The following is a 57671-nucleotide window of genomic DNA, read 5'->3' on the forward strand; positions in this document are numbered from 1 at the left end:
CTCATGGTATGCCATTTCCGCAGAATGCCCAGACAGCGATTGAAGTAGAAGAAACTATTCGTAAACACGGTGCGGTTCCTGCGACCATTGCCATTATTGGCGGAATAATGAAAGTTGGTTTAAGCAAAGATGAAATTGAGCTGCTTGGGCGAGAAGGTCATAGCGTTACGAAAGTAAGTCGTCGTGATTTGCCGTTTGTGGTCGCGGCAGGAAAAAATGGTGCAACGACGGTTGCCTCAACCATGATTATTGCCGCCCTGGCGGGAATTAAAGTATTTGCGACAGGGGGAATAGGTGGAGTTCATCGTGGTGCTGAACATACCTTTGATATTTCCGCGGATCTGCAAGAACTGGCGCATACCAATGTCACGGTAATTTGTGCCGGGGCGAAATCTATTCTTGATCTCGGCTTAACTACTGAATATTTAGAAACCTTTGGTGTGCCGTTAATTGGTTATCAAACCAACGCGTTGCCAGCATTTTTCTGCCGTACCAGTCCGTTTGAGGTCAGCATCCGTCTGGACAGTGCGAAAGAGATTGCCCGAGCCATGGCGGTGAAATGGCAAACGGGTCTCGACGGCGGTCTGGTTGTTGCGAACCCCATCCCAGAGCAGTTTGCGATGGCTGAAGAGAAAATTAATGCGGCAATCGATCGGGCGGTAAAAGAAGCGGAAGATCAGGGCGTTGTGGGCAAAGAGAGTACGCCGTTCCTGTTAGCGCGGGTTGCAGAGCTGACCGGTGGTGACAGCCTGAAATCAAATATTCAGCTGGTGTTCAACAATGCGGTACTGGCCTGTGAAATTGCGAAGGAGTATCAGCGCCTCGTCTGACAGAGTTTCCCGGGCAGAATGCGGTCGCCCGCGAATATCAAACCTACCAAAACCTGGCGATAACGCCGGGTTTCCTGGCATGAAGGGAATTTCATTATGGATATAATGAGAAGTGTTGTGGGTATGGTGGTATTACTGGCCATCGCGTTTCTGCTGTCAGTAAATAAAAAACGTATAAGTCTGCGCACGGTCGGGGCTGCACTGGTACTGCAAATCGCAATCGGCGGCATTATGCTGTACTTCCCGCCGGGAAAATGGCTGGTTGAACAGGCTGCGCTCGGTGTCCACAAGGTGATGTCATACAGTGACGCGGGAAGCGCATTTATCTTTGGCTCCCTGGTTGGGCCAAAAATGGATGTGCTGTTTGACGGAGCCGGGTTTATCTTCGCTTTTCGGGTGCTTCCGGCCATCATTTTTGTGACCGCACTGATCAGTCTTCTCTACTACATTGGCGTGATGGGGCTGTTGATCCGCATCCTCGGCGGTATTTTCCAGAAAGCGCTGAACATCAGTAAGATCGAGTCATTTGTCGCCGTAACGACGATTTTCCTCGGGCAAAACGAGATCCCGGCGATCGTGAAGCCGTTTATTGACCGCCTGAATCGCAATGAGCTGTTTACCGCTATTTGTAGTGGGATGGCCTCGATTGCTGGCTCAATGATGATTGGTTACGCCGGAATGGGCGTTCCGATTGACTATTTGCTGGCGGCATCGTTGATGGCAATTCCTGGCGGTATTTTGTTCGCGCGTATGCTGAGTCCGGCAACTGAAGAATCTCGCGTCACCTTTGAGAACCTGTCATTTACTGAAACGCCACCGAAAAGCATCATCGAAGCAGCGGCGAGCGGAGCGATGACCGGGCTGAAAATTGCTGCTGGCGTGGCGACGGTCGTAATGGCATTTGTCGCCATTATCGCGCTGATTAACGGCATTATTGGCGGAATTGGTGGGTGGTTTGGCTTTGGTCACGCCACTCTGGAAGGGATCTTTGGCTATGCGCTAGCCCCGCTGGCGTGGATTATGGGTGTGGACTGGAGCGATGCGACGCTGGCAGGCAGCTTGATCGGACAGAAGCTGGCGATTAATGAGTTTGTCGCTTATCTCAACTTCTCGCCGTATCTGCAAACGGGTGGAACGCTGGATGTGAAGACCATTGCGATTATCTCGTTTGCGCTGTGCGGTTTCGCTAACTTTGGTTCGATTGGCGTTGTCGTCGGGGCATTTTCGGCGATAGCGCCACAGCGTGCCCCGGAAATCGCGCAGCTTGGCATGCGCGCGCTGGCAGCAGCAACGCTGTCAAACCTGATGAGCGCCACTATAGCCGGTTTCTTTATTGGGCTGGCATAGCGAAAATAATGCCGGATACGCGTAGCGCCATCCGGCATTACATTTAAGCAGTTTGCAGCAAATACAAGGCGTTATCTGCTGAGAGGGTTGGGTTGTTGATGCTGACGCTGGCTCGCGATAATGCCGCGCAGGCCATGGCAAAGTGAGCGCTTTCACGAAATTCACTACCTTCCAGAAAGCTGTACAGCAATCCCGCCATAAAAGCATCGTCGGCGCCAAAACTGTCTACAACCGTATGCTCAGGAGGCGTCAGTAAAAACTGTTCTCCGTCCTTTTCGCTGCAAAAAACGGATTCATCTTCCAGGCAAACAAAGATTCGTTTTACCCCTTGCTGATGGAGACTATTAACGGCCAGTACGCGATCGGCATCTGAATGAATAGGTTGACCCCACAAAATCGCCAGCTCTTTCTGCGTTGGTTTTAGCGTATGAATACGCGTAAACCAGGTCTTCATTTTTGCCGCTTTGAACTCTGAAACGGTGTCAATGAATACCGGAATATCATCAGCAATAGTAAAGACCCACTCAATGGCTTCGGCAGTCAGATTGCAATCTGCCAGTACGACACCGGAATGGCGGATCAAATCTCGCGAACTGTTCAGTAACTGCGGCGTCAATTGTTGCAGGATATGGGTATCGTTAATTGCCAGTACGGTCTCTTCCTGCTGATTAGCGATCGACAGGTAAGTTGAGGTGTTATGTCCATGCAGGCGTATGCAACTGGAAACGTTAACACCGGCCTGACGCGTTTGTTCCAGCAATGTTTCGCCATAGAAATCACTGCCAACAGCGGAAATTAAGTGGACGTCACGGCCCAGCAGCGCCAGGTTGTGGGCGATGTTACGTCCCACGCCGCCTGCCGAGCAGTGAATGCTACCAGGGTTAGAGGCAGCCTGAGGATAGTGGATGTCAGCAACACCACGAATATCCATATTGATCGCCCCGACAACCACGCAATAATCCTGTTCGGTAAGGATATAACCTTTACCTTTGATCATGCCTTTACGCATCAAATCCATAATATGCGCAGCGACGCGTGAACGGCTGATCTGCAAAATATCGGCGATTTCATTCTGCTGAATCAACGGATTGCGACGCAGGATCTTAAGGATCTGCTTTTCCCTGTCGTTCATGCTTATGCCACCGCTTTTTCTGTTTGCTGGGCTTTCAGCCAGGCAATCTCTTCTGCCCAGATATCCGGATTAATCGTTTCCAGCACCAGCGGAATGCCGTCAAAACGATTGTCCTGCATGATCCAACGGAAGGCATCGTGGCCAATATTGCCTTCACCTAAGCTGTGGTGACGGTCAACTCGACTGCCAAATGCGCTCTTGGCGTCGTTCAGGTGCATACCGCGTAGGTACCTGAAGCCGACAATACGTTCAAATTCCGCAAACGTCTTTTCGCATTCCTCGACGGAGCGCAAATCGTAACCGGCCGCGAAGGCATGGCAGGTATCAATACAGACGCCGACGCGGGACTTATCTTCGACGCCGTCGATAATGGCGGCAAGGTGCTCAAACTTAAATCCAAGGTTGCTGCCTTGTCCGGCGGTATTTTCGATAACTGCCGTAACGCCCTGGGTCTGAGCAAGGGCGATGTTGATGGATTCGGCAATGCGCGCCAGACACTCATCTTCCGGGATCTGCATCAAATGGCTGCCCGGGTGAAAGTTCAGCAAGGATAAGCCCAGCAGTTCACAGCGCTGCATTTCATCTATAAACGCATCACGTGATTTTTCCAGCGCATCGCTAACCGGATGACCGAGGTTAATCAGGTAACTGTCGTGAGGCAGGATCTGGGCGGCAGTATAATGATACTTCTCGCAGGCAGATTTAAAATCATCAATGATTTCGGTGGTCAGCGGCGCGGCACGCCACTGGCGCTGATTTTTGGTGAACAGGGCGAATGCGGTCGCTTCGATTTCTGCGGCTCGAATAGCGGCGTTAGCCAGACCGCCAGCGGCGCTTACGTGCGCTCCGATATATTTCATAAATTTAACCCGCCATACTCAAATACAAAAAGGGAGAGTATAGCGGGTTAATAGAGGTGAGTCGTGATCGTTTATGCCATCAGCGCGTGGATAGCGACGTTAATCGCACCGCCACCCACAATCAGCCAGACAAACAGCAGCAGGGCCATCAGTAACGGTTTGGCACCGGCTTTTTTCAGCGCGCTAACGTGCGTGGTCAGCCCCAGGGCAGCCATCGCCATTGCCAGCAAAATGGTGTCCAGCGTTACCAGCATGTTCACTACTGACTGTGGCAGCAGGTGGAACGAGTTAAAAATTGCGACCACAATGAACAGGATGGCAAACCATGGAATGGTTATTTTGCTCTTCTCACCGCCCGTGGCCGGAGACAGTTGTTTAACGCGTGCGGCCAGGAGGATAAGGAACGGTGCCAGCATCATGACGCGCAGCATTTTGGCAATAACCGCGGCGTTTTCCGCATCCGGGCTAATGGCGTGCCCGGCAGCCACAACCTGTGCAACTTCATGCATGGTGGAGCCAATGTAAATGCCGTAGGTTTCTGGGCTAAACCAGTGTGAAAGCAACGGATACATCGCCGGATACAGGAAGATAGCGATAGTACCGAAGATAACCACGGTGGCGACAGCGACGGTCACTTTACTGGCTTCTGCTTTCACCACTGGTTCGGTTGCCAGCACGGCGGCGGCACCACAAATGCTGCTACCCGCGCCAATCAGCCAGCTGGTGTGACGGTCCAGACCAAATACTTTCTGCCCCAGGAAACAGGCAATCATAAAGGTACTGCTTAGCGTTAACACATCAATCACGATACCGCTGACGCCGACGTCAGCAATTTGCGCGAAGGTGAGGCGGAAACCGTAGAGGATAATCCCCAGACGTAATAAATGTTGTTTCGCGAACAGCACGCCGCCGTCACAGCTTTTCCAGATGTGCGGATAGACGGTGTTGCCGAGAATCATCCCCAATAAGATGGCTAAGGTGAGGGCGCTGAACCCGGCACCTGCGACGGCGGGAATGGATCCTCCCCATAAGGCGACCCCAGTGATAACTGCACTCAGGGCAAGCCCCGGAATAAAATGCCACGCTGTACGACGATGAGTCTGTAAGGTGAGTTCTGTCATATCCTTCTCCTTTATCTGGGTAAAAGAGTAAGGCGAAGTGGTTTAAAAATAAAATTGATTATATATTTATAATTAATCTATATAAGTGGTATATCCGTGATACTTCAAGTTGCATGTGCGTTGGCTGCGCTCGTTCACCCCAGTCACGTACTTAAGTACGCTCCGGGGGATGCTCTCTCTTGCCGCCTTCCTGCAACTCGAATTATTTAGGGTATAAGTAACGGCTATCCGGTGGAAAACGACTATGCATATCACCCTGCGACAACTTGAAGTGTTTGCTGAGGTACTAAAAAGCGGCTCAACGACCCAGGCATCTGTCATGCTGGCATTGTCGCAGTCGGCGGTGAGTGCGGCGCTTACCGATCTGGAAGGGCAACTTGGCGTGCAACTATTTGACCGTGTCGGCAAACGGCTAGTGGTTAACGAACACGGACGCTTGCTTTATCCGCGCGCACTGGCGTTACTTGAGCAAACGACCGAAATCGAACAGCTTTTTCGCAAAGATAATGGCGCCATTCGGGTCTATGCCAGTAGCACCATCGGTAATTATATTCTGCCCGCCATGATCGCTCGTTATCGCCAGGACTTCCCCGATTTGCCGCTGGAGCTTAGCGTGGGCAACAGCCAGGACGTGATCAATGCGGTGCTGGATTTTCGGGTAGACATCGGGCTGATTGAAGGGCCGTGTCACAGTACGGAAATCATCTCTGAACCGTGGCTGGAGGACGAACTGGTGGTGTTTGCCGCACCGTCGTCACCGCTCACAAAGGGGCCCGTTACGCTGGAACAGCTGGCTGCTTCGCCGTGGATCTTGCGTGAGCGAGGATCGGGTACGCGTGAACTGGTGGATTACCTGCTGTTGTCTCATCTGCCAAGATTTCAGATGGCGATGGAGTTGGGGAACTCCGAGGCCATTAAGCATGCGGTGCGCCATGGTCTCGGGATCAGCTGTTTGTCGCGTCGGGTCATTGCGGAGCAGTTACAGGCAGGGACGCTGAGCGAAGTTACCGTGCCACTGCCGCGTTTAGTGCGCACTCTCTGGCGCGTTCATCACCGGCAAAAACATATCTCCAATGCCATTACGCGTTTTTTATATTACAGCGACCAGGTTGAGTAGGGCGAATAGCGCGCTAACTCTCGTCAGGCCACCCTATCCATAATGGCTGTTACGTCTTAACCGCCTTGTGCCGCCCGTTTTCTGCTTTACTTATAATCCGCGGCCAGTCATGAAGGTCTCTTATAACAGCGCATTTGTGCCGGAAGAATGCCATTTCGTCTGCTACAATCGCGCCTCATTTTTTGGATGGATAGCATTTTCACATGGTTTCCGAAACTAAAACCACAGAAGCGCCCACGCTACGTCGTGAACTGAAGGCGCGTCACCTGACGATGATTGCCATTGGAGGCTCCATCGGTACAGGTCTTTTCGTTGCATCTGGTGCAACTATTTCTGCGGCGGGTCCTGGCGGCGCGTTGTTCTCTTATATCCTGATCGGTCTGATGGTGTACTTCCTGATGACCAGCCTCGGTGAGCTGGCTGCCTATATGCCGGTTTCCGGCTCGTTCTCCACTTACGGTCAAAACTACGTAGAAGAAGGCTTTGGTTTCGCGCTGGGCTGGAACTACTGGTACAACTGGGCGGTAACGATTGCCGTTGACCTGGTGGCCGCACAACTGGTGATGAGCTGGTGGTTCCCGGACACGCCGGGCTGGATCTGGAGCGCACTGTTCCTCGGCGTTATCTTCCTGCTGAACTACATTTCCGTTCGCGGATTTGGTGAAGCGGAATACTGGTTCTCGCTGATCAAAGTTACCACTGTAATTATCTTCATCGTGGTTGGCGTGATGATGATTTTCGGTATCTTCAAAGGCACTCAGCCAGTGGGCTGGAGCAACTGGACGACCGGTGATGCACCGTTTGCCGGGGGTTTTGCCGCTATGATTGGCGTGGCGATGATCGTCGGCTTCTCCTTCCAGGGAACTGAGCTGATCGGTATCGCGGCAGGCGAATCTGAAGATCCTGAAAAGAACATTCCACGTGCGGTGCGTCAGGTGTTTTGGCGAATCCTGCTGTTCTATGTGTTCGCGATTTTGATTATCAGCCTGATTATCCCGTACACCGATCCGAGCCTGCTGCGCAACGATGTGAAAGACATCAGCGTTAGCCCGTTCACGTTGGTATTCCAGCATGCGGGTCTGCTGTCAGCCGCAGCAGTAATGAACGCGGTTATCCTGACGGCGGTACTGTCAGCGGGTAACTCCGGGATGTATGCCTCCACGCGTATGCTTTACACCCTGGCATGCGACGGTAAAGCGCCGCGTATTTTCGGCAAACTGTCTCGTGGCGGCGTACCGCGTAACGCGCTGTATGCGACGACTGTGGTGGCGGGGCTGTGTTTCCTGACCTCGATGTTTGGTAACCAGACCGTGTACCTCTGGCTGCTGAACACCTCCGGGATGACGGGCTTTATCGCCTGGCTGGGGATCGCTATTAGCCACTATCGTTTCCGTCGCGGTTATGTGCTGCAGGGGCGCGATGTGAAGGATCTGCCGTACCGTTCTGGCTTCTTCCCACTGGGTCCGATCTTCGCCTTTGTGCTGTGCCTGATTATCACTCTGGGCCAGAACTACGAAGCGTTCCTGAAAGATAGCATTGACTGGGGCGGCGTGATGGCAACCTATATCGGTATCCCGCTGTTCCTGATTATCTGGTTTGGCTATAAGCTGGCGAAAGGAACTCATTTTGTTCGTTACAGCGAAATGAAATTCCCGGATCGCGTGAAGAAATAACAGTATAAAAAGCATAACAAAAACCCCGGCATGATGAGTGCCGGGGTTTTTTTATTGCGCCAGACTTAGAAGCTGTAAGTCAGGCCAACCGTGTAACGACGACCATCGAGAACAGTGTCGTAGGTATCGTAATCGATTTGCTTATCCAGCACGTTATACACGCCAGCGGTCATCAGCAGATCTTTGTTTGCATAATAGCGCAAACCAACATCGACCTGAGTATAGGATGGGGTGCCCTGCGCCATGGAGGTACGGCTCAGGTATTCAGACGTTTTCCCGCGCAGATTCAGACGGCTCCAGAAACCGAGATCCTGCGTGGCCTGCCAGTCCAGCGTGGTGTTGAACATATGCTTTGGCATTTTGTTCAATGGCTGACCGGAGAACTGACCGCTTTTCTGTTCAGATTCCGTGTAAGTGTAATTCGCCGTCCAGTTGATGTCGGAAGTCATCTTCCAGCCGAAAGTGGATTCTACGCCGCGCATATTGGCTTTATCGACGTTAACGCGATCGCTGACGAAGTCATAGTGGGTATTGCCGATGGTACAGGCCGGATCGGAGCTGCTGTTACAGCGGCGCACTTCGGTGATTTTGTCTTTGAAGTCAGTATTGAACAGCGTGACGCCCGCGTTGAGATCGTTGCCGTTATCCCACAGTAAACCGATCTCTTCGCTGAGGCTTTTCTCCGGCTTCAGGTCCGGGTTGCCGACAATGATTCCGTTCAGTCTACCGCCGCCGGTGACCTGTCCCCAACTGGCAGACGACTGGCGCAGATCCGGTGCGCGATAGCCCGCTGAAACGCCGCCTTTTAAGGTCCATTGATCGCTCAGATGCCATACGCCATAACCGCGCGGCGTCCAGTTGTCGCCGTAGTTTTCATCTTTATCCATACGCAGACCGCCAGTCAGCGTGAAGGTATCGGTAACGGCCCACTCATCTTCAGCAAACAGCGCCCAGCTCCAGCGGGTCAGTTTGTTCAGTCCATCAGCAGCTTGCAGCTGGTTGCCGTTATCACTCAGTTTTTCATAACGGTATTGCCCGCCCAACGTCAGGGTGTGCGCCCCAAGGAAGACCTGGTTCTGGTTATTGAAAATCGTGTTGTAGGACTTCATCTGGCGACCTGGGTTTTCGGTCTCTTCCTGCTGGACATAGCTGGTGGAGTTGAAGTCGTCGTAATAACCGCTGTGGGTTAGTGAATACGTTGTGTGCACATACTTGTTTTCGCTTTTACTGTTGGGCTTGCAGCTTCCGTTGCGGCAGCTTTCCTCGGCCATGGATTTGCCTGGCGTACTGTCGCGATCCTGCAGTTCACGTGCGTAATCGAAGTCGATGTCATTTTTATCATCTGGCGTAAAGTTCAGGGTTAAGCCCCCGTTACGCATACGCTGTTCATTGTAGCCATTGAGGATTTTGTCCTCTGCCCGATGAGAGAATAATCCGGTCACTTTTGCGCCGAGTAATCCGTCAATCAGTGGCCCAGACGCATAGGCGTTGGTCTGATAAATATCGCCGGAGTCTCTGTCTTCCTGGAAAGTGGCATCGCCGTGCAGAGAGCCGGTCCAGGCTTTGGTATTCGACACTTTCTTGGTGATGACGTTAATGACGCCGCCCATCGCATCGGAGCCGTACAGAGATGACATTGGGCCACGGATTACCTCGATACGCTCGATGGATTCCAGCGGCGGCAGCCAACCTTGCTCAATACCTGAGTTGTCGCTGTTAGGACGTGTGCCGCGTGTGCTGATGCGTTTACCGTTGACCAGGAAGAGCGTGTATTGCGAAGCCATACCACGAATACTGATATCGCTGCTGCTACCCCCGCCGGTGACGACGACGCCAGGGACATCTTTTAGCGCATCGGTAACATCGCGATAGGCTTTGTCCTCAATCTGCTGCTTGGTAATAACAGATATCGAAGCGGGAGCGTCCTGAATTTTCTGTTCGAAGCCGGTGGCGGTAACCACCACGGTGTCTTGTTCAGCGGCATGCCCGAGTGATGGGAGACTGGCGACGCATACTGCGGCAGCTACAGCCTTAACGTGAGGTATAGTCATTTGTATCATTCCATTTAAATGAATTTACCCGGCATACTTCAAGTTGCAGATGCGTGGCTACGCGCGTTCATACAACTCGAATTATTTAGGGTAACGATCAGCGCGTCATGTGAAAGGCCATGACAATTGTATGTATTTGTCTTTTAAGGACTCTTGTCTGTAAAGAAGCGAATGGATTGTACAAAAGTATGAATGTTTGTAAACACAAATGATAATCGAAATCATTTGTGTTTGATCTTGTTTTGAGGGTAATGCTTTTTAAATCAATAGGATAGTGGGGAAAGAAAAAAGGAGAAAAAGTGAAGGAATGATGGAGAAATGAAGAGGGCTGGCGCCCTCACTCAGGCGTTACTTCAACAAATACTGGGCATGGAAGCGCAGGTGATCCTCAATAAACGACGCAATAAAGTAATAGCTATGGTCGTAACCTGGCTGGATGCGTAGCGTCATTGGCCATGCGGTTTGACGGGCCGTTTCGGCTAGTACCGCGGGTTGCAGCTGATCGGCGAGAAACTGATCGCTGTCTCCCTGATCAATAAGCGTCGGAATCGCGTCTGCGGGCTTGCTGGCCAACATTAACTCGCAGCTGTCCCACGCGGCCCAATGTGATTTATCTTCACCCAGATACGCGCTAAAAGCCTTCTCCCCCCACGGAACGCGGCAAGGATTTACGATCGGCGCAAAGGCGGAAATGCTGGTGTATTTCCCGGGATTTTTCAGCGCCATAATCAATGCGCCGTGACCGCCCATGGAGTGTCCACTGATGGCGCAGCGATCGCTGACGTTAAACTGCGATTGAATCAGTGCCGGCAGCTCATCACGCAGATAGTCATACATGCGAAAATGCGTTGCCCATGGCTGTTGGGTGGCATTGAGGTAAAATCCCGCCCCCTGGCCTAAATCGTAGCCATCATCATTGGCAACCTGTTCGCCGCGCGGACTGGTGTCCGGCATCACCAGTACAATGCCCAGCTCAGCCGCGATGCGTTGTGCGCCGGCTTTAGTCGTGAAGTTTTCATCATTGCATGTCAGACCCGACAGCCAGTACAGCACCGGAGGCGGAGTGTTATCGCGCGGGGGAGGAAGAAAAATACTGAAGGTCATGGTGCAATTTAACGTGGCGGAGTCGTGACGCCAGCGTTGCTGCCAGCCTTCAAAACAGCGGTGCTCTTCAAGCATTTCCATGCGGGGCTCCTTGTTGTGTTGAACCTGAATATGTTTGCGAACTCACCATAATACAGATTATTCATGGCACTGTGAGCAACTTTCACTTCCGCATTGAGCAAACATACTTCATCATCTATATAACTTTACATTAACACTCGACGTCACCGGGTAGAACGACAAGTGAAATCGCTACGCTGAAAGGCTGTGCCAATTTCAATAATTATCGCGGTGAATACTGGATTATGTGCGCCGCCTCACGCACAATGTTCTGGCTGTGATACAGCCTAAAAACTTTGCCCCATGCAGGGCAGAGGCGCCCCACCTGCAGGAGAAGAAGAAATGTCATCACTCAGTAAAGAAGCGGCCCTGGTTCATGAAGCGCTGGTCGCGCGTGGTCTTGAAACGCCACTACGCCCGCCCGTGCAAGAGATGGATAACGAAACGCGCAAACGTCTTATCTCGGGCCATATGACCGAGATTATGCAGTTGCTCAATCTCGATTTGAGCGATGACAGTTTGATGGAAACTCCGCATCGCATTGCGAAAATGTATGTCGATGAGATTTTCTCCGGCCTCGACTACGCCAACTTCCCGAAAATTACCGTCATTGAAAACAAAATGAAGGTGGACGAGATGGTCACGGTCCGCGATATCACGCTGACCAGCACCTGCGAACACCACTTTGTTACTATCGATGGCAAAGCGACGGTGGCGTATATCCCGAAAGATTCGGTTATTGGTCTGTCGAAGATTAACCGCATTGTGCAGTTTTTCGCACAGCGTCCGCAGGTACAGGAACGTCTCACCCAGCAAATTCTCACCGCGCTGCAAACGCTGCTCGGGACGAATAATGTGGCGGTGTCGATTGATGCGGTACATTACTGTGTGAAAGCGCGCGGCATTCGCGATGCGACCAGTGCGACCACGACCACTTCTCTTGGCGGATTGTTTAAGTCCAGCCAGAACACGCGTCAGGAATTCCTGCGCGCAGTACGTCATCACAACTGATTAGGGCAGGGACCATGGAGCGTAATGTCACGCTGGATTTTATTCGTGGCGTCGCCATTCTTGGTATCCTGCTTCTCAATATTAGCGCCTTTGGCTTGCCAAAGGCGGCATACCTCAATCCCGCGTGGTATGGCAACATCACCTTATCCGACGCCTGGACCTGGGCGCTGCTCGATCTCTTTGCGCAGGTAAAATTCCTCACGTTGTTTGCGCTGCTGTTCGGTGCCGGTCTGCAAATGCTGCTCCCGCGCGGTAAACGCTGGATCCAGTCGCGGCTTACGCTGCTGGTTCTATTGGGTTTTATTCACGGTTTACTCTTCTGGGATGGCGATATCCTGCTGGCATATGGCTTAATCGGCCTGATTTGTTGGCGGTTGATCCGTGATGCGCCGTCGGTAAAAAGCTTATTTAACACCGGCGTACTGCTTTATCTGGTGGGCGTTGGCGTATTGCTGCTGCTGGGGGTAATCTCCGGGAGTGAAACCAGTCGTGCCTGGACGCCGGATGCCTCAGCGTTGCTGTATGAAAAATACTGGAAAATAAACGGTGGAATGGAAGCCGTCAGCAATCGCGTGGATATGATGTCCAATAGCTTGCTAGCGCTGGGCGCACAGTACGGCTGGCAACTGGCGGGGATGATGCTGCTCGGCGCGGCATTGATGCGCAGCGGTTGGTTAAAAGGGCAGTACAGCTTACAGCATTACCGACGCACCGGTGTACTGCTGGTCATTCTCGGGATGGCGATTAACCTGCCTGCTATCGTCGCTCAGTGGCATCTGGGCTGGGCATATCGCTGGTGTGCCTTCTTGCTACAAGCCCCGCGAGAGCTGGGCGCGCCGTTGCAAACCATCGGTTACGCCGCGCTGATGTTCGGCTTCTGGCCGCAGCTTAGCCGCTTAAAATGGGTCATTGCCATCGCCTGTGTGGGGCGCATGGCATTAACTAACTATCTGTTACAAACCTTAATCTGCACCACGCTGTTTTACCAGGTCGGCTTATTTATGAAATTTGACCGGCTGGAGCTGCTGTATTTCGTCATTCCTGTTTGGGCCGTTAACCTACTTTTCTCCGTCATATGGCTACGTTTTTACCGGCAGGGCCCGGTGGAATGGCTGTGGCGTCAATTAACCCTGCGTGCTGCGGGGACATCATTGCCGCGTACATCCAGATAACGATCTGGATCACATTCATTAACAAAACGGATGTAAGCGCTTTCATTCCTGTGACATCTCTCACGCAGTGCGTTTCATTGTGCTGACAAAATACCCAGTCTGGGGTGTCTGCGGGCAACCGCAATCTAAAACAGGGCAGTGAATATGATCACCATACGTGATGTGGCACGACAGTCTGGCGTTTCTGTAGCGACCGTTTCCCGCGTACTGAATAACAGTGCGCTGGTGAGTCCCGATACGCGTGAAGCGGTAATGAAGGCAGTTACTCTGCTGGGCTATCGACCTAATGCCAACGCGCAAGCGCTGGCGACGCAGGTGAGCGACACGATTGGTGTTGTGGTCATGGATGTATCAGACGCCTTTTTTGGCGCGCTGGTAAAAGCCGTGGATATGGTTGCCCAGCAGCATCAGAAGTATGTCCTGATTGGCAACAGCTACCATGAGGCTGAAAAAGAACGTCATGCCATTGAGGTGTTGATTCGTCAGCGCTGTAACGCACTGATTGTACACTCTAAAGCACTGAGCGATCGGGAACTCGCCGAGTTTATGGATCAGATCCCCGGCATGGTGCTGATAAATCGTCTGGTGCCGGGTTACGCCCACCGCTGCGTCTGCCTGGATAACATCAGCGGTGCCAAAATGGCGACCCGAATGCTGCTGAATAATGGTCATCAACGCATCGGTTATCTGGCGTCAAGCCATCGCATTGAAGATGATACCATGCGCAAAGAAGGGTGGTTAACAGCCCTGAAAGAGCAGGGGATTGTTGCGGCAGAAAGTTGGGTCGGCACCGGTTCGCCCGATATGCAGGGCGGAGAGTCTGCGATGGTAGAACTGCTGGGACGTAACTTACAACTGACGGCGGTTTTCGCCTATAACGACAATATGGCTGCCGGCGCGCTGACCGCGCTAAAAGACAACGGCATCGCTATTCCATTACACCTTTCTATCATTGGCTTTGATGATATTCCTATCGCGCGTTACACCGATCCGCAACTGACCACCGTACGCTATCCCATTGCCTCCATGGCAAAAATGGCGACGGAGCTTGCGCTACAGGGGGCTGCAGGCACGTTAGACCCGGAGGCGACGCATTGCTTTATGCCGACGCTGGTGCGTCGTCATTCAGTGGCGCTTCGGCAGAATGCGGCACCGATCACTAACTCATAACGTTGCGCGATGTAACCGCTTTCAATATGTGAGTAAATTCACAGTATATTAACAATGCGATAGCTATGATGACACTGTTTGTTGCGCTGTAACTACTATGTAACGGTGAATAATCACTTTCACCGAGGTATAGGTGCCTTAAACAAAAATTAAAGCCTGTTTTTGGAGCGTTGCCAGACACGGAAGAAATATTTTTTAAAAGTGAGCTTCGGCGTTCAGTAACACTTCAGTAACGTTCTGCCTGCCGAGCATTTATCTCAAGTACTACCCTGCATAATAAAACCGGAGATACCATGAATAAGAAGGTGTTGACCCTGTCTGCTGTAATGGCAAGCATGTTATTCGGCGCGGCTGCGCACGCTGCTGATACCCGCATTGGTGTGACTATCTATAAGTATGACGATAACTTTATGTCTGTAGTACGTAAGGCTATTGAAAAAGATGCCAAAGCGGCGCCAGATGTACAGCTGCTGATGAATGACTCGCAGAACGACCAGTCCAAACAAAACGACCAGATCGACGTGCTGCTGGCAAAAGGCGTTAAGGCACTGGCGATTAACCTGGTTGACCCGGCAGCGGCAGGCACGGTCATTGAAAAAGCACGCGGGCAGAACGTACCGATCGTGTTCTTTAACAAAGAACCTTCTCGTAAGGCGCTGGACAGCTATGACAAAGCGTTTTACGTCGGTACCGACTCTAAAGAGTCCGGTATTATTCAGGGGGATTTGATCGCCAAACACTGGGCAGCGAACCCGAACTGGGACCTGAACAAAGACGGCAAAATTCAGTTTGTTCTGCTGAAAGGCGAACCGGGACACCCGGACGCTGAAGCACGTACCACTTACGTGATTAAAGAGCTGAACGATAAAGGCATTAAAACTGAGCAACTGCAGTTAGATACTGCAATGTGGGATACCGCTCAGGCAAAAGATAAAATGGATGCGTGGATGTCCGGTCCGAATGCCAACAAAATCGAAGTGGTTATCGCAAACAACGATGCGATGGCAATGGGCGCAGTTGAAGCACTGAAAGCGCACAACAAAACCAGCGTACCGGTATTTGGTGTGGATGCGCTGCCTGAAGCGCTGGCTCTGGTGAAATCTGGCGCAATGGCTGGTACCGTGCTGAACGACGCCAACAACCAGGCGAAAGCCACCTTCGATCTGGCGAAAAACCTGGCTGACGGTAAAGGTGCGGCAGATGGCACTAACTGGAAAATTGAGAACAAAATTGTTCGCGTTCCGTATGTAGGTGTCGATAAAGATAATCTGGCAGAGTTTACCAATAAGTAAATACTCCGTCTTTGGGCGCAATGTCATTGCGCCCTTAATAACGCACTCTGCAAGGCCAACAAGGTATAATTATGGTCAGCACACATACTCAGTCGTCAGGCGAATACTTGTTGGAAATGACCGGCATCAACAAGTCCTTCCCCGGCGTTAAGGCTCTTGATAATGTCAATTTAAAAGTCCGCCCACATTCCATTCATGCCTTAATGGGGGAGAATGGCGCGGGGAAATCAACATTATTGAAATGTCTTTTCGGTATCTATCAAAAAGATTCCGGTAGTATTTTATTTCAGGGTAAAGAAATCGATTTTCATTCTGCTAAAGAAGCGCTTGAGAATGGTATTTCGATGGTACACCAGGAATTAAACCTGGTATTACAACGTTCTGTGATGGATAACATGTGGCTGGGACGCTATCCCACCAAAGGCATGTTTGTCGATCAGGATAAAATGTACCGCGATACCAAAGCGATATTTGATGAGCTGGATATTGATATCGATCCGCGTGCGCGTGTTGGTACATTATCCGTTTCTCAAATGCAGATGATTGAAATTGCGAAAGCGTTCTCCTATGACGCAAAAATCGTCATCATGGATGAGCCAACGTCATCGTTAACCGAGAAAGAAGTTAATCATCTGTTTACCATTATCCGTAAGCTGAAAGAGCGTGGATGCGGTATTGTTTATATTTCTCACAAGATGGAAGAAATCTTCCAGCTATGCGATGAAATTACCGTGCTGCGCGATGGTCAGTGGATTGCGACCCAGCCGCTGGAAGGGCTGGATATGGATAAGATCATCTCCATGATGGTCGGCCGTTCACTGAACCAACGTTTTCCGGATAAAGAAAACAAACCCGGTGAAGTCATTCTGCAAGTGCGTAACCTGACCTCGCTGCGTCAGCCGTCGATTCGTGATATCTCGTTTGATTTGCACAAAGGGGAAATTCTCGGGATTGCCGGGCTGGTCGGCGCAAAACGTACCGATATCGTTGAAACGCTTTTTGGTATTCGAGAGAAATCATCGGGTACGATTACGCTACACGGCAAAAAGATTAATAACCACAGCGCAAATGAGGCCATTAATCATGGTTTTGCGCTGGTCACGGAAGAGCGCCGCTCAACCGGTATTTACGCGTATCTGGATATTGGTTTTAACTCGTTAATCTCCAATATCCAAAACTATAAAAATAAAGTTGGTCTGCTGGATAATTCCCGCATGAAGAGTGATACCCAGTGGGTAATTGACTCAATGAGGGTGAAAACGCCGGGCCATCGTACACAAATCGGTTCACTGTCCGGTGGTAATCAGCAAAAGGTGGTTATTGGTCGCTGGTTATTAACGCAGCCAGAAATCCTGATGTTAGATGAACCCACGCGTGGTATCGATGTTGGCGCGAAATTTGAAATTTATCAGCTGATTGCCGAACTCGCGAAAAAGGATAAGGGGATTATTATTATTTCCTCTGAAATGCCGGAGCTGCTAGGTATTACCGATCGTATTCTGGTGATGAGCAATGGTCTCGTTGCCGGAATTGTTGACACTAAAACAACAACGCAAAACGAAATCCTCCGTCTTGCGTCTTTGCACCTTTAAGATTAGGGGCTCCTCATGAGTGCGTTAAATAAGAAAAGTTTTCTTACTTATCTGAAAGAAGGCGGAATTTACGTTGTTCTTTTGGTTTTGCTGGCGATTATTATTTTCCAGGATCCCACTTTCTTAAGCTTACTGAACCTGAGTAATATTCTGACGCAATCCTCGGTGCGTATTATTATCGCATTGGGTGTGGCCGGGCTGATTGTTACCCAAGGGACAGACCTGTCGGCGGGACGTCAGGTTGGCCTGGCGGCAGTCGTGGCGGCAACCTTGCTACAGTCGATGGAGAACGCCAACAAGGTGTTCCCGGAAATGGCTACAATGCCAATCATCGTGGTGGTGCTGATTGTTTGCGTGATTGGCGCCATTATCGGTCTGGTGAACGGTATTATCATTGCTTATCTGAATGTGACGCCGTTTATTACCACCCTGGGTACGATGATCATCGTTTACGGGATCAACTCCCTGTACTACGACTTTGTCGGCGCATCGCCAATTTCTGGCTTTGACAGCGGATTCTCCACCTTCGCGCAGGGCTTTATTGCGCTGGGTAGTTTCCGCCTCTCCTACATCACCTTCTATGCGCTGATTGCGGTGGCGTTTGTCTGGGTGCTGTGGAACAAGACCCGCTTCGGTAAAAACATTTTCGCCATCGGCGGAAACCCTGAAGCCGCGAAAGTGTCTGGGGTCAACGTTGCGCTGAACCTGCTGATTATCTATGCGTTGTCTGGCGTGTTTTATGCCTTCGGTGGTTTGCTCGAAGCCGGGCGTATCGGCTCGGCGACTAACAACCTCGGCTTTATGTATGAGCTGGATGCGATTGCGGCGTGCGTGGTTGGCGGCGTGTCGTTCAGCGGCGGGGTAGGGACCGTGTTTGGCGTGGTGACCGGTGTGATTATCTTCACCGTCATCAACTACGGTCTGACCTACATTGGCGTGAACCCTTACTGGCAGTACATTATCAAGGGCGGCATTATCATCTTCGCGGTCGCGCTGGACTCACTGAAGTACGCGCGTAAGAAGTAATCGTATACCGCAAAAAGCCCGGTGCAGCGTAATCTGTACCGGGCTTTTTTGTCAGCGTTACAACGTTAACGCATGCTCTTTCTCACCGGATTTAAATTTCACCTCACCCAGCTCAATACAGGCTACCGGGCAAACGTGCCCACACAACAGGCATCCCACACATTTTTCTGTGTTGCAATGCGGTGTGCGGGTTTCCTCATTCCATTCCATCGCCTGATGTCCGCCGTCATAACAGGAGATGTAGCAGCGGCCACAGCCAACGCATTTATCAAGATGGATGTTCGGGTAGACGATGTAGCTACGGTCAAGATCCTCCGCGGGGATGATATTGGCATTGGCAAGACCAACCATCTCCTCCAGTGAATCAAACCCTTGATCGGCGAGGTAATGTGACAGCCCGCTGGTCATGTCCTCCACAATCCGGTAGCCATACTGCATGATCCCGGTGGTCACCTGCAGCGTGGCCGCGCCTAACAGTAAAAACTCGGCGGCATCTTCCCAGGTCTCAATTCCCCCGATGCCGCTAATCGGGAAATCGCGCAGTTCAGGGTGCATGCGCAGTTGTTGGATAAATCGCAAAGCAATAGGTTTAACGGCCTTGCCGGAGTAGCCGGAAATACTGGATTTACCGTTGACGATCGGCATCCCGATTTTTCGGTTCAGGTCGATATTCGTGATGGATTTAACCGTATTGATGGTCGCGATACCGTCGGCACCTCCGTGTTTTGCTGCCAGAGCCACCTCACACATATCACCAATGTTCGGTGTCATTTTCGCCAGCATCGGCAGGGACGAGCCGCGTTTAACGGCCCGACAATACTTTTCAACCAGCTCAGGGCTTTGCCCGACATCGCTACCCATGGCATGTGAGGTCATTTGCGGGCACGAGAAGTTACACTCGATCATGTCGGCACCCGCGTCTTCAACCAGGCGGGCCAGTTCCTGCCATTGCTGCTCATTTTCCCCCATAATCGACGCAATCAGGACTTTGTCCGGGTAGTCCTGTTTCAGCCGACGAATTGCGGCCAGATTCTCCTCCAGCGGATGCTCGGCAATTTGTTCCATGTTTTTGAAGCCAATAAAGCCGGTATCTTCTTTGGTGAGATGGTCAAAGCGTGGGGAGACTTCATTAGCAATAAAGAACCCGATCGTTTTAAAAACAATGCCACCCCAGCCGCTATCATAGGCTTTGGCGCACATTTCATAGCAGTTGCCCACCGGAGAGGAAGAGAGGCAGAACGGGTTGGGGAATTTGACGCCGCAAAAAGTAATAGAAAGATCTTTCGTTAACATGAGCAAGCTCCCTCTAAATAGTGATGAATGGCCTGAGCGGCTTCTTTTCCCGTTTTCACGGCGTAAACAACGGTTTTATCGCCTTTAACAATATCGCCCGCAGCAAACAGAGCCGGATCGGCGGTTTGATAATTGTGCGTATCGATAAGATTGCGCTGTGGCTTTAACATGGCGAAATTATCAAGCTGAGCATGTTGGCCGACGGCGAGAATAATCTGTTCGGCTTCAAGCGTGAGTTCTCCAGGCTGACGTACGTGCTTAAAGGTGACTCGATTTCCGCTAACCGCCACGGGCGTGAAGCCGTCAATTATCGACACCCCTAAAGCCTGTGTGCTGCTGAATTCTTTGTCGCTGGCCGGGAAGTCGGCGAGTTCTTCACGCGCGACACAGGTGACTGACGGGCAGCCCAGCAGCTTCAACGTACTGGCGACATCCATCGCCACGTCGCCACCTCCGATGATTAATGCACTTTGTGCGACGGTAATATCGCCGTTGGATTGCCGGGCTCGTTGCAGAAAATCGACGGCGATTTCTACGTGATTCGCCCTCTCAAACAGAGGCAACGTTGAACCGTAAGACATCCCAACGGTAACCAGTACGGCGCGGTATTCTGCTTTGAGTTGCTCAACGGAAAGGGCATTGCCGACTTCACAATTGCACTTGATGGTCACGCCCATTTCAACGATACGGGCAATTTCAAGATCCAAAACTGCTTGCGGCAGACGAAACTCAGGAATGCCATAACGCAACCAGCCACCTGGCTGGGCCTGTTTTTCGAAGATTGTGACATCATAACCAAGATTACTTAGCGTTACGCTGGCCTGTAACCCTGCCGGACCCGCCCCGATGATAGCTACCTTGCCGAGCGTTTTTGTTGCCGGCTGATAGATTTTCATTGCGGTCTGCTGTTCAAAATCGGTAATAAAGCGTTGCAGACGTGCAATATCGATAGGTTTATCAATTCCTGAGCGCGTACATCCGCGCTGGCATAATTTTTCGGTTGGGCAAACCCGGGCGCACACCGCACCGAGCGCATTATTTTCGCGGATAGTTTCGGCAGCGCCTTTAAAATTACGAAAATAAATAGAGCGAATAAATTTCCCTGGGTCTGTTTGCGCTGGGCAATCATGACTACAGGGGGCGTCGTGACATAATAAACAGCGGGAAGCCTCTTTTATTGCTAATAATGGGGTAAAAGCAGGCGTGAGCTCATCCAGATAATTTTGTTGTGGCATATTTTCTTCCTTAATGCTTGAGTAAATTAAGGCAAACCGTTAATAACAAAATATAAAAAGTGAAGGCTATTCTTAAGGCTAAGCACTGCAGGAAGAGTATTCTGTGAAAGGATTCACAAATAGAAGATAGTCTGAGGGAAATGCTGGCGGGCAGCATTAATCCCTTACATTGAAATGGTAACTATTATCAAAATATTAGCTATTCTCAAATGCTAATATAAAGGAAAATTCTTTAGCGATAAAAGACTAAGTAAATAACCATCCCGAAGGATAAACATCCGCACCCGGCATAAACCAGCACATAAGACCAAAATTGCAGGGGCTCTTGATTGCGATAAGCGTAAACCGGTTCGCGCGCATTCTTTTTAATTTTATCTACTGCCCCAGAGCGCCAGCCTTTCCATGCTTCGCGAAAACAAAATACGGGAATGAGCAGAAAGGCCAACACGACGAAAAGGGTTTGTACATCCATGCTTATTTTCCTTGTTTCTTTTGTAATTCGAGTAGTTGTTCAGGCGTGACCGCCGGATATCCCTGTGCATCGTCCGGTACCTGATGCATGGTAGGGATGGGCACCAGCGGACCTAAAAAGCGGGGTTCACGTTTGAAAATATAGAGATCGGCCAGTGCGCCAAAGCGGGCGCCAAATTCACGTACCCGCACGGTGAGCATATCTTTTGGTGAGGGCACCGCATAGCACTGGGCCTGGATGCCCATATGCAGCGCAATAAACAAGGCGCGCTCACAGTGGAATCGCTGAGTAATAATGATGAAATCGTTGGTATCGAACACCTTGCGGGTTCGTACAATTGAATCGAGCGTCCGGAACCCGGCGTAATCAAGCACGATGTCAGCGGGATCGACACCTGCGGCAATCAGATCTTTACGCATCGTCATGGGTTCGTTGTAGCTTTGCTGTGCGTTGTCGCCGCTCAGCAGCAGATAGTTTACCTTTCCACTGTTATAGGCGTTCAATGCGCCCTGAATGCGGTAGCGGTAATACTGGTTGATGACGCCGGTGCGATAGTATTTCGCCGTGCCAAGGACCACACCGACCTGGCGGTAGGGTAAATCCTGCAATTCGTCGTAGATGTAAGGAGCGGTCTTCCAGCTCATCCACCTGTCGAGCCCAAGCACAGTCAAAAGCAGCAAGCCTACCAGGACTAACAGGCTGTAAAACACGCGCTTTAACATGCAGAAAACTCGTTATTTGGATGGAATTTCAATCAGGCTACTGTACCGGAAGACGTAGCGCAAGAAACAGCAATCTGATTGAGGGGATTTTCAGCAAAACGGCCCTGTTGGATGGTAGCAACAGCAAATCTGGCCGACAACCTGGAGCGATTGCAGGCCAGATAAGCGTAGCGCCAGGCAATTAACCGAGCAGCACGCGCTCAATATTATTGCAGCCCAGCGCTTTCAGGGTAGCGGAGGTCGCATCCCACTGAATCAACGGCGCATCGGCTTTTTCAGCCAGCACAGCACGCTGGATATCCGGGTAGTCATAACCATTAAGGTTCAACAGGTTTAACGCGCCTTGCAGCGGCGGCAGGGTCGGGTTGAAGGCGGCATTTTCCGCATAGCTACCGCTAAAAATTCGACCATCTTTACATTCCAGCGCCACGCCGCTTGGGGAGTTGCTGTACGGCATATGACATCTGTTGGCGGCTGTGATAGCCGCTTGGGTCAACGCATCGCCCTGCAGCGCGAAGCCGTGATCCTGATCGTCCATCAGCAGCGTTTTAATCTCCAGATCTTTCGGTCCGAAGGCATCTGGCAGGTAATCGCGCAGCACGTGTGGCGCACGTCCCGGCAGATGAATACGTAAATCCAGTCCGCTGTTCAGTTCGTTCATAAACTGGCGACAGTGGCCGCACGGCGTGTAGTTGACGGTGATGGCGGCGAGCCCTTTTTCACCGCGCAGCCAGGCATGGCTAATGGCGCTTTGCTCGGCATGAACGGTTTGCTGCATGGTCGCCCCCAGGAACTCCATGTTCCCACCGAAGTACCAGGTGCCGCTGATGCCGCGAGAAATTGCCCCAACGTTGAAGTTGGACAGCGGAGTACGCGCGCAGGCCGCAGCCAGCGGCAGTAGAGCGAATGCCAGCGCGTCTTCGTCCAGTCCCGATTCGCGTTTCAGCAAAGAGACCTGCTCAGCAGTCAGCATGGCGGGGAAATGCGCATCCGCCAGAACAGGCGCCAGGGCTGATTGCAAGTTATCCGCGAGTTGGGCAAAAGCAGTTTGAAAACGTGGATGCATGGCGATGCCTCATAACAATGTAATGGAATCGTAGTTTACGGGCCTGTTACGGCTTTATATGTGATCCAAATCTCATTGTGTATGCAACTTATGAAACTTAAATTAAAAATGTGCAACGCATCGCAAATAATTAGCCAAAAATTGAAGGTTAACCGACCAGGGCCAGAATAATCGGGAACAGGAATGGGGCGACCAACGAGGTGATAATGCCGCAAATAACCAGCGCCAGAGAGCTAAACGCGCCTTCCTGATAGTCCAGCTCTGCACAGCGTGCGGTACCCAGGGCGTGCGACGCGGTACCCATAGCCAGTCCACGTGCGGCTTTGGTGCGAATACGCATCGCATTGAGCAAAGTATGACCAAACACAGCCCCGAGGATACCAACAAAAATGACGCACACGGCGCTGATGGCCGGAATACCACCAATACTGCCTCCCACTGCCATAGCGATAGGCGTGGTTACCGATTTCGGCATGATTGACGCAGCAATTTGCGGCGATGCGCCCATCAACAAGGCGATTGTTGTACCTGTGACCATCGCCACAAGGCTCCCCGCAAAGCAGATGGCAATAATTGATTTCCAGCGAGCGCGAATCTGGTGCAGCTGTTCGTATAACGGATAGGCCAGCGCGACCACGGCAGGTTGCAGTAAATCGTTCAGCACCTCACTGCCTTTGAAATAGTGATCGTAGGGAATTCCGGTCAGCATCAGAATGGGAATGATCACCACCATGGCGACCAGTAGCGGGTTCAATAGCGGCATTTTAAATCGTGCAGCCAGCTTACGTGCGCCAAAAAATACCGCCAGCGTAAGGGGTAACGACCACCAGATATACGACATCATTCTTTAGACCCTTTTTGCCCAACGATTTTGCGCTCACCGTGCACAATGTGAGAACTCCAGCTCACCACCAGGAAAACGACCAGCGTACTGATGGTACAGGACACCACCACCGGACCAAATTGCGCACGGAGCAGATCAAAGTACTGCATGATCCCCACGCCAATCGGGACAAACAGCAGGGCCATATAGCGAATCAGCACATAGCAGCCGGGGTTAACCCATTTTGCCGGTAGCACCTGCAAAGCCAGTAAGACAAACAGAATCAGCATGCCGATAATGCTGCCCGGAATGGTGATGGGGAGTAGCGATGCAAGAAAAATACCTGCATAGAGGCAGGCATAAATCAGGACGAATGCGCGCAAATATTGCCAGATAATGTTCAGTGCTTTGCTCATAGTTGAAACCCTTGACGAGACTGATTCATCATACAATTAAACTTCAAAACGTGCTACCGATCACATCATGAATTCTAAGCATAGAAGAAATAGATATCTGGAACATCGGGCGATGGCCCTAACTGTTCACGTTAAACCTGTGCCAGGTAATACAGAAAACGATTCAGGGCGGTCGTGGGCGTTTCATTGTTGCGCCAGAACACGCCTACGCTGCCTTTTTGTTCAATCTTCGGCAGATTCAGGATAGCCAGCTGTCCCTGGGCGGCATAACGCTGCGCCAGGCGTAGAGAAAGAATAGAGATCATGTCGCTACTTTGCAGCAGGTTGGTGCTGACGTTTATCGACGCCGACTCAATGATGTTTTCCGGTAGCATGACGCCGTTATCTACCAGCGCGTTGTCAATGCTTATCCGGATGGGCGTTCCCGTCGGCCAGACAATCCAGCGCCAGTTAGCCAGATCATGCCAGGTGAGCAGGGGATATTTTGCCAGTGGATGGTCGGGGCGCGCGACGAAACAGACCGGCTCGGTATACAGCACCTGGTAATTGAGCGGCAACTGAAGCGCCCGGCCACCGACGCGTCCGACCACCACATCCACCGAACCCGCGAGCAGATCGTGCAACAGCGGGGTCATCACCTTCTCTTCAATATTAAGATGCAAGGTCGGCAGCTCTGTGAGCAAACCCAGTATCGCCTGTGAAACGCAGTCCGTCGCCACCGGCGAGCAGCCAATCTTCAGACTCCCTACCAGGCCTCCCTGCTTAAAACGGGCGATTTCATACTGTGAACGTTCCATATCATTGATCAGGCGTTGGGCATGCTGCAGTAGCAGCTTGCCGCCTTCTGAAGGGCGTAAGCCTTTGCTATGACGTTCAAAGAGTGTGATACCCATCTCATCTTCGAGCTGTGATAACCATTTTGACAACGCTGGCTGGGTGATATTCATCATTCGGGCGACGTGAGTCAAATTCCCCTGTTCGCCCAGCGCAATAAGCGTTTGCAGGTGGTGTAACTTAAGTTTCTGCGCCCAGTTAGCCATTTGCTATAACCTCCAGGTTATGCCTCTGCATGAAAAGCCATTGTACATTTCATCTCCAAACATACAAAGTCGCAACATACCTAAAACAAAACAGACATCTACTCTACCTGCACTGAGGCATTCACTATGACTCAACAACGTGATCTACAAGCACTGATCGATTCCGCCCCCGTCGGTAAGACCCAGTGGCGCGTTATCATTTGCTGTTTTTTGGTCGTCATGCTCGACGGTTTTGATACCGCAGCTATTGGTTTTATCGCGCCTGATATTCGCACCCACTGGCAACTGACGGCCGGAGATCTGGCGCCGTTGTTTGGCGCAGGCCTGCTGGGTCTGACCGCTGGCGCACTGCTCTGCGGTCCGCTATCGGATCGTTTTGGCCGCAAACGGGTGATTGAACTCTGCGTGGCGCTGTTCGGCGCACTGAGCCTGATCTCGGCTTTTTCCCCCGATCTGCAAACGCTGGTTTTTTTGCGCTTCCTTACCGGGTTAGGCCTGGGCGGCGCGATGCCAAATACTATCACTATGACCTCAGAATACCTGCCAGCGCGTCGGCGTGGTGCACTGGTCACAATGATGTTCTGCGGTTTTACCCTGGGCTCGGCGATGGGCGGGATTGTCAGCGCACAGCTGGTGCCGGTTATTGGCTGGCACGGCATCCTGGTGCTGGGAGGCGTGCTACCGCTGATGCTGTTTGTGGCTCTGCTTTTTGCGCTGCCGGAATCCCCGCGCTGGCAGGTTCGTCGTCAGTTGCCGCAAAACGTGATTGCCAGAACCGTCAGCGCCATCACCCGGGAACGTTATGACAATACCCAATTTTATCTCAACGAAGGCGCCGCGATTGCCAAAGGCAGCATTCGCCAGCTGTTCGTCGGGCAACAGTTGCCCATTACCCTGATGTTATGGGTGGTGTTCTTTATGAGCCTGCTGATTATTTATCTGCTCTCCAGCTGGATGCCAACGCTGCTTAACCATCGTGGAATTGACCTGCAGCATGCCTCATGGGTGACCGCTGCCTTTCAGATTGGCGGTACGCTCGGTGCGCTGGTGCTGGGAGTGCTGATGGATAAATACAACCCTTTCCGCGTGCTGGCAGTGAGCTATGCGTTGGGTGCGGTGTGTATTGTCATGATTGGCCTGAGCGAGAACGGTCTGTGGCTGATGGCGCTGGCCATTTTTGGCACCGGCATCGGCATCAGCGGTTCGCAGGTGGGCCTGAATGCCTTAACCGCCACGCTTTATCCGACGCAGAGCCGGGCCACGGGCGTCAGCTGGTCTAATGCGATTGGCCGCTGCGGCGCGATTGTCGGCTCGCTCTCCGGCGGCGTGATGATGGCGATGAATTTCTCATTCGATAACCTGTTTTTCATTATTGCCGTTCCGGCGGCCATCAGCGCGGTGATGCTTATGCTGCTGACGGTTGTTATCCGCCAGTCGACCTCTGTCCCTGACGCGTTGTCACGCGTAGGCATCGTGAACAAATAAGGAGAATCTCTATGTCAGAACTTAATCAGGATGTTAAGAACAGCCGTCAGCAGTTTTACCAGCATATTTCCGGGCAGAATCTGACCCCGCTGTGGGAGTCGCTGCACCGCCTGGTACCGCCAACGCCGAACGCACATTGTGCTCCTGCGTACTGGAACTACCAGGAGATCCGCCCGCTGCTGCTGGAAAGCGGCGATCTGATTGGCGCGAAAGAGGCAATTCGTCGCGTACTGGTGCTGGAAAACCCCATGCTGCGCGGACAGTCTTCAATCACCCCAACGCTGTACGCCGGATTGCAGTTAATCATGCCGGGCGAGGTTGCCCCGAGTCACCGGCATAATCAGTCTGCGCTGCGCTTTATTGTCGAAGGGAAAGGGGCATTTACTGCGGTGGATGGCGAGCGCACCCAAATGCATGAAGGCGATTTTATTCTGACGCCACAGTGGCGCTGGCACGACCACGGCAACCCAGGCAGTGAACCGGTGGTGTGGCTGGACGGTCTGGATCTGCCACTGGTGAATCTGCTGGGTTGCGGCTTTGCGGAAGATTACCCGGAGGATCAGCAACCAGTCACGCGTAAGGAAGGGGATTACTTACCACGCTACACGGCCAATATGCTGCCGCTGCGTCATCAGAAGGGTAACTCATCGCCAATTTTCAACTATCGCTACGATCGCAGCCGTGAAGCGCTGCATGACCTGACCCGCATGGGCGACGCCGATGAGTGGGACGGTTACAAGATGCGTTACGTCAACCCGGTAACCGGTGGTTATCCCATGCCTTCAATGGGGACCTTTTTACAACTGTTGCCGAAGGGCTTTTCCTCGCGGATGGCGCGTACCACCGACAGCACTATCTATCACGTGGTGGAAGGAAGCGGGCAGGTCACCATCGGCACCGAGATCTTCAATTTTTCGCCAAAAGATATCTTCGTGGTGCCAACCTGGCACGGCGTGTCGTTCCAGGCCCACGAAGATGCCGTCTTATTTAGTTTTTCGGACAGACCGGTTCAGGAAGCGCTGGGGTTGTTCCGTGAAGCACGTTATTAATTTTGGAGAGAGAAAATGACGCAATACGTATTCGAACCACAAGCGCCTGTTACCGTTCCGGTAGTTGGCAGTAATGAACAGTTTCCCGTGCGTCGCGTTTACTGCGTGGGCCGCAACTATGCCGCTCATGCGCGTGAAATGGGTTTTGATCCGGATCGCGAACCGCCGTTCTTCTTCTGTAAACCTGCCGATGCGGTGGTTCCGGTGGCGGCCGGTCAAACCCTCGAGCTGCCATACCCGTCGCAGACCGATAACTATCACTATGAGATAGAGCTGGTGGTGGCGATCGGTAAAAAGGGCAGCGATATACCGCTGGAAAAAGCGCACGAATATATCTGGGGCTATGCCACTGGTCTGGATATGACCCGCCGCGACAGGCAGATGGAGATGCGCCAGATGGGGCGTCCGTGGGAAATCGGCAAAGCATTTGATCTCTCAGCCCCCATCGCGCCGCTGCATAAAGCCAGCGAAAGTGCGGATGTTAACAACGCGCCTATCTGGTTGCAGGTCAACGGCGACGATCATCAGCGTAGCGATATTCGCCACCTCATCTGGTCGGTTAATGAAACGATTAGCTATCTGTCCGGCTTTTTCGAACTACAGCCGGGTGATTTAATCTACACAGGCACGCCAGAGGGCGTGGGCGCAGTGGTGAAAGGAGATGTGATCACCGGCAATGTAGACGGTTTAACCCCCATCGCTGTGAAGATTGTCTGAGGTGGATGATGAAGCTGTACAGTTTCTTTAACAGCTCCGCGTCATATCGCGTACGTATTGCGCTGGCGCTGAAGGGGCTTGATTACCAGACGGTGGGTGTCAACATTCGCATCGGTCAGCAGAACGAGCTGGCCTACCGGCGGATGAACCCGGTAGGGCTTGTACCGACGCTGGTCACTGATGAGGGAGAATCACTCGGGCAGTCGCTGGCGATAACCGACTGGCTGGATGGTCACTTTCCGCAGTCGCCGCTGCTGCCAGCCGACTTCCCGACGCGCAGCCGGGTGCTGGAAATTGTTTATGCCATCGCTTGTGATATCCATCCCGTGAATAACATGCGGGTACTGCGCTACCTGAGCGAAGAGCTAAAGGTCAGTGAAGAGGATAAAAAACGCTGGTATGCGCACTGGATCCAGCAAGGGTTAAGCGCGGTTGAACAGATGCTGCGCCAGAGTCACTCGGGGACGTTCTGCGTGGGGGATGCGCCGACGCTGGCGGATTGCTGTCTGATCCCGCAGTGGGCGAACGCGTTACGTATGGGCTGTGATCTGAGCGGGTATCCGCGCTGTAAGGCGGTATACGATGCCTGTACCCAGCTTCCGGCGTTTATCGCCGCCGCGCCCGAGAATCAACAAGACAAAATTCCAGCCTGATAAGGAGAACGACAATGGCTAAAGTGACACGCGCAATTATCGTGGGTGGCGGGATTGGCGGCGCGGCGACCGCGCTATCGCTGGCCCGTCAAGGCATTAAAGTGATGTTGCTGGAGAAAGCGCACGAGATTGGTGAGATTGGTGCGGGTATTCAGCTCGGGCCGAACGCGTTTTCTGCTCTGGACAGCCTTGGCGTGGGTGACGTCGCCCGCAAGCGCGCCGTTTTTACCGATCACATCACCATGATGGATGCGGTAAACGCGAAAGAGGTTGTACGCATTGAAACCGGGCAGGCGTTCCGCGATCACTTTGGCGGTCCTTATGCGGTTATCCATCGGGTTGATATTCATGCTTCTGTCTGGGAAGCGGCACTGGTTCATCCCAACGTTGAGTATCGCACTTCAACTAACGTGGTTGATATTCGCCAGACAGAAGATGATGTGACGGTATTTGATGAGCACGGTAACAGCTGGACAGCGGATATTTTGGTGGGCTGTGACGGTGTGAAGTCGGTTGTGCGTCAGTCTCTGATTGGCGATGCGCCACGCGTGACCGGGCACGTGGTCTATCGCGCGGTGATTGATTGCGATGATATGCCGGAAGATTTGCGCATTAACGCGCCGGTGCTGTGGGCCGGACCGCACTGCCACCTGGTGCACTATCCATTGCGTGGCGGCAAGCAGTATAACCTGGTGGTGACCTTCCACAGTCGTCAGCAGGAGGAGTGGGGGGTAAAGGATGGCAGTAAAGAGGAAGTGCTCTCCTATTTTGCCGGTATTCATGCGCGTCCGCGCCAGATGCTGGATAAGCCGACCTCATGGCGTCGCTGGTCCACCGCTGACCGCGAACCGGTAGAGAAATGGGGGACCGACCGCATTACGCTGGTGGGTGATGCTGCGCATCCGGTGGCACAATATATGGCGCAGGGCGCCTGTATGGCGCTTGAAGATGCTGTCACTCTCGGTAAGGCGTTACAGCAGTGTGACGGCGATGCGGCTGATGCCTTTGCCTTGTATGAGTCGGTACGTATTCCGCGTACTGCGCGCATCGTCTGGTCGACGCGCGAAATGGGACGTGTGTACCACGCCGCAGGCGTCGAGCGCAAGGTGCGTAATCTGCTGTGGAAAGGCAAATCTCAGGCGGAATTTTATCGTGGTATGGAATGGCTGTACGGCTGGAAAGAAGATAACTGCCTGTTGCCGCGCTGAGCCTCTTTAATCTCCCGAACGGAGGCGCTACCATAGCGCCTCTTTTTTTGCGGGTGACGATATGCGTGTTTTACTGGCGCCGATGGAAGGCGTGCTCGACTCACTGGTGCGCGAGCTGCTGACTGAAGTGAATGATTACGATCTGTGCATCACCGAGTTTGTGCGCGTGGTGGATCAGCTCCTGCCGGCAAAAGTATTCCATCGGCTCTGCCCGGAACTGCATAACAATAGCCGGACGCCATCCGGCACGCGGGTGCGCATACAGTTGCTGGGGCAGTATCCGCAGTGGCTGGCGGAGAACGCGGCGCGCGCGGTAGAGCTGGGCTCGTTTGGTGTCGATCTGAACTGTGGCTGCCCGTCGAAGCTGGTCAACGGCAGCGGCGGTGGCGCAACGTTATTAAAAGATCCTGAACTCATCTACCGGGGCGCAAAAGCCATGCGCGAGGCGGTGCCTGCGCATCTGCCCGTGACGGTGAAAGTGCGTCTGGGCTGGGACAACAGCGACAGGCAGTTTGAAATTGCTGATGCCGTTCAGCAGGCTGGCGCCAGCGAGCTGGCGGTGCATGGCCGAACCAAGGAACAGGGCTATAAGGCCGAGCATATCAACTGGCAGGCGATCGGTGAGATCCGCCAGCGGCTTACCATTCCGGTTATCGCAAATGGCGAAATCTGGGACTGGCAAAGCGCCCAGGACTGTATGGCTATCAGCGGATGCGATGCGGTGATGATTGGCCGTGGGGCATTAAATATTCCGAACCTGAGCCGTGTGGTGAAATACAACGAGCCACGTATGCCGTGGCCTGATGTCGTGATGCTATTGCAAAAATATACCCGTCTTGAAAAGCAGGGTGATACCGGGCTGTATCACGTGGCGCGGATTAAACAATGGTTAGGGTATTTGCGTAAAGAATACTCAGAAGCAACCGCGCTGTTTCAGGAAATCCGCGCATTAAACAATTCACCGGATATCGCGCGCGCGATTCAGGCCATTGATATCGCTAAATTGCATTAACACATTAATCGGCCACCGGAGTGGCCTTTTTTTCAAAAAATCATCTTAAACACGCCAGTTACCACCAATAACCCAATCAGAAAAATAACTAAAATAATCCACAGTAAGATTTTCATCAGCGTTCCTTTTTTGGTGAGTTCAGGTTAAGTATAGGAAAGCCTCTGAAAATCTTCCTGTAATGACCTTACTCCGGTTTACGTGCGCTGAGCAGAAACACCATTGGCCGCTCTTTTTCTTCATCCAGCGCCGGGTTTTCAGCAATCTGTTCAGCGGACGGTCCCCATTCATCGACACAAACGATTTCGAATCCGGCGGCTATCAGCGCATTAATCCAGGTCGCCAGCTTACGGTGCTGTTTTTTGACACCCTCCGCGAACCAGTTACTGATGCGTGTGCCTTCCTGCTGATAATGATTGACCGGCCAGGACTGTTGCCCGGTTTTATCTTTTATCCAACCCTGGTTAAGCGGTGCAGTATAAATGGGATGCTCGGCAGAGAATACCAACATGCCTCCCGGTGTTAACGACTGGTAAATCGTTACGAATAATCGCGCGATATCGCGCAAATAGTGCAGGGCAAGTGAGCTATAAACCAGGTCAAAGGAATTTGGCGACAGGGAAAGCGTTTCGAGATCTTCACGGCGATAAACGATGCCATTACCCTGCGTCATGCTGTGCGCCTGGGTTAACATCTTTTGTGAAATATCCAGTCCCACTACGCTGGCCGCCTGGTTATCGCGCGCGTAGCGGCAAAACCAGCCATATCCGCAACCCAAATCGAGGATATTTTTTCCCTGCAGAGCGGGGAGCATCGCTTGTATTGTCGGCCATTCTGGCGCACCGTCGAGCCCTTTTACTGAACGGTCCAGCGTGGCATATCCGGCAAAGAACTCGGGATCGTCATAGATATTCTGTGACATAATGTCTCCATCCATAAATTATTAAAATTAATTAATCTAAATTATTTGTTTGGTGTATATTTTTCCGATTATATATTTTTATTGCCAAAGGTGTATTGCCACGCGTAACTAAAAAAGGAAACGCGACAAGTCGTAATCTCAGCACATCTTTTCTTACCTGTGTCTCTCCATGAATCGTAATTCTGCTTTTGTCACGACGGCATTGTTGCCGCTTTTTATTTTGATGTCAGGTTGCGCGCCGATGCATGATGACCGCCAGTCTCTGTCACAGCAGACCCCCGCTGCGAATGTCGATACCACATTGCCTGCGGCGTTAAAAAATGGCTGGCCGGACAGCCAATGGTGGAAGGCATACCATGACCCCCAGCTTAATGCGCTGATTGACAGCACGTTACGAAACTCCCCTGATATGCAGGTCGCGGAACAGCGCATTCAACTGGCGGAGGCGCAGGCTAAGGCTGTGGAGGCGCAGGATGGCCCGGAGATCGATTTCTCAGCAGATGTGGAGCGTCAGAGAATGTCAGCCGAAGGGCTGATGGGTCCGTTTGCCATTACCGATCCGGCCGCCGGGACGACCGGGCCGTGGTACACCAACGGCACCTTGGGTTTAACTGCTGGCTGGAATCTGGATCTGTGGGGTAAAAATCGGGCCGAAGTGACGGCACGTATTGGGGCCGTTAAGGCGCGTGAAGCCGAGCGCGAGCAAACGCGACAGGTGCTGGCGAGCGGTGTGGCTCGTCTTTACTGGGAATGGCAAACGCAGGCCGGGCTGAAAACCGTGTTGACGCAAATCGAAACCGAGCAGCAGAACGTCATTAACGTTGATCGTCAACTGTATCAAAATGGTCTTACTTCTTCGGTGGAAGGCGTTGAAACCGATATTGATTCCAGCAAAACAGAGCAGCAGCTGAACGATGTCAGCGGTAAAATGAAGGTAATTGAAGCGCGGTTGAGCGCGCTGACCAACTCGCAGTCCACAGCCCTGAAACTCCATTCGACCCCGCTGCCCGCGGTGGAAAGCCAGCTCCCGTCCCAGCTAGGTTATTCGCTGCTGGCCCGCCGACCGGATTTGCAGGCGGCGCACTGGTACATTGAGTCATCGCTGAGCAGCATTGATGCGGCGAAAGCGGCGTTTTATCCCGATGTAAATCTGATGGCATTTTTACAACAGGATGCGTTACATCTGAGCGACTTGTTTCGCCATTCCGCGCAGCAAATGGGCGTAACGGCCGGGCTGACGCTGCCTATCTTTGATAGCGGCAGGCTGAACGCGAATCTCGACATTACTCAAGCGCAAAGCAACCTGACGGTGGCGAATTACAACAAAGCCGTGGTGGATGCGGTGAATGACGTGGCGCGTGCAGCATCGCAGGTAGAAACCCTGGCGCAGAAGAATCAGCATCAGCAGCAGATTGAGCATGATGCACTGCGCGTAGTGGGTCTGGCGCAGGCGCGCTTCAATGCCGGAATTATTGCGGGCTCCCGGGTCAGTGAGGCAAAGATCCCGGCATTACGTGAACAGTGCAACGCTCTGCTTTTACAAGGGCAATGGCTGGATGCCTCAATCCAGTTGAACCGTGCGCTGGGGGGCGGCTACCACGCTTCGTAACGCACCCGCCCGGTAGACATCGCGCTACCGGGCTGTACTTTTGCTGCTGCGTTTTTTTAACCACCACCGAACGCCAAGCACCAGCACAATCACCAGAGCCAGCCATATCCAGTGCTTAATATGCTGGTCGAGATTGTGTAGCCACGGCGCAATGACTTCTCCCCCCACGTAACCCAGAGTGGTAAATATCAGCGCCCACGCCAGCGCCCCCAGGATATTCAACGGCAGGAAAATTTTAGGCGGCAAATGGCTTGCGCCAATCAGCAACGGGCCGATCACGCGAAAACCATACATAAAACGGGTGCCAATCACGAACAGATAAGGACGGCGCTGGATCATTTTCTGCGCCCGGCGGATTTTGTCGCGATGTTTTGAGAAACGACGCAAAATTTTTCCACCGTAACGACGCCCAAGCAGATACAGCAATTGATCGCCAATCATCCCGCCCAGGGCCACAGAGATAACCACCAGAGGAAATTTAAGTAATCCCTGATGTGCCGCCACGCCGCCCAGCAGGGTAATGGTTTCACCTTCGGCCAAACTGCCAATGACCAATGCGGCGTAACCGTAATGTGCAATAAGACTGTTTATATCCATATGTCTGGATGACCTCCCGACGTTAAGCATACACCCTGTGAATCATCGTGGGGTTTAAAAGCGCTGAATTAGCGGTTCGTCATTTTTGTTGTTGTACAAAAATTAATCCAAAGCTGAATTATACTTGAACTGTTGAGGTCCGGAGCTGACAAGAAGGGGGCGGTATGAACCATGTCTGGGGGCTGTTTTCCCATCCCGATCGTGAAATGCATGTGATCAACAGCGAAAACGAAAGCGTTTCGCATCACTATACCCACCATGTACTGCTGATGGCGGCAATCCCGGTTGTTTGTGCGTTCATCGGTACCACACAAATCGGCTGGGATTTTGGCGATGGCAATATCCTGAAATTATCCCTGTTGACTGGATTTGCAATGGCGATTCTGTTTTACGGGGTGATGCTGGCGGGCGTTGCCGTCATGGGCCGGGTTATCTGGTGGATGGCGCGTAACTACCCGCAGCGTCCGTCGCTGGCGCATTGTATGGTCTTTGCCGGATATGTCGCGACGCCGCTGTTTTTAAGCGGGCTGGTCGCACTTTATCCGCTGGTCTGGCTGTGCGCATTAGTCGGGACTCTCGCGCTGTTTTACACCGGTTATTTACTTTATCTCGGTATTCCGACGTTCCTGAATATCACTCGTGAGGAAGGGTTGAGTTTTTCCAGTTCGACGCTGGCGATCGGTGTGCTGGTACTGGAAGTTCTGCTGGCTATTACGGTAATCCTGTGGGGTTACGGCTATCGGTTATTCTGACGGATAAACCTGTCTACGCTGCGTTGTTGACGTAAAAGTCAGCAACGCAGCATTTCGAGACGATTCTCCTGTGGCAGCAAACCTGCCGGATCGCTATGATGCCTGAGCTAGCTTGAGATAATACTTAATCTCTGGCGGTGTGCGTTGTGACGTGCGTGAACCATTATCAGAAATCTCATCATGCTGAAATTCCGAGTTTCATTATTAAGCCTTGCCCTGGTGCTGGCCGTTCCTTTTGCACCCCAAGCCGTGGCGAAAACGGCAACTACCGCAGCGGCTTCTCAACCTGAGATAGCGTCCGGTAGCGCGATGATCGTTGATCTGAATACCAACAAAGTTATCTATTCGAACCACCCGGACCTTGTGCGTCCGATTGCGTCGATTACCAAATTAATGACGGCGATGGTGGTGCTTGATGCACGACTGCCGCTGAATGAAAAGCTGAAAGTCGATATTAGCCAGACGCCGGAGATGAAAGGCATTTACTCTCGCGTACGACTGAACAGCGAAATCAGCCGTAAAGACATGTTATTGCTGGCGCTGATGTCATCAGAAAACCGTGCGGCGGCGAGTCTGGCGCATCATTACCCGGGCGGATACAACGCGTTTATCAAAGCCATGAATGCCAAAGCGAAAGCGCTCGGCATGACTCAGACACGCTTTGTGGAACCCACTGGCTTGTCGATTCATAACGTCTCGACCGCCCGTGACTTAACCAAGCTGCTGATCGCCAGCAAACAGTATCCGCTGATCGGCCAGCTAAGTACCACGCGTGAAGATATGGCGACGTTTGCCAACCCTGCGTATACGCTGCCGTTTCGTAACACCAACCATCTGGTATACCGCGATAACTGGAATATTCAGTTAACGAAAACCGGGTTTACCAATGCGGCAGGCCACTGTCTGGTGATGCGCACGGTGATTAACAACAAACCGGTGGCGCTGGTGGTGATGGATGCCTTTGGCAAATATACTCACTTTGCCGATGCCAGTCGTTTACGTACCTGGATTGAAACGGGCAAGGTGATGCCGGTTCCGGCGGCGGCGCTGAGCTATAAAAAGCAAAAAGCTGCGCAGATGGCGGCGGCAGGTTCGGCGAAGGGCGAGCAAACCGCACAGAACGATTAAATAAGATGTCTTATCCGGCCTACGCATAGCGAATGTAGCAGTAGGCCGGGCAAGCAAAGCGCCCCGGCAACATGCCCGGTAGCGCTTATCTTTTTCAGGTTTACGATTCTTTCCAGAACTTCTGCTTACTCGTTTTCCCGATACCCGGATTCATACTGTTGGTGGGGTCATTCTCACGGTAAAAACGGGTCAAGGTTTCCGGTGCCTGATACAGATGCCCGACGTTATGCTCTGCCGGATACTGCGCCCCACGCTCGCGCAGGAGTTCCAGCATCTGCTCTTTGAGCGCATGCGCATCCATGCCCTTTTTCACGATGTAATCCTGATGGAAGACGTAACACATAAAGTGACCGTAATAGAGTTTGTGCACCAGTTGACTGTCGATCTCTGGGGGCAGATGCTCGTACCATTCGGTGTCGTTACGACGCAGCGCGATATCCAGCGCCAGAATATCTTCCACCTCATCCGCATGTACGGCCTGATAACGAATAGCCGCGCCAGCCGCCGCGAAGCGGTGCAAGAACGCCTTGCTGCCTTCTTCCGCCGTACAGACAAAGAAGTCGCCTTCAGCGGTTTTGAAATACTCGCTTAGCCAGTTTTGGGCTTCAGCCACGCCGCCACCGGCCATTTTTAATAGCAGGTGATGCTCGTACTTATCGCGCCAGCTTTTCATGCGCGTCGGTAAGTGGCTGGGGAACAAATGACCAAATTTCTGCATTGCCCGGTCGGTGAAGTGAGGACGGAAAATTTTCACTTTTTCCAGCATCGCATCGGTGCGGCCTTTCAGGGTGAAGAAGAACGGCATTTTGTCGGTGCCGAGCTTGTCGATCATCAGAAACGTATCTTTGCCGTATTGCTCAGCGATATCGTAAATATCGCGGTGCATATATTCACCGGCGACCGGCAGATGCTCGAATTTTGCCAGAATATGACGGCGGATCTCCGTCAGCACCTCTGGCTGGTTGGTGCCGATGTAAAAGACCTGCTGGTTTTTTTCGGCTTCGAAGGTGTCCAGACGCACGGCAAAGACCGCGAGCTTGCCTGCACAACCGGACGATTCAAACAAGCGATCCGGGTCGGCGTTATAGCGTGCGGGCGTGTCTGCGTCGATATCTCTGACACGGGTAACGTAGTCGTGATCGTGCGCGTGACGCCCGTCGTGGCGAACATCGTCATCTCTAATACGCTCGTCATCCAGTTTGCTCAGGATCTGCTCCGGGGTCTGGCCCAGCTCAATACCCAGATGGTTAACCAGCTGTAATTTTCCCTGTTCGTCAATACGCGCAAACAGCGACATCTCCGTGTAGGCCGGGCCGCGCTGTACCAGCGAGCCGCCGGAGTTGTTGCAAATGCCACCGATAACCGAAGCGCCGATACAGGAAGATCCGATGACCGAATGCGGCTCACGGCCAAACGGTTTGAGCGCTTTTTCCAGCGAATAGAGCGTGGTTCCTGGATAGGCCAGCACCTGTTCACCTTTGCCGATGACGTGCAGCTTATCAAGACGCAGGGTGCTGATAATGACAATCTCGCGGTCGTAATCATTACCGCTCGGCGTAGACCCTTCGGTCAGGCCGGTGTTAGCGGCCTGCATCAGGATAATTTTATCCGCGGCGACGCAGGCGCTCAAAACGCGCCACAGTTCTAAAAGCGACCCGGGGAACACGACGGCAAGCGCATCGCCCTGGCCGGAGCGGAATCCCTTGCGATAGCGGGCGGTTTTAGCAGGTTCTGTCAGCAGGTGTGAATGACCCACCAGACGGGTCAGTTCATTCAGGAAAGCTTTATTATCTGTTGTAATGGAAGACATTCTCCACTCCTTGTGGTGGGACTCAATATCAGGAACAAGCATAGCGCTTTGTATGACAATACGCTTTCTCATTCATATTGTCTCTGGTTCGTCTTTTACTGATTCGCGCTGGTTTCGAAAATTAGGAGAATAACCTTAGCTTTCTTTATCGCTCCCGTTTAGTCTTACGGCAAACTGCGGTTTTTGTTATATTTTCGCTGCCTCGTCGGGAAAAAATAAAGAGAGAATCAACATGAAATGGCTATGTTCTGTAGGTGTCGCGGTGAGTCTGGCATTGCAACCAGCGTTGGCGGACACTCTGTTTGGTAACCATCCACTGACGCCAGAGGCGCGGGATGCCTTCGTTACCGATTTACTTAAGCAGATGACCGTAGATGAGAAGATTGGGCAACTCCGTTTGATAAGCGTCGGGCCTGATAACCCGAAAGAAGCCATCCGCGAGATGATCAAAGACGGGCAGGTTGGGGCAATTTTTAACACCGTCACGCGCCAGGATATCCGCAAAATGCAGGATCAGGTGATGGATCTCAGTCGCCTGAAAATCCCTCTCTTTTTTGCCTACGACGTATTGCACGGTCAGCGTACCGTATTCCCGATAAGCCTCGGTCTGGCATCCTCCTTTAATCTCGATGCGGTCAGAACCGTTGGTCGAGTGTCTGCGTATGAAGCCGCCGATGATGGTCTGAATATGACCTGGGCGCCGATGGTCGATGTCTCGCGCGATCCGCGCTGGGGCCGCGCCTCGGAAGGGTTTGGCGAAGATACGTATTTGACCGCCACGATGGGCAAAACCATGGTGGAAGCGATGCAGGGTAAAAGCCCGGCCGATCGCTATTCGGTGATGACCAGCGTCAAGCACTATGCCGCCTATGGCGCGGTTGAAGGCGGCAAGGAATACAACACTGTCGATATGAGCCCGCAGCGTTTGTTCAACGACTATATGCCACCGTACAAAGCCGGACTGGACGCCGGTAGCGGTGCGGTGATGGTGGGGCTTAATTCGCTGAACGGCACGCCGGCGACTTCGGATGCATGGCTGTTAAAAGACGTGCTGCGCGATGAGTGGGGCTTTAAGGGCATTACCGTTTCCGATCACGGCGCGATTAAGGAACTGATTAAGCACGGTACCGCCGCCGATCCTGAAGATGCGGTGCGTGTGGCGATCAAGTCCGGCATCAACATGAGCATGAGCGATGAGTATTACAGCAAATACCTGCCGGGGTTGATTAAGTCAGGTAAGGTGACGATGGCGGAGCTGGACGACGCTGCGCGTCATGTGCTGAACGTGAAATATGATATGGGGCTGTTTAACGATCCGTACAGCCATCTGGGGGCTAAAGAATCTGACCCGCAGGACACCAACGCGGAAAGCCGTTTGCACCGCAAAGAGGCGCGTGAAGTGGCGCGTGAAAGCCTGGTGCTGCTGAAAAACCGTCTGGAAACATTGCCGCTGAAAAAATCCGCCACCGTAGCGGTTGTCGGTCCGCTGGCCGACAGCAAGCGTGATGTGATGGGCAGTTGGTCTGCTGCCGGGGTTGCCGATCAGTCAGTAACGGTGCTGACGGGGATTAAAAATGCCATCGGCGAGCAGGGCAAAGTGGTATACGCCAAAGGGGCGAACATCACCAACGACAAAGGCATTGTCGACTTCCTCAACCAGTATGAAGAGGCGGTGAAGGTTGACCCGCGTTCGCCGCAGGCGATGATTGATGAAGCCGTTAACGCCGCGAAGCAGTCTGACGTGGTGGTCGCGGTAGTTGGTGAAGCGCAGGGAATGGCGCATGAAGCCTCCAGCCGCACCGATATCACCATTCCGCAGAGTCAGCGTGACCTGATTACCGCGCTGAAAGCCACGGGTAAACCGCTGGTTCTGGTACTGATGAACGGTCGTCCGCTGGCGCTGGTTAAGGAAGATCAACAGGCCGATGCGATCCTCGAAACCTGGTTTGCCGGGACGGAAGGCGGTAACGCCATCGCCGATGTGCTATTTGGCGATTACAACCCGTCAGGCAAGTTGCCGATGTCTTTCCCGCGCTCTGTCGGACAGATCCCGGTCTATTACAGCCATCTTAATACCGGTCGCCCGTATAATGCCGATAAGCCGAATAAGTACACGTCGCGCTACTTTGACGAAGCGAACGGTCCGTTGTATCCCTTTGGCTATGGCCTGAGCTACACCACATTCACGGTTTCTGATGTGAAACTCTCTTCTCCGACGATGAAGCGTGACGGGACCGTGATGGCCAGCGTGCAGGTGACCAACACCGGCAAACGCGAAGGTGCGACGGTGATTCAGATGTATTTGCAGGATGTTACCGCTTCAATGAGTCGTCCGGTAAAACAGCTGAAAGGTTTTGAGAAAGTGAATCTTAAGCCGGGTGAAACCCAAACCGTTAGCTTCCCAATTGATGTTGAAGCGCTGAAATTCTGGAACCAGCGTATGCAATACGATGCCGAACCGGGCAAGTTCAACGTCTTTATCGGCGTGGATTCTGCCAGAGTGAAGCAGGGCGAATTTGAACTGCTGTAATTGATATCATGCCTGATAGCGTGACGCTTATCAGGCCTGCGAAATCGTACCATCCGGTAAACTCACTTTGGGTTTGCCGGATTTTTTTTATTGTATTATCGCCTTACCGCGAGTAACTCTCAGTGTTACTACCCAATTGCCAGGTTAAGGCTTGATTTTTCGACTATGCTTTTTCCTCAAGTCTCTGAAAAGGGCCGTAAAAGAATGAGGAGTGCAGCATGATAATTTCAAAAGTTTGGGTGGGTTCGCTGGCGTTATTAGCCGCGATCAGCTTGCCCTTACAGGCCGCGTCACCCGTCACGGTCGGTTCAAAAATAGATACCGAAGGGGCGCTGCTCGGCAACATTATTTTGCAGGTGCTCGAAAGTCACGGCGTGAAAACCGTTAATAAAGTACAGCTGGGTACCACTCCGGTGGTGCGTGGGGCAATTACCTCTGGTGAACTGGATATTTATCCGGAATATACCGGCAATGGCGCATTCTTTTTTAAAGATGAGAATGATCCTGCATGGAAAAATGCGCAGGCCGGTTATGACAAAGTGAAAAAGCTGGACGCAGAGCAAAATAAGCTGATCTGGCTAACGCCTGCGCCCGCCAACAACACCTGGACCATTGCGGTTCGCCAGGATGTCGCGCAAAAGAATAAGCTTGAGTCTCTTGCCGATTTAGGCCGTTACCTGAAAGACGGGGGGACGTTCAAACTTGCCGCCTCTGCGGAATTTATCGAACGGGCTGACGCGCTGCCTGCCTTTGAAAAAGCCTATGATTTCAAACTGAATCAGAATCAGCTGTTGTCGCTGGCGGGGGGGGATACCGCGGTGACGATTAAAGCAGCGGCGCAGCAGACCTCTGGGGTCAATGCGGCGATGGCCTACGGTACCGACGGTCCGGTTGCGGCGCTCGGTCTGCAAACATTAAGCGATCCGCAAGGCGTACAGCCCATTTATGCGCCAGCGCCCGTTGTGCGTGAATCGGTGCTGCAGGACTACCCGCAAATGGCAGAATGGCTACAACCGGTATTTGCCAGCCTGGATGAAAAAACGCTGCAACGGCTGAATGCCAGTATCGCCGTGGAGGGGCTGGATGCGAAAAAAGTCGCAGCAGACTACCTGAAGCAAAAAGGATGGGTGAAGTAACGGAGTTTGCAGCAGGTGGGTGTTTTGTCGAATATTTCAGTAAATCGGGTGCTGTTGCTGCTGGTGTTTCTTACCATCGCGGCGGCAGCGCTTCCTTTCATCAGCTATGCTCCCAATCGCCTGGTTTCCGGTGAAGGGCGTCAACTCTGGGATATCCAACCCGACATGGCATGGGGATTAGCGGCGGCCTGTGTGCTGCTGTTTCTTCTGTGCTTTGTACCGGGAAAATCCGGCAATATATTGACGCTTATCGTTAGCCAACTGTTGGTGATTGCGGTGCTGGTCATCGCCGGCACAACGGCAACGTATCTGGCTCAGACGGGTAGCCCGCTGGCCAGAACCAGCCTGGGCAGTGGGTTCTGGTTAGGGCTGGGAGTGATGCTGCTGGCAGCCAGTGACGCCATTCGTCGCATCACCGAACGGGCGTCGTGGCGTTGGTTATTGCACGCACAAATATTCATTTTGCCGCTGGTGTTACTGCTCTCCGGTACGTTTAACGATCTTTCTCTGCTTAAAGAATATGCCAACCGCCAGGATGTCTTTAACGACGCGCTGGCGCAGCATCTGACGATTCTGTTCGCTACCGTGGTGCCCGCGCTGCTCATTGGCGTGCCGCTGGGCGTCTGGTGTACTTTTTCTGTCTCCCGTCAGGGGCCGGTATTCGCGGTACTGAACATCATCCAGACTATTCCCTCCGTCGCGCTGTTTGGCCTGTTAATTGCGCCGCTTGCCGGACTGGTGAAGCACTTTCCCTTGCTGGGTTCGCTTGGCGTAGCGGGAACCGGTCTGACGCCTGCGCTTATTGCGTTGGTGCTGTATGCGCTCTTACCGCTGGTTCGCGGCGTAGTGGCTGGATTGAATCAGGTTCCACTCGATGTACTTGAAAGCGCCCGGGCGATGGGGATGAGCGCGCGTCAGCGGTTTATCTCGGTGCAGTTTCCACTGGCGCTGCCGGTCTTCTTGCGCAGTTTGCGAGTGGTGATGGTCCAGACGGTGGGGATGGCGGTGATAGCCGCGCTGATTGGTGCAGGGGGATTTGGCGCGCTGGTCTTTCAGGGATTGCTCAGTAGCGCCGTTGATTTAGTGCTGTTGGGCGTGATCCCGGTCGTTGTGCTGGCTGTGTTGATTGATGCGCTGTTTGATTTAGGGATCGCGCTGCTAAAGGTATCGAATAATGATTGAATTTCGCCATGTCAGTAAAACCTATGGCCAGCAAAAAGCCGTCGACGACCTGAACCTGCAGTTAGGAGAGGGCAGCTTTTCGGTATTAATTGGCACGTCAGGTTCGGGCAAGTCTACCACGCTAAAGATGATCAACCGGCTGGTTGAACATGACAGCGGGCAGATCCGTTTTGCCGGGGAGGAGATCCGCAGCCTGCCGGTGCTGGAGTTACGACGGCGCATGGGGTACGCGATTCAGTCTATTGGTTTGTTTCCCCACTGGACTGTCGCGCAGAATATTGCCACCGTACCGCAGCTGCAAAAGTGGTCACGTTCACGTATTGATGACCGAACAGATGAACTAATGGCGCTGCTGGGCCTTGAGGCGAGTTTACGTCACCGGTATCCGCATCAGCTTTCCGGCGGACAACAGCAGCGGGTTGGGGTTGCGCGAGCGTTGGCCGCAGATCCGCAGGTGCTACTGATGGATGAGCCTTTTGGCGCGCTGGACCCGGTCACCCGCGGCGCGCTGCAGCAGGAGATGACGCGTATCCATCGTTTATTGGGACGTACCATTGTGCTGGTGACGCATGATATCGACGAGGCGCTGAGACTGGCGGAGCATCTGATTTTGATGGATGCGGGAAAAGTTGTGAAGCAAGGCACGCCGCTGTCGATGCTCACTGCGCCAGCGAATGATTTTGTGCAAACTTTTTTTGGCCGCAGTGAACTGGGCGTAAGGCTGTTGTCGCTGCGTACGGTAGGGGATTTTATCCGTCGCGGCGAACACTCAGACGGCGAGCCGCTGGTGGATGAGATGACGCTACGTGATGCATTGTCGGTGTTCGTGGCGCGTGGCTGCGATGTCTTGCCGGTCGTGACGCCTCAGGGGGTGCCCTGCGGGACGCTTCATTTTCGCGATTTGCTTTCGGAGACGCCGACCCGTGAAACGTCTTGCTGATCCATTGCTATGGCTTGTTGCGCTGTTTCTGATCCTGTTGGTGGGGTTGCCTCACAGTCAGGCCCTGTTTAGTTCGCTATTTCCGGCGCTGCCGCGTCCCGTGTATCAGCAGGAAAGTTTTACGGCGCTGGCGTTGAGTCATTTTGCGTTGGTGGGGATTTCAAGCCTTATTGCCGTCATCATTGGCACCGGAGCGGGAATAGCGGTAACCCGGCCCTGGGGCGCGGAATTCAGGCCGATGGTGGAAACGATTGCCGCCGTGGGGCAGACATTTCCTCCGGTCGCCGTGCTGGCGATCGCCGTACCGGTGATGGGGTTTGGGCTTGAACCCGCGATTATCGCGCTGATTTTGTATGGCGTGTTACCAATCTTGCAGGCAACTCTGGCGGGACTCGGTGGAATTCCTCCCAGCGTGATGGATATCGCCAGCGGAATGGGCATGAGTCAGGGCCAGCGGCTGCGTAAAGTGGAGTTGCCGCTGGCGGCACCGGTTATTCTGGCGGGAATTCGCACGTCGGTGATTATTAATATCGGCACCGCTACGATCGCGTCAACCGTCGGGGCGAACACGTTGGGCACGCCGATTATCATCGGGCTGAGCGGGTTCAATACCGCCTATGTGATTCAGGGGGCGCTGCTGGTCGCGCTGGCTGCGGTGATAGTTGACCGCGGGTTTGAGCGATTAGCGAGCCACCTTACCCGGCACGTAAAATGAATGTATAGCCTGCCAGCATGACGCCGCCGATACCGCCGATGGCCATCAGCAGGAAGAGGGTAATGACACCGATTTTAGCTGCGCTCATTATGCACTCCTTATGTGAATCTAAGGATTGTACACGTTTGTTAACAGAATATTAAGAGCCGATCCTGGTTGGCTTTAAATACCGAGCGGATAAATATCGTGACCTAACGCGCGCCATTCGTTCAGTTGTTGCTGCTGAGCAGGCGTTTGGCTTTCGCCGCACCAGACCAGTAAGGTTCGCCCTTCAAACAGTTCCGGTCGCAATTGGTTTAGCGAGTGGGCGAGGACGTCAACGCGCCATCCCTGCTGGCTGGCTACCCAACCCTCCAGCCATAAGCGAGTGGTATCATGAATGTTCCAGCCGACAACCAGGGCATCTTTACCCTGTTTCTTGCGCGCCGAGGCCAGACAAATCGCGATGTAGTTGATGAGGACACCGTCGAGGATCCCCAGTAACGCCTGCAGGATCGGCTGCTGACATTGCAGGCGGCGGCGTAACGGAATGAACAAATGGGTGTTGAGCGTTTGTGCGGGATAATCCTGACCGCGCTCTTTGATCCACATCCTGAGGCTATGCAGATTATTACTTTGCAAATAGCTCAACAGCGTCTCTTGCTGTTCGCGCCAGCCGTTATGCACATCAATGTTCTCGTTACTGAGCAACATTTTTACCTTACTGACCTGAACGCCGTTATTTATCCAGCGTTTTATCTCACGGATCCGGTCAATATCCGCGTCGTTAAACAGGCGATGCCCGCCGTCTGTTCGCTGCGGTTTCAGTAATCCGTAACGCCTCTGCCACGCGCGTAAAGTGACAGGGTTGATATCACAAAGCAAAGCCACTTCACCTATTGTGTAAAGCGCCATCGTCGTCTCACTTATGCTCGCGAGGTCCCAGTTTTACTTTAGACGCTCTTTTGCGAACCAGGTAGTTTTGTCTGTTTTTTGATCAACAAATGGGTGAGTTTGTAGTCATGCTCGCGCTTTCGAGTGATCGTTCTCACAAATTCCTTTTTTTTTGCAACACTTCAAAGAAAGTTACGCGCAGCCCATGTATGTTACGCGCTTTTAAGTGATGTGTGGTTGGCAGGTATGTACGAGTTTAATCTGGTGTTGCTGCTGCTTCAGCAGATGTGTGTGTTTCTCGTTATCGCGTGGCTCATGAGCAAAACGCGTTTGTTTATCCCGCTGATGCAGGTCACGATCCGGCTCCCGCACAAGCTGCTTTGCTACGTTACCTTTTCCATTTTCTGCATTTTGGGCACCTATTTCGGGCTGCACATTGATGATTCTATTGCTAATACCCGTGCTATCGGCGCGGTGATGGGTGGGCTGCTTGGCGGCCCGGTGGTCGGCGGTTTGGTCGGTCTAACCGGTGGCTTACATCGCTATTCAATGGGCGGAATGACGGCGCTCAGTTGCATGATTTCGACCATTGTGGAAGGTTTGCTCGGCGGGCTGGTGCACAGCGTGCTCACCCGTCGTGGCCGTACCGATAAAGTCTTTAGCCCACTGACCGCGGGTGCCATTACTTTTGTCGCCGAACTGGTGCAGATGCTGATCATCTTGTTAATCGCCCGGCCGTTTGACGATGCGTTTCGGCTGGTCAGTAATATCGCCGCGCCGATGATGGTGACGAATACCGTGGGTGCAGCCTTATTTATGCGTATTTTGCTCGATAAACGGGCGATGTTTGAAAAATATACCTCTGCTTTTTCCGCCACTGCGCTCAAAGTTGCCGCCTCAACGGAGGGTATTTTGCGCCAGGGGTTTAACGAGGTTAACAGCATGAAGGTCGCTCAGGTGCTGTATGAAGAGCTGGATATCGGTGCTGTGGCAATTACCGACCGCGAGAAGCTGCTGGCATTTACCGGCATTGGTGACGATCACCATCTACCCGGAAAACCTATTTCGTCGTCGTACACCCAACGGGCGATAGAAACCGGAGAGGTGGTGTATGCCGATGGGAATGAAGTCCCTTACCGCTGCTCTTTGCACCCGCAATGCAAATTAGGCTCGACGCTGGTGATCCCTTTGCGGGGTGAAAACCAGCGGGTGATGGGAACCATCAAACTGTATGAAGCCAAAAACCGCCTCTTTAGCTCGATCAACCGCACGCTGGGGGAAGGGATCGCCCAACTGCTTTCGGCGCAGATTCTGGCCGGGCAGTATGAGCGGCAAAAAGCGATGCTCACGCAGTCGGAAATCAAACTCCTGCATGCTCAGGTGAACCCCCATTTTTTGTTTAATGCGCTCAACACCATCAAAGCCGTGATCCGACGCGATAGCGAGCAGGCCAGCCAACTGGTGCAGTATCTGTCGACGTTCTTTCGCAAAAACTTAAAACGTCCGTCGGAGATTGTGACGCTGGCTGATGAAATTGAGCACGTTAATGCCTATCTGCAAATTGAAAAGGCGCGATTTCAGTCGCGCCTGCAGGTGACTTTGACGGTGCCAGATGCGCTTTCGTATCAGCAATTACCTGCCTTTACCCTACAACCTATTGTGGAGAATGCCATTAAGCACGGTACCTCTCAGCTACTGGATACCGGCGAAGTGTCGATCACCGCCCGCCGCGAAGGGCAGTATCTGATGCTGGATATTGAAGATAACGCCGGGTTGTATCAGCCAACGTCTGAGGCCAGCGGATTGGGTATGAATCTGGTTGATAAACGACTGCGCGAGCGGTTTGGCGACGATTTTGGCATCAGCGTAGCGTGTGAACCTGACCGCTTTACCCGAATCACTTTACGACTTCCTCTGGAGGAACTGGCATGATCAAAGTGCTGATTGTCGATGACGAACCGTTAGCGCGGGAGAATCTGCGGATCCTGTTGCAGGCGCAAAGCGACATCGAGATCGTCGGCGAATGTTCGAATGCGGTGGAAGCCATCGGCGCGGTACATAAACTGCGTCCGGATGTCCTGTTCCTTGATATTCAGATGCCGCGTATCAGCGGTCTGGAAATGGTTGGCATGCTTGATCCTGAGCATCGTCCGTATATTGTTTTCCTTACTGCCTTTGATGAATATGCGGTGAAAGCTTTTGAAGAACACGCGTTTGATTATCTTCTCAAACCGATTGAAGAGGCGCGACTGGAAAAAACGCTGAGCCGTTTGCGTCAGGAGCGCACGAAGCAGGATGTATCGCTACTGCCGGAGAATCAGCAGGCGCTGAAGTTTATTCCGTGCAGCGGCCACAGCCGAATCTATCTGCTGCAAATGGATGACGTGGCGTTTATCAGCAGCCGCATGAGCGGCGTGTATGTGACCAGCAGCGATGGTAAAGAAGGTTTCACCGAACTGACGCTCAGAACGCTGGAAAGCCGTACACCTTTGCTGCGCTGCCATCGGCAGTATCTGGTGAATATGGCGCAATTGCGGGAGATCCGTCTGGAAGAAAACGGTCAGGCCGAACTGATTTTACGCAACGGGCTGACAGTTCCGGTGAGTCGCCGTTATCTTAAAAGTCTAAAAGAGGCGATTGGACTGTAAAACTGATACACTGCGCGCCATTGCATCACCGACAGTTGAAGGCTCTATGCTAAGTAACGATATTCTTCGTAGCCTGCGCTACACCCTGAAAGCGAACAATAACGACATGGTGCGTATTCTTGCGCTTGCTGACATGGAATCCACCTCCGCAGGTTTTGATACCTGGATGACAAAAGAAGATGAAGCCGGGTTTATTCGTTGCCCGGATATCATTCTCTCCGGATTTTTAAACGGTCTGATTTATCATCTGCGTGGTAAAGACGAGTCTGCGCCGGAACTGGCGCTTGAGCGTCGTGTTAACAACAATACGGTGCTGAAAAAGCTGCGTATCGCCTTTTCGCTGAAAACCGATGATATTCTGGCCATTATGACCGAGCAGAAGTTTCGTGTGTCGATGCCGGAAATTACCGCCATGATGCGCGCGCCGGACCATAAGAACTATCGCGAATGCGGCGATCAGTTTCTGCGTTACTTCCTGCGGGGTTTGACGTCGCGAGTGCACAAAACGAAAGCGTAAAACGACGCTGGCGACCGCGATGAATTTCGGGTCGCCAGGATGTTATTTCACTTCTTTAAAACCCGCCGATTCCATTACCGTTTGCATTTGCTTCATGCTGATATTTTTATCGGCTTTCTCAGAAAGCTTCATTCCGGAAATTGCCTGCAACGCTTTTATATCGACTTTTTCCATATCAATAGTGACATTTTCCTGTGCGTAGGTATCTGTATAGGTGAGCTTTTCTTCTACGCCTGCAATATTTTGATATTTGGCGCTTAACGCATCGAATACTTTTGCGGCTTCCTCTTTATTGCTGGCGCCGACAGACGCATAGCTGATTTTACTTTCGGAGCTTTGTTTCAGAACTTTGTCACCTTTATAGGTGTAAGAGACGGTGATATCCGAACCGTTAAGATTGGCATTGAATGTTTTCGTTTCTTCTTTATCACCACAACCCGCCAGGGAAAAAACCACAACCGATGCCACGGCGAGAGAAACTAATTTTTGTAACGCTGTCATGTAAAACTCCATTTTATGAATATCGAATGCTAAATAATAACGCCAATGAATATGAGGGCCGGGCGGCCTTAATAGCAGAGCAGTATAGAATAAATCTAATAGCGATGGCTAAGCAGTCCGAAAATGGAGTGGGGGAGTGTGTTTAAGATTAAAGGTAAATCACTCAGCAAAAAAAGCGCTGCAGTTGCAGCGCTCGAGATGTCTGATTTATTTCACCTGTTGGCCAGGTTTTGCGCCTTCGTCCGGGCTTAACAGGAAGATATCTTTCCCGCCAGGACCTGCCGCCATGACCATCCCTTCAGAAATGCCGAAGCGCATCTTACGAGGTGCCAGGTTAGCAACCATAATGGTCTGACGTCCAACCAGGGTCTGCGGATCCGGATAGGCAGAACGAATACCAGAGAAGACGTTACGCTTCTCGCCACCGAGATCCAGCGTCAGACGCAGCAGTTTGTCAGAACCTTCCACAAACTCGGCGTTTTCAATCAATGCCACGCGCAGGTCAACTTTGGCGAAATCGTCAAAGGTAATGGTTTCCTGAATCGGGTCATCCGCCAGCGGGCCGGTTACCGGTGCGGCAGCGGCCTTCACTTCTTCTTTCGACGCTTCCACCAGCGCTTCAACTTGTTTCATGTCGATGCGATTGTAGAGCGCCTTAAAGGTGTTGACCTTGTGACCGAGCAGCGGTTGCTTAATGGCATCCCAGCTCAGCTCGCTGTTCAGGAAAGCTTCTACACGTTCAGCAAGCGTTGGCAGAACCGGTTTCAGGTAAGTCATCAGGACGCGGAACAGGTTGATACCCATGGAGCAGATCGCCTGCAGGTCGGCATCGCGGCCTTCCTGTTTAGCAACGACCCACGGAGCCTGTTCGTCAACGTAGCGGTTTGCCACATCGGCCAGCGCCATGATTTCACGGATAGCTTTACCAAATTCACGGCTTTCCCATGCTTCGCCAATCACCGCAGCAGCGTCAGTGAAGGTTTTATACAACGCCGGGTCGGCCAGTTCAGCCGCCAGTACGCCGTCAAAACGCTTGCTGATAAAGCCTGCGTTACGTGATGCCAGGTTGACTACTTTGTTGACGATATCGGCGTTTACACGCTGAACGAAGTCCTCCAGGTTCAGGTCGATGTCATCAATGCGTGAAGAAAGCTTCGCTGTGTAGTAGTAGCGCAGGCTGTCGGCGTCAAAGTGCTTCAGCCAGGTGCTGGCCTTAATGAAGGTACCGCGAGATTTGGACATCTTCGCACCGTTTACCGTCACATAACCGTGTACGAACAGGTTGGTCGGCTTACGGAAGTTGCTGCCTTCCAGCATCGCCGGCCAGAACAGGCTATGGAAGTAGACGATGTCTTTACCGATGAAGTGATACAACTCAGCGTCGGAATCTTTCTTCCAATACTCATCAAAACTGGTCGTGTCGCCGCGCTTATCGCACAGGTTTTTGAACGAACCCATATAGCCAATTGGTGCATCCAGCCAGACATAGAAGTACTTGCCTGGCGCATCCGGGATTTCAAAACCGAAGTATGGGGCATCGCGGGAAATATCCCACTGCTGCAGGCCGGATTCGAACCATTCCTGCATTTTGTTGGCGACCTGCTCCTGCAACGCGCCGCTGCGTGTCCAGGCCTGCAGCATCTCGCTGAATGACGGCAGGTCAAAGAAGAAGTGTTCGGAGTCGCGCATTACCGGCGTCGCGCCAGAAACGACGGATTTCGGCTCGATAAGTTCGGTCGGGCTGTAGGTTGCGCCGCAGACTTCACAGTTATCGCCATACTGATCCGGAGATTTACATTTCGGGCAGGTGCCTTTAACGAAACGGTCCGGCAGGAACATGCCTTTTTCCGGATCGTAAAGCTGGGAGATAGTACGGTTCTTAATAAAACCGTTCTCCTTCAGGCGCGTATAAATCAGCTCAGACAGCTCACGGTTCTCTTCGCTGTGCGTAGAGTGGTAGTTGTCATAGCTGATGTCAAAACCCGCAAAATCAGTCTGATGCTCCTGACTCATTTCACCGATCATCTGCTCTGGCGTGATCCCAAGCTGCTGTGCTTTCAGCATGATTGGCGTACCGTGTGCGTCGTCCGCGCAGATGAAGTTAACCTGGTGGCCGCGCATTCGCTGGTAACGGACCCAGACATCAGCCTGGATGTGCTCCAGCATATGGCCGAGGTGGATAGAGCCGTTGGCGTACGGCAGCGCGCACGTTACCAGAATTTTCTTCGCGACTTGAGTCATAGTGGGCAATTACTTCTTTTGTAGTGAAAAGGGCTTTGATAGTACCAAAATGGTAATTACTGCGCCAAGCGATAAGGGCATTTATCCGTAAATGAATAATTGTTGCGGTTGGAGTAAACTACCTGGTGACTATTGTATTTTCAGAACAACAAAAAGGAGTCGGGATGAACGCACAATCCCAGGCCAAATCACCAGAGACCCTGCGCGCGATGGTTGCCGGGACGCTGGCGAATTTTCAGCATTCAACCCTGAAACATAATCTGACGACGCTTAAAGCGTTGCATCACGTCGCCTGGATGGATGACACGTTGCACGTTGAGCTGGTCATGCCGTTTGTCTGGCAGAGCGCGTTTGAGGACTTAAAAGAGCAATGTAGCGCCGATCTGCTGCGTATTACTGGTGCGAAAGCGATCGACTGGAAACTGTCGCATAACATTGCGACGCTGAAACGCGTGAAAAACCAGCCGGGCATTAATGGTGTAAAAAACATCATCGCCGTCAGTTCGGGTAAAGGTGGCGTGGGTAAATCCTCTACTGCCGTGAACCTGGCGCTGGCGCTGGCTGCGGAAGGGGCTAAGGTAGGGATACTGGACGCCGATATTTATGGCCCGTCAATCCCGACGATGCTCGGTGCGGAAAACCAGCGTCCAACCTCTCCAGACGGTACCCATATGGCGCCGATCATGTCTCACGGCCTGGCGACAAACTCTATTGGTTATCTGGTTACTGACGATAATGCGATGGTGTGGCGTGGCCCGATGGCCAGCAAAGCCCTGCTGCAGATGCTGCAAGAAACCTTATGGCCGGATCTTGATTACCTGGTACTGGATATGCCGCCGGGTACGGGTGATATCCAGTTGACGCTGGCGCAAAACATTCCGGTCACGGGGGCTGTTGTGGTGACCACTCCGCAGGACATCGCGCTGATCGATGCGAAAAAAGGCATCGTGATGTTCGAAAAAGTCGAAGTGCCAGTGCTGGGTATTGTTGAGAATATGAGTATGCATATTTGCAGCAACTGCGGTCATCACGAGCCAATCTTCGGCACCGGTGGCGCGCAGAAACTGGCTGAGCAGTATCACACCCAACTGCTGGGACAGATGCCGCTGCATATTTCTCTGCGTGAAGACCTGGATCGTGGTACGCCGACGGTCATCAGCCGTCCTGACAGCGAATTTACCGCCATTTACCGCGACCTTGCAGGACGTGTCGCTGCCCAGCTCTACTGGCAAGGGGAAGTGATCCCGGGTGAAATTGCCTTCCGCGCGGTGTAATTAATAGCGTTAAAAATATTCACCGTATCAATAATGCATTGATGCGGTGAATATATTGGATGAAAAATCTCACTCAATTATTTATCCGGACTGTATAATTCATGTCTTTTTCTGAATAAATACCCTCAATGCATCATTTAAATTGATCAAATTGGTCGAATTAATCTACAATCTCAATTAGCCTTAGCGAGGCAGTTAATCCATAATCTACTGGAAAGACGGCTTGTGTGCTGTTTCCCAACCGATACAGGAATAATGAACGTAATGAAAAAAAATTTATTCTTGGGAGTTATTACTTTGGCTTATGGAATGAGCGCTTCTGCTTTCGCCACAGATACTGCCACCCTGAATATCAATGGTCGGGTAACTGAACCCACCTGTAGCGCTGATGTTGTAAATAACGAAGTGCAGCAACGCTGTGGCAATGCCATTTCCTTTTCAAACGTCAGAGCGGGTGTTTACAATCCAACAAAAGGTGCGGTAACTGAAATTGTTACTATCACCGGTGACGCTACACGACAAATTGTGATGACGCGTTACGATTAAACGTCTTTTATCAGCCATGCATTATTATTGTGAATAATACGTGGTTGATCATTTCTCTGAAGAATTCCATTTCGACAGTTAATCTCGTAAATTTATTAATTTAAAAGAATAAAAAAATCGACTGATTTGTTTCTATTATATTGCGCTTTGCAATTTGTTTTAAATCAATAAAACAACGCGTTTACATTGCGGTAACGTTTCTGGTGTGCGAATTTAATTTCACGGGTTAAGTCCTCTTAACCAATTGGAAGTTAATTCATTAAGGAATATACGATGAAACGTTCAATTATTTCCGCTGCTGTTCTGTCCGCTGTAGTTATGAGCGCTGGGGCTTTTGCTGCTGATTCTGATCAGGGTGAACTGATTATTACTGGTAAGGTAGTAGGGACCACCTGTAAATTTACTGGGGATACCACTGCGACCATTGGTATGAACCAAATTGGTGCTGACAGATTAAATGCCTTAAGTGCTGGTGGTGTTTATGAAGGATACTCAAATAAAACCACCGTGCCATTGACGGTTGAATGTACAGGAAGTAAAGCACCAAAAATTACTTTCTCCAGTTCTCAATTTGACAGCAATAATAAATATATTACACGAAATACCGCAGCAAATAATGGTGCTGGCTTCACCGTTTACTATGGTGATGATTTTACTAAACAGGTTAACCCCGATACAGGTATTGAGTTAACTAAAACTGCGGACAATAAATATACTCTGAACTTTAGCGCACGCTACGCGAAAATTGGTACTGCCGATGTCTCCGCTGGTGATGTGGCTTCTTCGCTGACGATGACGGTTGTTACTGATTAAGATGACTATCCTGTTTGTCGGCGGCTCCGGCCGCCGATTATTTCCGCAGTAAGGATAATTATAATGAAAAAAATACTCGTGTTTTTACTGGCCGGTACAGTAATGCCTGCGTGGGGCGGCATATACATTTACGGCACCCGTGTCATTTATCCGGCACAGAAAAAAGAAATTACCGTGCAATTAATGAATGAAGGCAGTCGCAGCTCGCTGGTTCAATCCTGGATAGATGACGGAGATACCAGTCTGCCACCCGAAAAAATCCACGTGCCATTTGTAATGAGCCCTCCGGTGGCAAAGGTCATCGGAGGCTCTGGTCAACAACTGAAAATTAAGCAATTGGCAAATACGCTACCGGAAGATCGTGAAAGTCTTTTTTTCCTGAATGTGTTAGATATTCCTCCTAATTCTGCGGAATCAGAAGGCAAGAACATGATTAAATTTGCTATGCAGAATCGCATCAAATTTATATATCGCCCGCAGGGTATTGCCGGTGTAGATGAAAAAAGCTTTTCTCGCTTAAACGTCAGAGATGTCAGTGGTGGCATTAATATCAAAAATAATTCTGCCAACTGGATTACTATTCCTGAAATAGTGGGTAATTCAAAAATAAACAGCGAGACAGTGTTACTTTCTCCGTGGTCAGATAAAAAGGTCGTCACCACTACTGTCGTTAATCATTACAAGGTTACTCTTATTGATGATCACGGAAACTACTTAAGTGAAAAAATAAAAACGGAAAGATAGTCAAGGATTGATTATGTCAAAGATAAATTCTATTACACTGTCAATCCTGTCGGTGTTGGCCGCTTCATCCGTATGGGCTGAAGAAGACACGTTTGATACCCACTTTATGATCGGCGGTTTGAATGGTGAGAAAATCTCTCGCTATCAAATTGATGGCGATAAGCCAATGCCCGGTATATATGAAATGGATGTTTATCTTAATAATAAGTGGCGTGGTCGGTACGATATTGATATTAAAGATGATCCCGAACTGACATGTCTGCCCTGGGCACAATTGCAGCAAATTGGTATTCGCACCGGGAACATTAAAACGGATAAACAAGAAGGCTGCGTGCCGCTGCGTGCAGCAGTGCAGGGCGGCAGTGTCAGTTATGACATTGGGGAGTTTATTCTAAATTTAAGCGTGCCTCAGGCGTATGTGGTTGAATATGAACCAGGATATATGCCGCCTGAAACCTGGGATCGTGGGGTGAACGCTTTTTATACCTCTTATTACGCCAGCCAGTATTACAGTAATTATAAACACGGTGGTGATGATAAAAGCAGCTATGTGAACCTGAATAGCGGGTTGAACCTGCTGGGGTGGCAGTTGCATTCAAGTGACAACTATACGAAAGGTAACGAGGGCAACGGCAAATGGAAGAGCAACACGTTATATGTGGAACGTGGTGTGCCGTCGATTCTTGGTACATTGCGCGCTGGTGACATGTATACCGGGGCAGATATTTTTGATGCCGTACGTTTTCGTGGTGTGCGTATCTGGCGCGATATGCAAATGTTACCAAACTCAAAACAGAATTTTACCCCTGTAGTTCGTGGGATTGCTCAGAGCAACGCCCTGGTAACCATCGAACAAAATGGTTTTGTTATTTACCAGAAAGAAGTGCCACCAGGCCCATTTGCTATTGATGATCTACAACTCGCTGGTGGCGGTTCGGATTTAGATGTCAGTGTGAAAGAGGCTAACGGTTCGATATCTCATTATCTGGTGCCTTTTTCATCTGTGCCAAATATGCTGCAGTCTGGCGTATCGAAATATGATTTCGCTGCAGGGCGTAGCCATATTGAAGGGGCTGGCAATCAGTATGATTTCCTGCAAGGGAGTTATCAGTATGGTCTGAACAATCTGCTAACGGTCTATGGCGGTACAATGCTGTCGCAAAACTATTCTTCATTTGTGCTTGGGACTGGCTGGAATACCCCCATTGGCGCAGTATCGGTAGACGCCACGCGATCGCATAGCGAGCAGGATAATGGTGATGTTTTTGATGGTCAGAGCTATCAGGTTGCCTGGAACAAATATGTCACGCAGACCGGTACGCAGTTTGCACTGGCAGCTTATCGTTACTCCTCGCGGGATTATCGTACCTTTAATGACTACGTGTGGGCGAATAATAAAAATAACTATAATCGCGATAAAAACGATGTTTATGACATTGCGGACTACTATCAAAACGACTTTGGCCGCAAGAACAGTTTTTCACTGAATATAAATCAAGCGTTACCCGAAAACTGGGGATCCCTGGCGGTTAGCGGCCTGTGGCGCGACTATTGGCAACGCAGTGGAAACGGCAAAGATTATCAGCTTAGCTACTCTAACGCCTGGCAGCGAGTTAGCTATACCGTTGCCGTGAGTCAAACGTACGATGAGGATAACCACGAGGATAAGCGTTTTAACCTGTATATCTCCATCCCGTTCTCGTGGGGGGACGGTATTTCCAATCCTCGACGCGATCTGTTCGTCTCTAATTCCACGACGTTTGATAGTGACGGCTTTCAGTCGAATAACACCAGCTTAAGCGGGGTGACGGGTCATCGCGATCAATTCAGCTATGGTGCCAACCTCAGTCAGCAACGACAGGGGAACGAGACAACGGCGGGCGTTAGCATGGTCTGGCGCGCGCCAGTGGCGACTGTAGGCAGTAGTTACAGCCAATCGAATAAGTATCAACAGGCCAGCGGCAATATTCAGGGGGGGATCGTGGTGTGGTCTGAGGGCGTGGCTCTGACTCCCCGGCTTTCAGATACATTCGCCATTGTTAAAGCGCCTGGGTTACAGGGTGCGGCTGTGCAAGGGCATCGTTACCTAACAACCAACAGTAAAGGTTACGCGGTTTACGACAGTCTGACGCCGTACCGTGAAAATATGCTGATGCTGGATCTTTCCGACACTAATAGCGATGTGGCATTACTGGGCAATCGAAAAGGTACAGTACCTTATCGCGGTGCGGTCGTGATGACGGAGTTTGAAACCGATCGGCGCAAACCCTGGTACTTCCTTGCCGAGCGTCCGGACGGCTCTCCGTTATCTTTCGGTTATGAAGTGGAAGATGATATCGGTAATAATGTTGGCCTGGTGGGGCAGGGTAGTCGGTTATTTATTCGCACCAACGACATTCCCGCGTCGGTACATGTTGCAGTTAATAAACAGCAGGGACAGTTCTGTA

Annotated in this window: 53 protein-coding genes (2 of these 53 only partly in view); 32 read left to right on the top strand and 21 right to left on the bottom strand. The window is 51.9% G+C overall.

Annotated features, from left to right (window positions below; genetic code table 11):
• Together OGW44_RS11335 and OGW44_RS11340 are read left to right on the top strand one after the other, a co-directional pair.
• Positions 1 to 830, top strand: partial view of a pseudouridine-5'-phosphate glycosidase gene (locus tag OGW44_RS11335; protein WP_019077232.1) — the 3' portion only. It extends 106 nt beyond the left edge of the window; the window shows 830 of its 936 coding nt (coding positions 107–936); the start codon falls outside the window, past its left edge; the stop codon is at positions 828 to 830.
• Positions 831 to 926: 96 nt separating this feature from the next.
• Positions 927 to 2177 (top strand): NupC/NupG family nucleoside CNT transporter, encoded by a 1251-nt coding sequence (locus OGW44_RS11340; protein ID WP_003027431.1) that lies wholly within the window; start codon positions 927 to 929, stop codon positions 2175 to 2177.
• A gap of 43 nt (positions 2178 to 2220) precedes the next feature.
• Here OGW44_RS11340 and OGW44_RS11345 read toward each other — a convergent pair whose 3' ends face one another.
• From OGW44_RS11345 to OGW44_RS11355, 3 genes are all read right to left on the bottom strand, one after another.
• Positions 2221 to 3309 carry a sugar kinase gene (locus tag OGW44_RS11345; RefSeq protein ID WP_047416236.1) on the bottom strand — a complete coding sequence of 363 codons (1089 nt, stop codon included), beginning with the start codon at positions 3307 to 3309 and terminating at the stop codon, positions 2221 to 2223.
• Positions 3310 to 3311: 2 nt separating this feature from the next.
• Positions 3312 to 4169 (bottom strand): deoxyribonuclease IV, encoded by an 858-nt coding sequence (gene nfo / locus OGW44_RS11350; RefSeq protein ID WP_046275457.1) that lies wholly within the window; start codon positions 4167 to 4169, stop codon positions 3312 to 3314.
• A 71-nt stretch (positions 4170 to 4240) separates the two neighbouring features.
• Positions 4241 to 5290, bottom strand: coding sequence for a YeiH family protein (locus OGW44_RS11355; RefSeq protein WP_016153726.1), 1050 nt, complete (start codon positions 5288 to 5290; stop codon positions 4241 to 4243).
• A gap of 244 nt (positions 5291 to 5534) precedes the next feature.
• Here OGW44_RS11355 and yieE point away from each other — a divergent pair, with 244 nt between their 5' ends.
• Both yieE and lysP read left to right on the top strand, forming a co-directional pair.
• A complete protein-coding gene (yieE, locus tag OGW44_RS11360; RefSeq protein WP_016153725.1) occupies positions 5535 to 6407 on the top strand; it encodes a DNA-binding transcriptional regulator YeiE in 873 nt (290 codons plus the stop codon).
• Between the two features lie 203 nt (positions 6408 to 6610).
• Positions 6611 to 8080 carry a lysine-specific permease gene (lysP, locus tag OGW44_RS11365; RefSeq protein WP_047500979.1) on the top strand — a complete coding sequence of 490 codons (1470 nt, stop codon included), beginning with the start codon at positions 6611 to 6613 and terminating at the stop codon, positions 8078 to 8080.
• Positions 8081 to 8145: 65 nt separating this feature from the next.
• On the opposite strand, the gene OGW44_RS11370 is transcribed toward lysP, so the two are convergent.
• Positions 8146 to 10131, bottom strand: coding sequence for a ligand-gated channel protein (locus tag OGW44_RS11370; RefSeq protein WP_016156980.1), 1986 nt, complete (start codon positions 10129 to 10131; stop codon positions 8146 to 8148).
• Positions 10132 to 10479: 348 nt separating this feature from the next.
• A complete protein-coding gene (gene fghA, locus OGW44_RS11375; RefSeq protein ID WP_181599084.1) occupies positions 10480 to 11316 on the bottom strand; it encodes an S-formylglutathione hydrolase in 837 nt (278 codons plus the stop codon).
• Between the two features lie 321 nt (positions 11317 to 11637).
• On the opposite strand from fghA, the gene folE reads away from it, so the two are divergent.
• The 6 genes from folE (at position 11638) to mglC (ending at position 18558) form a co-directional block, all read left to right on the top strand.
• Entirely contained in the window at positions 11638 to 12306 is a 669-nt protein-coding gene (gene folE / locus OGW44_RS11380; RefSeq protein ID WP_003027410.1) for a GTP cyclohydrolase I FolE, read from the top strand.
• A 14-nt stretch (positions 12307 to 12320) separates the two neighbouring features.
• Complete coding sequence (yeiB, locus tag OGW44_RS11385; protein ID WP_053388824.1) at positions 12321 to 13478, top strand: DUF418 domain-containing protein YeiB; 1158 nt, start codon at positions 12321 to 12323, stop codon at positions 13476 to 13478.
• Between the two features lie 144 nt (positions 13479 to 13622).
• On the top strand, positions 13623 to 14648 hold the full coding sequence (gene galS / locus OGW44_RS11390; RefSeq protein WP_016153720.1) for an HTH-type transcriptional regulator GalS: 1026 nt from the start codon (positions 13623 to 13625) through the stop codon (positions 14646 to 14648).
• A gap of 293 nt (positions 14649 to 14941) precedes the next feature.
• Positions 14942 to 15940 carry a galactose/glucose ABC transporter substrate-binding protein MglB gene (gene mglB, locus OGW44_RS11395; RefSeq protein ID WP_016153719.1) on the top strand — a complete coding sequence of 333 codons (999 nt, stop codon included), beginning with the start codon at positions 14942 to 14944 and terminating at the stop codon, positions 15938 to 15940.
• Positions 15941 to 16011: 71 nt separating this feature from the next.
• A complete protein-coding gene (gene mglA, locus OGW44_RS11400; RefSeq protein WP_016153718.1) occupies positions 16012 to 17532 on the top strand; it encodes a galactose/methyl galactoside ABC transporter ATP-binding protein MglA in 1521 nt (506 codons plus the stop codon).
• 15 nt (positions 17533 to 17547) lie between these two features.
• Entirely contained in the window at positions 17548 to 18558 is a 1011-nt protein-coding gene (gene mglC, locus OGW44_RS11405) for a galactose/methyl galactoside ABC transporter permease MglC (RefSeq protein WP_003027393.1), read from the top strand.
• A 57-nt stretch (positions 18559 to 18615) separates the two neighbouring features.
• Here the strand turns inward: mglC and preA are convergent, their stop codons facing one another.
• The 8 genes from preA to OGW44_RS11445 form a co-directional block, all read right to left on the bottom strand.
• On the bottom strand, positions 18616 to 19851 hold the full coding sequence (preA, locus tag OGW44_RS11410; protein WP_019077224.1) for an NAD-dependent dihydropyrimidine dehydrogenase subunit PreA: 1236 nt from the start codon (positions 19849 to 19851) through the stop codon (positions 18616 to 18618).
• A complete protein-coding gene (locus OGW44_RS11415; RefSeq protein WP_185654861.1) occupies positions 19845 to 21086 on the bottom strand; it encodes an NAD(P)-dependent oxidoreductase in 1242 nt (413 codons plus the stop codon). Before OGW44_RS11415 ends, preA begins: the two co-directional genes overlap by 7 nt.
• 232 nt (positions 21087 to 21318) lie before the next feature.
• A complete protein-coding gene (locus OGW44_RS11420) occupies positions 21319 to 21558 on the bottom strand; it encodes a DUF2542 family protein (RefSeq protein WP_016153715.1) in 240 nt (79 codons plus the stop codon).
• Positions 21559 to 21560: 2 nt separating this feature from the next.
• The gene (sanA, locus tag OGW44_RS11425; RefSeq protein ID WP_016153714.1) at positions 21561 to 22280 is read right to left on the bottom strand and encodes an outer membrane permeability protein SanA; all 720 of its coding nucleotides are present in this window, start codon (positions 22278 to 22280) and stop codon (positions 21561 to 21563) included.
• A gap of 181 nt (positions 22281 to 22461) precedes the next feature.
• Positions 22462 to 23346, bottom strand: a complete 885-nt coding sequence (gene cdd, locus OGW44_RS11430) for a cytidine deaminase (protein WP_016153713.1) — start codon at positions 23344 to 23346, stop codon at positions 22462 to 22464.
• 148 nt (positions 23347 to 23494) lie between these two features.
• Positions 23495 to 24190 (bottom strand): CidB/LrgB family autolysis modulator, encoded by a 696-nt coding sequence (locus OGW44_RS11435; RefSeq protein WP_016156974.1) that lies wholly within the window; start codon positions 24188 to 24190, stop codon positions 23495 to 23497.
• Positions 24187 to 24585: a CidA/LrgA family protein gene (locus tag OGW44_RS11440; RefSeq protein WP_016153711.1), complete on the bottom strand. Its 399-nt coding sequence runs from the start codon at positions 24583 to 24585 to the stop codon at positions 24187 to 24189. The genes OGW44_RS11435 and OGW44_RS11440 overlap by 4 nt, the downstream gene beginning before the upstream one ends.
• A gap of 131 nt (positions 24586 to 24716) precedes the next feature.
• A complete protein-coding gene (locus OGW44_RS11445) occupies positions 24717 to 25625 on the bottom strand; it encodes a LysR substrate-binding domain-containing protein (protein ID WP_016153710.1) in 909 nt (302 codons plus the stop codon).
• A 126-nt stretch (positions 25626 to 25751) separates the two neighbouring features.
• Here OGW44_RS11445 and mhbT point away from each other — a divergent pair, with 126 nt between their 5' ends.
• The 6 genes from mhbT (at position 25752) to dusC (ending at position 31749) form a co-directional block, all read left to right on the top strand.
• Positions 25752 to 27110: a 3-hydroxybenzoate transporter MhbT gene (gene mhbT / locus OGW44_RS11450; protein ID WP_185654860.1), complete on the top strand. Its 1359-nt coding sequence runs from the start codon at positions 25752 to 25754 to the stop codon at positions 27108 to 27110.
• 11 nt (positions 27111 to 27121) lie between these two features.
• Positions 27122 to 28159 (top strand): gentisate 1,2-dioxygenase, encoded by a 1038-nt coding sequence (gtdA, locus tag OGW44_RS11455; RefSeq protein ID WP_115190446.1) that lies wholly within the window; start codon positions 27122 to 27124, stop codon positions 28157 to 28159.
• A gap of 15 nt (positions 28160 to 28174) precedes the next feature.
• Entirely contained in the window at positions 28175 to 28876 is a 702-nt protein-coding gene (locus OGW44_RS11460; RefSeq protein ID WP_016153707.1) for a fumarylacetoacetate hydrolase family protein, read from the top strand.
• A gap of 8 nt (positions 28877 to 28884) precedes the next feature.
• A complete protein-coding gene (gene maiA, locus OGW44_RS11465) occupies positions 28885 to 29529 on the top strand; it encodes a maleylacetoacetate isomerase (protein WP_019077220.1) in 645 nt (214 codons plus the stop codon).
• Positions 29530 to 29543: 14 nt separating this feature from the next.
• Positions 29544 to 30737, top strand: a complete 1194-nt coding sequence (locus tag OGW44_RS11470) for a 3-hydroxybenzoate 6-monooxygenase (protein WP_185654859.1) — start codon at positions 29544 to 29546, stop codon at positions 30735 to 30737.
• A gap of 61 nt (positions 30738 to 30798) precedes the next feature.
• The gene (gene dusC, locus OGW44_RS11475; protein ID WP_019077218.1) at positions 30799 to 31749 is read left to right on the top strand and encodes a tRNA dihydrouridine(16) synthase DusC; all 951 of its coding nucleotides are present in this window, start codon (positions 30799 to 30801) and stop codon (positions 31747 to 31749) included.
• Positions 31750 to 31781: 32 nt separating this feature from the next.
• Here the strand turns inward: dusC and OGW44_RS25790 are convergent, their stop codons facing one another.
• On the bottom strand, positions 31782 to 31865 hold the full coding sequence (locus tag OGW44_RS25790; RefSeq protein WP_019077217.1) for a small membrane protein YohP: 84 nt from the start codon (positions 31863 to 31865) through the stop codon (positions 31782 to 31784).
• Between the two features lie 68 nt (positions 31866 to 31933).
• Positions 31934 to 32668, bottom strand: a complete 735-nt coding sequence (locus OGW44_RS11480) for a class I SAM-dependent methyltransferase (RefSeq protein ID WP_016153703.1) — start codon at positions 32666 to 32668, stop codon at positions 31934 to 31936.
• 169 nt (positions 32669 to 32837) lie between these two features.
• Between OGW44_RS11480 and mdtQ the strand changes: the two genes are divergently transcribed.
• Positions 32838 to 34277, top strand: coding sequence for a multidrug resistance outer membrane protein MdtQ (mdtQ, locus tag OGW44_RS11485; protein ID WP_029139603.1), 1440 nt, complete (start codon positions 32838 to 32840; stop codon positions 34275 to 34277).
• 24 nt (positions 34278 to 34301) lie between these two features.
• On the opposite strand, the gene OGW44_RS11490 is transcribed toward mdtQ, so the two are convergent.
• The gene (locus OGW44_RS11490; RefSeq protein WP_185654858.1) at positions 34302 to 34874 is read right to left on the bottom strand and encodes a DedA family protein; all 573 of its coding nucleotides are present in this window, start codon (positions 34872 to 34874) and stop codon (positions 34302 to 34304) included.
• 164 nt (positions 34875 to 35038) lie between these two features.
• Here OGW44_RS11490 and OGW44_RS11495 point away from each other — a divergent pair, with 164 nt between their 5' ends.
• Both OGW44_RS11495 and pbpG read left to right on the top strand, forming a co-directional pair.
• The gene (locus OGW44_RS11495) at positions 35039 to 35626 is read left to right on the top strand and encodes a Yip1 family protein (RefSeq protein WP_016153700.1); all 588 of its coding nucleotides are present in this window, start codon (positions 35039 to 35041) and stop codon (positions 35624 to 35626) included.
• 180 nt (positions 35627 to 35806) lie between these two features.
• Positions 35807 to 36754, top strand: coding sequence for a D-alanyl-D-alanine endopeptidase (gene pbpG, locus OGW44_RS11500; RefSeq protein WP_016153699.1), 948 nt, complete (start codon positions 35807 to 35809; stop codon positions 36752 to 36754).
• Between the two features lie 100 nt (positions 36755 to 36854).
• Here the strand turns inward: pbpG and dld are convergent, their stop codons facing one another.
• Entirely contained in the window at positions 36855 to 38564 is a 1710-nt protein-coding gene (dld, locus tag OGW44_RS11505; RefSeq protein ID WP_185654857.1) for a D-lactate dehydrogenase, read from the bottom strand.
• A gap of 232 nt (positions 38565 to 38796) precedes the next feature.
• Here dld and bglX point away from each other — a divergent pair, with 232 nt between their 5' ends.
• The 5 genes from bglX to OGW44_RS11530 all read left to right on the top strand — a co-directional run bounded on the left by bglX (position 38797) and on the right by OGW44_RS11530 (position 45067).
• Positions 38797 to 41094, top strand: coding sequence for a beta-glucosidase BglX (gene bglX / locus OGW44_RS11510; RefSeq protein WP_185654856.1), 2298 nt, complete (start codon positions 38797 to 38799; stop codon positions 41092 to 41094).
• A gap of 218 nt (positions 41095 to 41312) precedes the next feature.
• On the top strand, positions 41313 to 42230 hold the full coding sequence (gene osmF / locus OGW44_RS11515) for a glycine betaine ABC transporter substrate-binding protein OsmF (protein WP_016153696.1): 918 nt from the start codon (positions 41313 to 41315) through the stop codon (positions 42228 to 42230).
• Between the two features lie 15 nt (positions 42231 to 42245).
• The gene (locus tag OGW44_RS11520; RefSeq protein ID WP_278085788.1) at positions 42246 to 43412 is read left to right on the top strand and encodes an ABC transporter permease; all 1167 of its coding nucleotides are present in this window, start codon (positions 42246 to 42248) and stop codon (positions 43410 to 43412) included.
• Complete coding sequence (locus tag OGW44_RS11525; protein WP_103766537.1) at positions 43405 to 44352, top strand: ABC transporter ATP-binding protein; 948 nt, start codon at positions 43405 to 43407, stop codon at positions 44350 to 44352. The genes OGW44_RS11520 and OGW44_RS11525 overlap by 8 nt, the downstream gene beginning before the upstream one ends.
• Complete coding sequence (locus OGW44_RS11530) at positions 44336 to 45067, top strand: ABC transporter permease (protein ID WP_169329967.1); 732 nt, start codon at positions 44336 to 44338, stop codon at positions 45065 to 45067. Before OGW44_RS11525 ends, OGW44_RS11530 begins: the two co-directional genes overlap by 17 nt.
• Here the strand turns inward: OGW44_RS11530 and OGW44_RS11535 are convergent.
• Both OGW44_RS11535 and mlrA read right to left on the bottom strand, forming a co-directional pair.
• The gene (locus tag OGW44_RS11535; protein ID WP_003027354.1) at positions 45048 to 45155 is read right to left on the bottom strand and encodes a protein YohO; all 108 of its coding nucleotides are present in this window, start codon (positions 45153 to 45155) and stop codon (positions 45048 to 45050) included. The two genes, OGW44_RS11530 and OGW44_RS11535, sit on opposite strands and share 20 nt — an antisense overlap.
• A 74-nt stretch (positions 45156 to 45229) precedes the next feature.
• Entirely contained in the window at positions 45230 to 45961 is a 732-nt protein-coding gene (gene mlrA, locus OGW44_RS11540; RefSeq protein WP_016153692.1) for an HTH-type transcriptional regulator MlrA, read from the bottom strand.
• A gap of 225 nt (positions 45962 to 46186) precedes the next feature.
• Here mlrA and OGW44_RS11545 point away from each other — a divergent pair, with 225 nt between their 5' ends.
• From OGW44_RS11545 to OGW44_RS11555, 3 genes are read left to right on the top strand one after another with little or no spacing between them, the layout of a single operon-like run.
• A complete protein-coding gene (locus OGW44_RS11545) occupies positions 46187 to 47872 on the top strand; it encodes a sensor histidine kinase (protein WP_016153691.1) in 1686 nt (561 codons plus the stop codon).
• On the top strand, positions 47869 to 48588 hold the full coding sequence (gene btsR, locus OGW44_RS11550) for a two-component system response regulator BtsR (RefSeq protein ID WP_016153690.1): 720 nt from the start codon (positions 47869 to 47871) through the stop codon (positions 48586 to 48588). The genes OGW44_RS11545 and btsR overlap by 4 nt, the downstream gene beginning before the upstream one ends.
• Positions 48589 to 48634: 46 nt before the next feature.
• Positions 48635 to 49105, top strand: a complete 471-nt coding sequence (locus tag OGW44_RS11555) for a YehS family protein (protein WP_016156965.1) — start codon at positions 48635 to 48637, stop codon at positions 49103 to 49105.
• A 42-nt stretch (positions 49106 to 49147) separates the two neighbouring features.
• Here OGW44_RS11555 and OGW44_RS11560 read toward each other — a convergent pair whose 3' ends face one another.
• Together OGW44_RS11560 and metG are read right to left on the bottom strand one after the other, a co-directional pair.
• Positions 49148 to 49606 (bottom strand): YehR family lipoprotein, encoded by a 459-nt coding sequence (locus OGW44_RS11560; RefSeq protein ID WP_016156964.1) that lies wholly within the window; start codon positions 49604 to 49606, stop codon positions 49148 to 49150.
• A gap of 207 nt (positions 49607 to 49813) precedes the next feature.
• Positions 49814 to 51847, bottom strand: coding sequence for a methionine--tRNA ligase (gene metG, locus OGW44_RS11565; protein ID WP_016156963.1), 2034 nt, complete (start codon positions 51845 to 51847; stop codon positions 49814 to 49816).
• Positions 51848 to 52011: 164 nt separating this feature from the next.
• On the opposite strand from metG, the gene apbC reads away from it, so the two are divergent.
• From apbC to OGW44_RS11590, 5 genes are all read left to right on the top strand, one after another.
• Positions 52012 to 53121, top strand: a complete 1110-nt coding sequence (gene apbC, locus OGW44_RS11570; RefSeq protein ID WP_016153686.1) for an iron-sulfur cluster carrier protein ApbC — start codon at positions 52012 to 52014, stop codon at positions 53119 to 53121.
• A gap of 264 nt (positions 53122 to 53385) precedes the next feature.
• Positions 53386 to 53667, top strand: coding sequence for a DUF2574 family protein (locus OGW44_RS11575; protein ID WP_016156962.1), 282 nt, complete (start codon positions 53386 to 53388; stop codon positions 53665 to 53667).
• Positions 53668 to 53940: 273 nt separating this feature from the next.
• Positions 53941 to 54480 carry a fimbrial protein YehD gene (yehD, locus tag OGW44_RS11580; protein ID WP_185654854.1) on the top strand — a complete coding sequence of 180 codons (540 nt, stop codon included), beginning with the start codon at positions 53941 to 53943 and terminating at the stop codon, positions 54478 to 54480.
• Between the two features lie 63 nt (positions 54481 to 54543).
• Positions 54544 to 55224 carry a fimbrial assembly chaperone gene (locus OGW44_RS11585; protein ID WP_185654853.1) on the top strand — a complete coding sequence of 227 codons (681 nt, stop codon included), beginning with the start codon at positions 54544 to 54546 and terminating at the stop codon, positions 55222 to 55224.
• A gap of 13 nt (positions 55225 to 55237) precedes the next feature.
• A protein-coding gene (locus OGW44_RS11590; protein ID WP_185654852.1) for a fimbrial biogenesis outer membrane usher protein crosses the window boundary here: on the top strand, positions 55238 to 57671 show its 5' portion. It continues 53 nt past the right edge of the window; 2434 of the gene's 2487 nt are visible here — the first part of the coding sequence; its start codon is at positions 55238 to 55240; its stop codon lies off the right edge, out of view.

It is taken from the genome of Citrobacter sp. Cb023, from assembly GCF_030336805.1.
Classification (GTDB): Bacteria; Pseudomonadota; Gammaproteobacteria; order Enterobacterales; family Enterobacteriaceae; genus Citrobacter; species Citrobacter braakii.

Excerpts from the sequence above, each read along its gene's own strand:
- OGW44_RS11435 (WP_016156974.1), bottom strand. The coding sequence starts at position 24,190 with ATGATGTCGTATATCTGGTGGTCGTTACCCCTTACGCTGGCGGTATTT.
- OGW44_RS11440 (WP_016153711.1), bottom strand. The coding sequence starts at position 24,585 with ATGAGCAAAGCACTGAACATTATCTGGCAATATTTGCGCGCATTCGTC.
- dusC (WP_019077218.1), top strand. The coding sequence starts at position 30,799 with ATGCGTGTTTTACTGGCGCCGATGGAAGGCGTGCTCGACTCACTGGTG.
- mglA (WP_016153718.1), top strand. The coding sequence starts at position 16,012 with ATGGTCAGCACACATACTCAGTCGTCAGGCGAATACTTGTTGGAAATG.
- OGW44_RS11560 (WP_016156964.1), bottom strand. The coding sequence starts at position 49,606 with ATGACAGCGTTACAAAAATTAGTTTCTCTCGCCGTGGCATCGGTTGTG.
- OGW44_RS11525 (WP_103766537.1), top strand. The coding sequence starts at position 43,405 with ATGATTGAATTTCGCCATGTCAGTAAAACCTATGGCCAGCAAAAAGCC.
- OGW44_RS11345 (WP_047416236.1), bottom strand. The coding sequence starts at position 3,309 with ATGAACGACAGGGAAAAGCAGATCCTTAAGATCCTGCGTCGCAATCCG.
- folE (WP_003027410.1), top strand. The coding sequence starts at position 11,638 with ATGTCATCACTCAGTAAAGAAGCGGCCCTGGTTCATGAAGCGCTGGTC.
- galS (WP_016153720.1), top strand. The coding sequence starts at position 13,623 with ATGATCACCATACGTGATGTGGCACGACAGTCTGGCGTTTCTGTAGCG.
- yehD (WP_185654854.1), top strand. The coding sequence starts at position 53,941 with ATGAAACGTTCAATTATTTCCGCTGCTGTTCTGTCCGCTGTAGTTATG.
- mhbT (WP_185654860.1), top strand. The coding sequence starts at position 25,752 with ATGACTCAACAACGTGATCTACAAGCACTGATCGATTCCGCCCCCGTC.
- OGW44_RS11355 (WP_016153726.1), bottom strand. The coding sequence starts at position 5,290 with ATGACAGAACTCACCTTACAGACTCATCGTCGTACAGCGTGGCATTTT.
- OGW44_RS11460 (WP_016153707.1), top strand. The coding sequence starts at position 28,175 with ATGACGCAATACGTATTCGAACCACAAGCGCCTGTTACCGTTCCGGTA.
- dld (WP_185654857.1), bottom strand. The coding sequence starts at position 38,564 with ATGTCTTCCATTACAACAGATAATAAAGCTTTCCTGAATGAACTGACC.
- pbpG (WP_016153699.1), top strand. The coding sequence starts at position 35,807 with ATGCTGAAATTCCGAGTTTCATTATTAAGCCTTGCCCTGGTGCTGGCC.
- lysP (WP_047500979.1), top strand. The coding sequence starts at position 6,611 with ATGGTTTCCGAAACTAAAACCACAGAAGCGCCCACGCTACGTCGTGAA.
- OGW44_RS11585 (WP_185654853.1), top strand. The coding sequence starts at position 54,544 with ATGAAAAAAATACTCGTGTTTTTACTGGCCGGTACAGTAATGCCTGCG.
- OGW44_RS11495 (WP_016153700.1), top strand. The coding sequence starts at position 35,039 with ATGAACCATGTCTGGGGGCTGTTTTCCCATCCCGATCGTGAAATGCAT.
- OGW44_RS11490 (WP_185654858.1), bottom strand. The coding sequence starts at position 34,874 with ATGGATATAAACAGTCTTATTGCACATTACGGTTACGCCGCATTGGTC.
- cdd (WP_016153713.1), bottom strand. The coding sequence starts at position 23,346 with ATGCATCCACGTTTTCAAACTGCTTTTGCCCAACTCGCGGATAACTTG.
- preA (WP_019077224.1), bottom strand. The coding sequence starts at position 19,851 with ATGTTAACGAAAGATCTTTCTATTACTTTTTGCGGCGTCAAATTCCCC.
- OGW44_RS11555 (WP_016156965.1), top strand. The coding sequence starts at position 48,635 with ATGCTAAGTAACGATATTCTTCGTAGCCTGCGCTACACCCTGAAAGCG.
- mglC (WP_003027393.1), top strand. The coding sequence starts at position 17,548 with ATGAGTGCGTTAAATAAGAAAAGTTTTCTTACTTATCTGAAAGAAGGC.
- yeiB (WP_053388824.1), top strand. The coding sequence starts at position 12,321 with ATGGAGCGTAATGTCACGCTGGATTTTATTCGTGGCGTCGCCATTCTT.
- apbC (WP_016153686.1), top strand. The coding sequence starts at position 52,012 with ATGAACGCACAATCCCAGGCCAAATCACCAGAGACCCTGCGCGCGATG.
- OGW44_RS11535 (WP_003027354.1), bottom strand. The coding sequence starts at position 45,155 with ATGAGCGCAGCTAAAATCGGTGTCATTACCCTCTTCCTGCTGATGGCC.
- OGW44_RS11470 (WP_185654859.1), top strand. The coding sequence starts at position 29,544 with ATGGCTAAAGTGACACGCGCAATTATCGTGGGTGGCGGGATTGGCGGC.
- OGW44_RS25790 (WP_019077217.1), bottom strand. The coding sequence starts at position 31,865 with ATGAAAATCTTACTGTGGATTATTTTAGTTATTTTTCTGATTGGGTTA.
- OGW44_RS11420 (WP_016153715.1), bottom strand. The coding sequence starts at position 21,558 with ATGGATGTACAAACCCTTTTCGTCGTGTTGGCCTTTCTGCTCATTCCC.
- mdtQ (WP_029139603.1), top strand. The coding sequence starts at position 32,838 with ATGAATCGTAATTCTGCTTTTGTCACGACGGCATTGTTGCCGCTTTTT.
- maiA (WP_019077220.1), top strand. The coding sequence starts at position 28,885 with ATGAAGCTGTACAGTTTCTTTAACAGCTCCGCGTCATATCGCGTACGT.
- bglX (WP_185654856.1), top strand. The coding sequence starts at position 38,797 with ATGAAATGGCTATGTTCTGTAGGTGTCGCGGTGAGTCTGGCATTGCAA.
- OGW44_RS11340 (WP_003027431.1), top strand. The coding sequence starts at position 927 with ATGGATATAATGAGAAGTGTTGTGGGTATGGTGGTATTACTGGCCATC.
- btsR (WP_016153690.1), top strand. The coding sequence starts at position 47,869 with ATGATCAAAGTGCTGATTGTCGATGACGAACCGTTAGCGCGGGAGAAT.
- OGW44_RS11445 (WP_016153710.1), bottom strand. The coding sequence starts at position 25,625 with ATGGCTAACTGGGCGCAGAAACTTAAGTTACACCACCTGCAAACGCTT.
- OGW44_RS11480 (WP_016153703.1), bottom strand. The coding sequence starts at position 32,668 with ATGTCACAGAATATCTATGACGATCCCGAGTTCTTTGCCGGATATGCC.
- osmF (WP_016153696.1), top strand. The coding sequence starts at position 41,313 with ATGATAATTTCAAAAGTTTGGGTGGGTTCGCTGGCGTTATTAGCCGCG.
- OGW44_RS11370 (WP_016156980.1), bottom strand. The coding sequence starts at position 10,131 with ATGACTATACCTCACGTTAAGGCTGTAGCTGCCGCAGTATGCGTCGCC.
- OGW44_RS11545 (WP_016153691.1), top strand. The coding sequence starts at position 46,187 with ATGTACGAGTTTAATCTGGTGTTGCTGCTGCTTCAGCAGATGTGTGTG.
- mlrA (WP_016153692.1), bottom strand. The coding sequence starts at position 45,961 with ATGGCGCTTTACACAATAGGTGAAGTGGCTTTGCTTTGTGATATCAAC.
- yieE (WP_016153725.1), top strand. The coding sequence starts at position 5,535 with ATGCATATCACCCTGCGACAACTTGAAGTGTTTGCTGAGGTACTAAAA.
- fghA (WP_181599084.1), bottom strand. The coding sequence starts at position 11,316 with ATGGAAATGCTTGAAGAGCACCGCTGTTTTGAAGGCTGGCAGCAACGC.
- mglB (WP_016153719.1), top strand. The coding sequence starts at position 14,942 with ATGAATAAGAAGGTGTTGACCCTGTCTGCTGTAATGGCAAGCATGTTA.
- OGW44_RS11575 (WP_016156962.1), top strand. The coding sequence starts at position 53,386 with ATGAAAAAAAATTTATTCTTGGGAGTTATTACTTTGGCTTATGGAATG.
- gtdA (WP_115190446.1), top strand. The coding sequence starts at position 27,122 with ATGTCAGAACTTAATCAGGATGTTAAGAACAGCCGTCAGCAGTTTTAC.
- metG (WP_016156963.1), bottom strand. The coding sequence starts at position 51,847 with ATGACTCAAGTCGCGAAGAAAATTCTGGTAACGTGCGCGCTGCCGTAC.
- OGW44_RS11415 (WP_185654861.1), bottom strand. The coding sequence starts at position 21,086 with ATGCCACAACAAAATTATCTGGATGAGCTCACGCCTGCTTTTACCCCA.
- nfo (WP_046275457.1), bottom strand. The coding sequence starts at position 4,169 with ATGAAATATATCGGAGCGCACGTAAGCGCCGCTGGCGGTCTGGCTAAC.
- sanA (WP_016153714.1), bottom strand. The coding sequence starts at position 22,280 with ATGTTAAAGCGCGTGTTTTACAGCCTGTTAGTCCTGGTAGGCTTGCTG.